At 42.5% G+C, this 53,168-nt stretch carries 44 protein-coding genes and 1 pseudogene; 23 read left to right on the top strand and 22 right to left on the bottom strand.

The annotated features are described in order from the left end of the window. Positions 1–134: 134 nt before the first annotated feature. A complete protein-coding gene (locus ACEYJ7_RS03920; RefSeq protein WP_373777741.1) occupies positions 135–932 on the top strand; it encodes an HTH domain-containing protein in 798 nt (265 codons plus the stop codon). 237 nt (positions 933–1,169) lie between these two features. Here ACEYJ7_RS03920 and ACEYJ7_RS03915 read toward each other — a convergent pair whose 3' ends face one another. The 12 genes from ACEYJ7_RS03915 to ACEYJ7_RS03860 form a co-directional block, all read right to left on the bottom strand. Continuing rightward, positions 1,170–2,645: a VWA domain-containing protein gene (locus ACEYJ7_RS03915; RefSeq protein ID WP_373777739.1), complete on the bottom strand. Its 1,476-nt coding sequence runs from the start codon at positions 2,643–2,645 to the stop codon at positions 1,170–1,172. 57 nt (positions 2,646–2,702) lie between these two features. Beyond that, positions 2,703–3,191 carry a hypothetical protein gene (locus tag ACEYJ7_RS03910; protein WP_373777737.1) on the bottom strand — a complete coding sequence of 163 codons (489 nt, stop codon included), beginning with the start codon at positions 3,189–3,191 and terminating at the stop codon, positions 2,703–2,705. A 5-nt stretch (positions 3,192–3,196) separates the two neighbouring features. Beyond that, the gene (locus ACEYJ7_RS03905) at positions 3,197–3,922 is read right to left on the bottom strand and encodes a hypothetical protein (protein ID WP_373777735.1); all 726 of its coding nucleotides are present in this window, start codon (positions 3,920–3,922) and stop codon (positions 3,197–3,199) included. Positions 3,923–3,956: 34 nt separating this feature from the next. After that, on the bottom strand, positions 3,957–5,474 hold the full coding sequence (locus tag ACEYJ7_RS03900) for a formylglycine-generating enzyme family protein (protein ID WP_373777734.1): 1,518 nt from the start codon (positions 5,472–5,474) through the stop codon (positions 3,957–3,959). Then, on the bottom strand, positions 5,464–6,678 hold the full coding sequence (locus ACEYJ7_RS03895) for an ABC transporter permease (protein ID WP_373777733.1): 1,215 nt from the start codon (positions 6,676–6,678) through the stop codon (positions 5,464–5,466). The genes ACEYJ7_RS03900 and ACEYJ7_RS03895 overlap by 11 nt, the downstream gene beginning before the upstream one ends. Positions 6,679–6,680: 2 nt before the next feature. Then, positions 6,681–7,379: an ABC transporter ATP-binding protein gene (locus ACEYJ7_RS03890; protein WP_373777732.1), complete on the bottom strand. Its 699-nt coding sequence runs from the start codon at positions 7,377–7,379 to the stop codon at positions 6,681–6,683. A 91-nt stretch (positions 7,380–7,470) separates the two neighbouring features. After that, positions 7,471–9,453, bottom strand: coding sequence for a vWA domain-containing protein (locus tag ACEYJ7_RS03885; RefSeq protein WP_373777731.1), 1,983 nt, complete (start codon positions 9,451–9,453; stop codon positions 7,471–7,473). Continuing rightward, positions 9,453–10,442: a hypothetical protein gene (locus tag ACEYJ7_RS03880; protein WP_373777730.1), complete on the bottom strand. Its 990-nt coding sequence runs from the start codon at positions 10,440–10,442 to the stop codon at positions 9,453–9,455. The genes ACEYJ7_RS03885 and ACEYJ7_RS03880 overlap by 1 nt, the downstream gene beginning before the upstream one ends. 13 nt (positions 10,443–10,455) lie before the next feature. After that, the gene (locus ACEYJ7_RS03875; protein ID WP_373777729.1) at positions 10,456–13,146 is read right to left on the bottom strand and encodes a putative virulence factor; all 2,691 of its coding nucleotides are present in this window, start codon (positions 13,144–13,146) and stop codon (positions 10,456–10,458) included. Continuing rightward, complete coding sequence (locus ACEYJ7_RS03870; RefSeq protein WP_373777728.1) at positions 13,143–16,175, bottom strand: virulence factor SrfB; 3,033 nt, start codon at positions 16,173–16,175, stop codon at positions 13,143–13,145. The genes ACEYJ7_RS03875 and ACEYJ7_RS03870 overlap by 4 nt, the downstream gene beginning before the upstream one ends. A gap of 27 nt (positions 16,176–16,202) precedes the next feature. Continuing rightward, a complete protein-coding gene (locus ACEYJ7_RS03865; RefSeq protein WP_373777726.1) occupies positions 16,203–17,759 on the bottom strand; it encodes an SrfA family protein in 1,557 nt (518 codons plus the stop codon). Between the two features lie 241 nt (positions 17,760–18,000). Beyond that, positions 18,001–18,630 (bottom strand): FKBP-type peptidyl-prolyl cis-trans isomerase, encoded by a 630-nt coding sequence (locus ACEYJ7_RS03860; protein WP_111749261.1) that lies wholly within the window; start codon positions 18,628–18,630, stop codon positions 18,001–18,003. Between the two features lie 141 nt (positions 18,631–18,771). On the opposite strand from ACEYJ7_RS03860, the gene menB reads away from it, so the two are divergent. The 3 genes from menB to ACEYJ7_RS03845 all read left to right on the top strand — a co-directional run bounded on the left by menB (position 18,772) and on the right by ACEYJ7_RS03845 (position 21,679). Next, positions 18,772–19,629 carry a 1,4-dihydroxy-2-naphthoyl-CoA synthase gene (menB, locus tag ACEYJ7_RS03855; protein ID WP_162856347.1) on the top strand — a complete coding sequence of 286 codons (858 nt, stop codon included), beginning with the start codon at positions 18,772–18,774 and terminating at the stop codon, positions 19,627–19,629. A 204-nt stretch (positions 19,630–19,833) separates the two neighbouring features. After that, positions 19,834–20,871 carry a FecCD family ABC transporter permease gene (locus ACEYJ7_RS03850; RefSeq protein WP_373777724.1) on the top strand — a complete coding sequence of 346 codons (1,038 nt, stop codon included), beginning with the start codon at positions 19,834–19,836 and terminating at the stop codon, positions 20,869–20,871. 4 nt (positions 20,872–20,875) lie between these two features. After that, on the top strand, positions 20,876–21,679 hold the full coding sequence (locus ACEYJ7_RS03845) for an ABC transporter ATP-binding protein (protein ID WP_373777746.1): 804 nt from the start codon (positions 20,876–20,878) through the stop codon (positions 21,677–21,679). Positions 21,680–21,760: 81 nt separating this feature from the next. Here ACEYJ7_RS03845 and ACEYJ7_RS03840 read toward each other — a convergent pair whose 3' ends face one another. Beyond that, complete coding sequence (locus ACEYJ7_RS03840) at positions 21,761–22,867, bottom strand: ABC transporter substrate-binding protein (protein ID WP_373777723.1); 1,107 nt, start codon at positions 22,865–22,867, stop codon at positions 21,761–21,763. 168 nt (positions 22,868–23,035) lie between these two features. Here ACEYJ7_RS03840 and mrcB point away from each other — a divergent pair, with 168 nt between their 5' ends. Then, on the top strand, positions 23,036–25,486 hold the full coding sequence (gene mrcB, locus ACEYJ7_RS03835; RefSeq protein WP_373777721.1) for a penicillin-binding protein 1B: 2,451 nt from the start codon (positions 23,036–23,038) through the stop codon (positions 25,484–25,486). Positions 25,487–25,663: 177 nt separating this feature from the next. Continuing rightward, positions 25,664–27,439, top strand: coding sequence for a long-chain fatty acid--CoA ligase (locus tag ACEYJ7_RS03830; RefSeq protein ID WP_373777720.1), 1,776 nt, complete (start codon positions 25,664–25,666; stop codon positions 27,437–27,439). Positions 27,440–27,495: 56 nt separating this feature from the next. Here ACEYJ7_RS03830 and nhaA read toward each other — a convergent pair whose 3' ends face one another. After that, positions 27,496–28,677 (bottom strand): Na+/H+ antiporter NhaA, encoded by a 1,182-nt coding sequence (gene nhaA / locus ACEYJ7_RS03825; protein ID WP_373777719.1) that lies wholly within the window; start codon positions 28,675–28,677, stop codon positions 27,496–27,498. A gap of 145 nt (positions 28,678–28,822) precedes the next feature. Between nhaA and ACEYJ7_RS03820 the strand changes: the two genes are divergently transcribed. The 7 genes from ACEYJ7_RS03820 to ACEYJ7_RS03790 all read left to right on the top strand — a co-directional run bounded on the left by ACEYJ7_RS03820 (position 28,823) and on the right by ACEYJ7_RS03790 (position 31,876). Then, entirely contained in the window at positions 28,823–29,251 is a 429-nt protein-coding gene (locus ACEYJ7_RS03820; RefSeq protein ID WP_373777718.1) for an EamA family transporter, read from the top strand. A gap of 104 nt (positions 29,252–29,355) precedes the next feature. Further along, positions 29,356–29,490 (top strand): 50S ribosomal protein L34, encoded by a 135-nt coding sequence (gene rpmH, locus ACEYJ7_RS03815; RefSeq protein WP_373777716.1) that lies wholly within the window; start codon positions 29,356–29,358, stop codon positions 29,488–29,490. 29 nt (positions 29,491–29,519) lie between these two features. Next, entirely contained in the window at positions 29,520–29,900 is a 381-nt protein-coding gene (gene rnpA / locus ACEYJ7_RS03810; RefSeq protein ID WP_373777745.1) for a ribonuclease P protein component, read from the top strand. Continuing rightward, entirely contained in the window at positions 29,843–30,154 is a 312-nt protein-coding gene (gene yidD, locus ACEYJ7_RS03805) for a membrane protein insertion efficiency factor YidD (protein ID WP_373777715.1), read from the top strand. The genes rnpA and yidD overlap by 58 nt, the downstream gene beginning before the upstream one ends. Positions 30,155–30,215: 61 nt before the next feature. Then, a complete protein-coding gene (locus ACEYJ7_RS03800; RefSeq protein ID WP_373777714.1) occupies positions 30,216–30,659 on the top strand; it encodes a tetratricopeptide repeat protein in 444 nt (147 codons plus the stop codon). 11 nt (positions 30,660–30,670) lie between these two features. Further along, positions 30,671–30,952, top strand: coding sequence for a hypothetical protein (locus ACEYJ7_RS03795; RefSeq protein WP_373777713.1), 282 nt, complete (start codon positions 30,671–30,673; stop codon positions 30,950–30,952). A 24-nt stretch (positions 30,953–30,976) separates the two neighbouring features. Next, positions 30,977–31,876, top strand: coding sequence for a prolyl oligopeptidase family serine peptidase (locus ACEYJ7_RS03790; protein ID WP_373777711.1), 900 nt, complete (start codon positions 30,977–30,979; stop codon positions 31,874–31,876). 28 nt (positions 31,877–31,904) lie between these two features. Here ACEYJ7_RS03790 and ACEYJ7_RS03785 read toward each other — a convergent pair whose 3' ends face one another. Further along, a complete protein-coding gene (locus tag ACEYJ7_RS03785) occupies positions 31,905–32,513 on the bottom strand; it encodes a YigZ family protein (protein ID WP_373777710.1) in 609 nt (202 codons plus the stop codon). Positions 32,514–32,727: 214 nt separating this feature from the next. Here ACEYJ7_RS03785 and ACEYJ7_RS03780 point away from each other — a divergent pair, with 214 nt between their 5' ends. The 6 genes from ACEYJ7_RS03780 to trkA all read left to right on the top strand — a co-directional run bounded on the left by ACEYJ7_RS03780 (position 32,728) and on the right by trkA (position 40,597). Further along, on the top strand, positions 32,728–33,690 hold the full coding sequence (locus ACEYJ7_RS03780) for a TAXI family TRAP transporter solute-binding subunit (RefSeq protein WP_373777708.1): 963 nt from the start codon (positions 32,728–32,730) through the stop codon (positions 33,688–33,690). 85 nt (positions 33,691–33,775) lie between these two features. Then, positions 33,776–36,415: a TRAP transporter permease gene (locus tag ACEYJ7_RS03775; RefSeq protein WP_373777706.1), complete on the top strand. Its 2,640-nt coding sequence runs from the start codon at positions 33,776–33,778 to the stop codon at positions 36,413–36,415. A gap of 65 nt (positions 36,416–36,480) precedes the next feature. Beyond that, the gene (locus ACEYJ7_RS03770) at positions 36,481–36,906 is read left to right on the top strand and encodes a universal stress protein (RefSeq protein WP_373777705.1); all 426 of its coding nucleotides are present in this window, start codon (positions 36,481–36,483) and stop codon (positions 36,904–36,906) included. 58 nt (positions 36,907–36,964) lie between these two features. Then, on the top strand, positions 36,965–37,918 hold the full coding sequence (gene fmt / locus ACEYJ7_RS03765) for a methionyl-tRNA formyltransferase (RefSeq protein ID WP_373777704.1): 954 nt from the start codon (positions 36,965–36,967) through the stop codon (positions 37,916–37,918). Continuing rightward, the gene (gene rsmB / locus ACEYJ7_RS03760) at positions 37,915–39,219 is read left to right on the top strand and encodes a 16S rRNA (cytosine(967)-C(5))-methyltransferase RsmB (protein WP_373777703.1); all 1,305 of its coding nucleotides are present in this window, start codon (positions 37,915–37,917) and stop codon (positions 39,217–39,219) included. Before fmt ends, rsmB begins: the two co-directional genes overlap by 4 nt. A gap of 1 nt (position 39,220) precedes the next feature. Then, entirely contained in the window at positions 39,221–40,597 is a 1,377-nt protein-coding gene (trkA, locus tag ACEYJ7_RS03755; RefSeq protein WP_373777702.1) for a Trk system potassium transporter TrkA, read from the top strand. 76 nt (positions 40,598–40,673) lie between these two features. Here the strand turns inward: trkA and rpsT are convergent, their stop codons facing one another. Further along, the gene (gene rpsT, locus ACEYJ7_RS03750) at positions 40,674–40,937 is read right to left on the bottom strand and encodes a 30S ribosomal protein S20 (protein WP_373767122.1); all 264 of its coding nucleotides are present in this window, start codon (positions 40,935–40,937) and stop codon (positions 40,674–40,676) included. A gap of 268 nt (positions 40,938–41,205) precedes the next feature. Between rpsT and murJ the strand changes: the two genes are divergently transcribed. After that, a complete protein-coding gene (murJ, locus tag ACEYJ7_RS03745; RefSeq protein WP_373777744.1) occupies positions 41,206–42,750 on the top strand; it encodes a murein biosynthesis integral membrane protein MurJ in 1,545 nt (514 codons plus the stop codon). A gap of 78 nt (positions 42,751–42,828) precedes the next feature. On the opposite strand, the gene hcr is transcribed toward murJ, so the two are convergent. Continuing rightward, positions 42,829–43,848: an NADH oxidoreductase gene (gene hcr, locus ACEYJ7_RS03740; protein ID WP_373767124.1), complete on the bottom strand. Its 1,020-nt coding sequence runs from the start codon at positions 43,846–43,848 to the stop codon at positions 42,829–42,831. A 67-nt stretch (positions 43,849–43,915) separates the two neighbouring features. Further along, complete coding sequence (hcp, locus tag ACEYJ7_RS03735; RefSeq protein ID WP_373777701.1) at positions 43,916–45,571, bottom strand: hydroxylamine reductase; 1,656 nt, start codon at positions 45,569–45,571, stop codon at positions 43,916–43,918. 269 nt (positions 45,572–45,840) lie between these two features. Between hcp and ACEYJ7_RS03730 the strand changes: the two genes are divergently transcribed. The 3 genes from ACEYJ7_RS03730 to ACEYJ7_RS03720 are packed head-to-tail and all read left to right on the top strand — an operon-like array spanning position 45,841 to position 49,792. Beyond that, positions 45,841–46,905 carry an MFS transporter gene (locus ACEYJ7_RS03730; protein ID WP_373777742.1) on the top strand — a complete coding sequence of 355 codons (1,065 nt, stop codon included), beginning with the start codon at positions 45,841–45,843 and terminating at the stop codon, positions 46,903–46,905. Between the two features lies 1 nt (position 46,906). Then, positions 46,907–47,278, top strand: a complete 372-nt coding sequence (locus tag ACEYJ7_RS03725; RefSeq protein WP_373777700.1) for a CrcB family protein — start codon at positions 46,907–46,909, stop codon at positions 47,276–47,278. Positions 47,279–47,332: 54 nt separating this feature from the next. Then, positions 47,333–49,792, top strand: a complete 2,460-nt coding sequence (locus ACEYJ7_RS03720) for a GDYXXLXY domain-containing protein (RefSeq protein WP_373777699.1) — start codon at positions 47,333–47,335, stop codon at positions 49,790–49,792. Between the two features lie 69 nt (positions 49,793–49,861). Here the strand turns inward: ACEYJ7_RS03720 and ygiD are convergent, their stop codons facing one another. The 4 genes and pseudogenes from ygiD to ACEYJ7_RS03700 all read right to left on the bottom strand — a co-directional run. After that, on the bottom strand, positions 49,862–50,647 hold the full coding sequence (gene ygiD / locus ACEYJ7_RS03715) for a 4,5-DOPA dioxygenase extradiol (RefSeq protein ID WP_373777698.1): 786 nt from the start codon (positions 50,645–50,647) through the stop codon (positions 49,862–49,864). Positions 50,648–50,789: 142 nt separating this feature from the next. After that, positions 50,790–51,965 carry an Obg family GTPase CgtA gene (gene cgtA, locus ACEYJ7_RS03710; protein WP_373777697.1) on the bottom strand — a complete coding sequence of 392 codons (1,176 nt, stop codon included), beginning with the start codon at positions 51,963–51,965 and terminating at the stop codon, positions 50,790–50,792. 38 nt (positions 51,966–52,003) lie between these two features. Further along, positions 52,004–52,924 carry a DMT family transporter gene (locus tag ACEYJ7_RS03705; RefSeq protein WP_373777696.1) on the bottom strand — a complete coding sequence of 307 codons (921 nt, stop codon included), beginning with the start codon at positions 52,922–52,924 and terminating at the stop codon, positions 52,004–52,006. Position 52,925: 1 nt separating this feature from the next. After that, positions 52,926–53,168: pseudogene (locus ACEYJ7_RS03700) on the bottom strand (EamA family transporter); the annotation flags it as partial.

Raw genomic sequence — 53,168 nt, 5'->3', positions numbered from 1 at the left:
CTTTAACCCACTTTTTATAAAAATGACAAAAAAATTGCATTTTCTGCTCATCAAATCATCTCAAGAAGTATGGCAAAATCAATGGTATTCAACGTTATAAATGCCTTGATTGTCAGCGCAATTTTGTTGCATCTATGCGACTTAACTCAGAAGATATTTGGTTTAAATATTCCTCTAAAAAGCAAACCTATCAAGAACTTGCCGAGGAGTTTGGTTGCTCCGTTCGTACTATCCAACGCCATATTCAAAAAGCGCGAAAAGCAGAGCCTAAACCGCTACCTGCCGTGGTTAATATCATTATGGATACGACACATTTTAAACGTCGATTTGCTGTACTTATCCTGATGGATTCCCTCTCTAAACAGCCCATTTATTCTCGTTTTATTCCGGCTGGAAAAAACATTTATTATGTTGAAGCGATTGATGAACTCATTAAAAAAGGCATTAAAATTCAATCTATTACTTGTGATGGTCGTCGAGGTTTATTGAATGCTTATCCTCAAATACCCACACAAATGTGCCATTTTCATCAAATTGGAAGAGCGATTTTCTATTTGACGAAAAAGCCTAAATCAGAAGCGGGTCAAGCCTTATTGAAGCTCAGTTACCACTTAAAATTACATACAAAAGAAACGTTTCGTGAGGCATTAAAGCAGTGGCTGAAGGCTTACAACGAGTTCTTTAACGAACGCTCCGATGTCAATCCCAAACGCTTTAAACATCGCACGTTACGAAGCGCATATTGGAGTTTAAAACGGAATATGGAATATCTCTTTATTTACCAAGAATATGCTACATTAAACATACCAAGGACAACGAATCGTTTAGAGTCATTTTTTAAGGAAATGAAGAGTAAATTATCTGCTCACGCAGGACTTTCAGATAGCAATAAGATGATGTTTTTAAAAGATTTTATCCATCGACATTGTTAATAAAAAAGCCATAGCAGACTCAAAAATGTCTACTATGGCCGGTTGAGTAGGAAAATAGACTCAATTTTGTCTACTATGCCCAAATTTTTCGTGAAATCTCACCGCTTGTCCATCTTTTGTTGTATGTGATTTGCCTAATGGATTTCGGAGAAATCGTTCGACAAGCGGTCAGATTCCGGCTCTAATTTGCAAAAAAATAACCCACAGACGAGAATCTGTGGGTTATTCCGTATAGGATTATTTACATTCCTCTTTTTCAACCATCGGTTGAATCGCTTTATTGATCATATTGGTGACCTGCTGTTTGTTTTGCGCGGTGAATACTTTACCTCCGGTTGCTTTAGCGACGCAGTTGGCGGCTTTCATATTGCCGATATCCACAACATTAATTTTAAGTTTCGGCTTGCTTTTCGCTAATTGATTTGCAAGCGAACAGACGTTGCGTTTACCGTTTTCACAGCTGTCTTCACCATCGCTTATCAACAAAATAAAGGCATCGCGTGATTTACCGTCCACCATCGCCGCTGCTTTTTCCAGTCCGTTATAAAGTGCGGTACCGGCATTTTGGCTTTCGGTGTCCGGATTCATTGAGCGGATTTTTTGTTTTAGCGCGCTACGCTGATTCGGACCGTAGAAACCATGACTTGTACTCGGGCAATACGTTAAGCTCACTAAGCCGATATCGATATTCTTGTCGATTTTATTGATGATTTCCGCGGCGGAGCTTCTGGCTACGGTTAAGCGTCGCGGCTCACGTCTCATATAGTCTAACTCTGCTTGGGTCACGCCAATGGTATCCCATCTTTTATTGAATTCATCAATAGACTGCTTGCTTTCCGATAACGATAACAACATCGATGATGAGTTATCATATACGATCACCATCTGCGGTCTTTTTTCCGGGGTGATGGTTTTTGTACATTGTAAGTTTTTAGGCGGAGGTGGTGGCTCAACCTTTTTCGGTTCTTCCTGTTTTTTCACTACCGGTTCCGGTTCTTTTTCCTCGACCTTCGGCACTTCTACTTTAGGTGGCTCTTCTGCTTTAGGCTGTTCTTCCACTTTCGGTGGTGTTTCTACCTTTGGCGGTTCTTCTACTTTTTTTGGCTCTTCTACTTTTTTCGGTTCTTCTTTTTGAACGATTGGCGGTGGATCGATAGGTTCTGCCGGTTTTGGTTTCAGTAAAAACCACCAAAGCAGAAAACCTAACAATAGCAGTAGTAAAGGTAATAACCAAAGGCACCAAGGGTGTCTTTTCCAAAACGGTAAAGGTGGCGGGATAACCGGTGGTGGCGGTGGCGCGATGGTTTTACCTAGTCCCCAGCCGACAATAACCGGCTCATTGTTGACAAGATAAATCTCTTTAGTTGTTTGTCTTGTCGCGGCAATCAATTCTTCAATGTGCGCCGCTTTTTCCGGAGTAATGTTGTGGCGTGTTTTGAGTTGAGCGACAAGATTTTGAATAGAGATCAATTTGTTTTCGATGTTGTTTAACAAATTTGCATCTTGCTGTTCTGCATTTAAGCGGATCGGTTGCCCTTCAAGGGGAGAGTACCACTCTACAACATCGCCTTTGATCACCGGTTCTGCAAATAGTTTGACCGTACTCGGTGGAAGATGCTGTTCTAAAAAGCGGCGAACATCCGTGAATTGGTTAAATAGCTCAATTGCGGGGGTATGTTCCGATGTTAATTGAATTCTGGCTAGTCGTTGCATAATGTAATTCACACAAAAAATTCACAAGCTGAGCGGTTGCTCAGCTTGGAATAGAAATTAAAGACCCATAACTTTTTGAAGAGCAATTAATTTATCCTGCAATTTTTTCAATTCCGCTTGTTTTGCTGCTTCTGAAGCACTCGAGTTATTCACAGATGCCATCTGTTTTTGCACCTCGTTGATTTGATTGAGTAAATCCTCTTTTCCGGCGGCTTTCTGTTTTAAATTGGCAGTTAAGGTATTCACCGATTTATTTAGTTTGGCAAGCTGCTGCTTTTTCTTCGCGGTAGACGCGTTGACGGAACGTTGTTGCTCCTGAATCAAGCTATAAATGTTATTTAACTCTTTATTGGTTGCTTTTTCTGCCGCGAGTGTTTGTTCTTTCTGTTCAATGCGTTGATCATAATGACCGCCTAAATCGCAAGACATTTTGCCGATTAAGCTGAGTTCTTTGGATGGATCACATTGTTCGGCAGTGGTGCTACAAGCGGTCAGAAATAGCCCGAAAATTGCAAAAAGTGCTGTAAATTTAACTCTGTTTTTCATTGGATTTATCCTAGTCTGATGGCATTACGACGTTCTGAAGCCCGATTCACCAATGTTTCGAGGCTTGAGATTTGTTTGTTTAAGCTGGCAATTTCAGCATCCAATTGCTTGGTATTGTTACCTTCGCGGCGTTCTTGGGTCGAAGCCTGCATAAACATCTCTTTTTTCTCTTTCATATTCGCTAGGCGTTCGTTTAAGGCTTTAATATTCGCATCTGCCTGCGCTAACTGTTTTTTCGCTTGAGCTTGATCTAACGTTTTATTTTTGATCTGTTTGTCTAAATTCGCTAAATTTTTGCTGTCTTGGTCAAGAACGGTTTTGGCATTGCTGATTAAGGTTCTTGCCGCTTTATTACTGGCTTGTACATCTAAAATTTCAGCCTGTAAACGCTGTTCTTTATTGGCATATTGGGTGCGTTTTTGTTCATAGTAATAGTTTGCTCCGGCGGCAAGACCACAGCCTACCGCTGCACCGCCTATGGTTGCGGCTGCCGTTGTACCGCCTTCGGCACCGGATAATGCCGCTGTTCCACCACCGACAACTGCGCCTAACAATCCGCCGACAATACAAGATTGTACACCCGAGGAACTAAAGAAACTGGCTGATTCATCCTGAGTTAAACGCGGATCCGCGCTTGTGCCGCCAAATAAGCTACTACCACCTTGGCATCCGGCGACAACAATGGAGGCTGATAAAGTCAGCGCTAAAGAAAGAGATTTACGAAATGACATACTGTTTTCTCCTATAAAAACGGGTGATGATTAATTATTGAGTACAGGCATTTAACCAATTGTTTCGTTCAACTTTTCCATTATTATAGTAAGTTGAAAGATGATTCCAATATAAATTGATGTATTTATCAACGTTATTTTTTTGCTGATTTTTTAATTTATCAATCGTATGCGCAACCTGCTTTTCAACATGTTCTTTATTATAAGTATTGGCGGTTTCAACTACAGAGTCAGCATAATATTTTAGAACAAAATCCCGTTCGGCTTGGCTGAGCTGAGTTCGCTCGGTCCAACTATCGCAACTTTCTAATTTAGCGGCGCAAGCGTATTCTTGTCTGTCTTTATTATCTAAAAATTGGTTATGGATATTTTGAATATCGGTACACAAAAAAGCGCCTAATTGCAGTGCGGAGCGGATGGCATGATCGCGCTGTTCGTCTTTTTGTTGATTTGACGCCCGCAATGCGTCTTCCAGCTCTTTCAGTTTATTTTTTAGCTCTTGATTTTCAACACTTTCGGCAAGTTTACCCAGATTATTTACTAATTCTTGGTCTTCTTTGCTGTCTTTACCAAGCTGTTGCCATTCTTCCGAAATGGCTTTCATTCGGTTTGAAGAGGTGATTAAGGTTGAAACAAACGCAATGCGGAAGCCGGTATCCTTAGCTTTAAACGGTTGTCCGGATTCGGTGTAATAAGGTTGTTCGGTACGAAATGCGCTCGAGATCTGTTCTTCACTGGTTAAGTAGCTACCGCCACGAACGGTAATGCCGCCGCTTAAACCGTGGTAACGATCCAGCTTGTTCGCTTTGAAGGCATCAAAAGTCATCTCATTTGCGTTGCCTAACATATCAAATAAACCTAACGGGTTGCTGCCATCAAGCTGACCGGTAAGCTGTAATTTACCATTGGCGTTTTTACTCGACCAAACCGCTTTTGTCATATTTCCTTCCGGCATCGGAAAGACTTTTTCACGAAATTCGGATTCAGAGACGGAAGCTCCGCCGCGGGTGGCATATTCCCATTCGGTATTGGTCGGTAAACGGACGAAGCCGGCTTTGTTGTCTTCTTTCGGCAGTACATTCGGGTGATTTTTTAATAACCACTCGCTGTATTTATTTGAAAAGGCAACCGCATCAAACCAGCTGATATCCGTGACAGGAAAGCGGGCTTTCATTTCTGCCTTTGGGCAAGTTTCATTCATTACCGCTTGATATTGAAGCTGGCTCACTTCGTATTTTCCCATTAAGAAATAACGTTCCCCGCCTTGTTCGGTAAAGCTGCCTGCGATGTAATTCGGGGTGGCGTATTCGGCAAATTTTTGTTCACCAGCTTCACTGCCCAGCACAATGGATTTATCTTCCAAGGGTAATCGTGTACCTGTTTTTACCACACGGAAAACCATCGCACCGTCACAAGGCATCGGTAAAATGACATCATTGTCCAATTCTTTCGGGTTGTAGAACCTTTTGTCCCACGTTTCCGCCATGCCGACTTGAGCCGCAGATAGGAATAAGAAAGAAGTCAGAGCCGAATAGTAAAACTTATGCCTCACGCAATACCTCCGCAGGTTGAATTTTTATAATTTGCATACTACCAATGATTGCCACAATACAAGCGGTCAGATTAGTGAAAAAAAATGCAATAATAAAATGTTTTGTCAATAATGTGCTGATGTACTGGTCTGACAAGTTGTGGCTAAATACATTATTTAATATCGCACTACTTATAAAATATAAGCCGAAAGAAGCTAAACAAGCCAGCGACGCTAAGATCAACGATTGAATTATTAAATATAAACGCAGCTCTTGGTGTTGAAAACCGAATAAGTTCATTAATGAAATATCTTTACGTTTTCGGTCAATGTTTGCCAAGAATGAGCCGGATAGCGATAAAATCGCACCGATAATCGAAGTAGCGGAAATCACGTAAAACAGGACGGAAAGGGTGCGGTCGATGGCTTTCACATTTTCAATCGCCTTAACTTGGCTTAACGGCATAATGTTTTGTTTCCGCAATAATTTATCCACGTTTTCCACGCTGTCTAAATCTTTCGCGTAAATACGCGCTTTGGGAAAATTATCGCGTGATCGTACCGCTTGCGGATGACTTTTGGCTTGTTCGATAACGCTATCCGCACCGTCTTTATAATCTTCTATCGCGATTAATAGCGGTAACGAAATAAACGCTTCGGATTTATTGTAATAACGCGCGTCTAAAATTCCTTCAACGGTTAAATCTACTTTAACCTCTTCGGCGACTTGGTTAACTTCACGTTGCACGATTAAGGTGATTTCATCACCGACTTTCGCATTGAGCTGATTCACTGCGGCGGCAGATTCGGACAATATAATACCGTCGGATTTCAGCGGCATCGTTGCCGGAATCAGCGGATCGCCCGTTTTGGTCGGTTTAAGTGTTAGACTGTCTAACCCCTTTCTGCTCATTTTATTTCTGACTTTGATTTCCATGCTGGCGGAGCGGGTAAGCGGAATCACGAAAGCGATATTTGGATCTTTTTCCATGCGTTCAAACCAAGTGTTGTCCAAATCTTGTCCTAAGCCTTGGATGGCAACTTCTAAATTGGTCGGGTCTTTTAAAAGATCTTCTTGTAACTTAGAGATAATCCCGAACTTCAAGCTAAAGAGCAGTAGTAGCGGTGAAATAACGGCAATTAAGGCTGAAACAATAAAAAAAGAGACTTTTTTATCGTTAATCAGATCTTTAATCACTAATTTAGACAATAAGGTGAAACGCATAGTTACTCCTGAAAAACCGCTTGATTATCGGACACTTTTCCGTGAATAAAACGAATGCCTTTTTCAGAAAGGAGATCCCAATCGTGACTGACAATTAACGCTGAAATATTATTTTTCTTGACTAAATCAATAATAATATCGAACAGCTTGTTAGCATTATTGGGATCTAAGGCTGCGGTCGGTTCGTCTGCAAGTAAAATAGACGGGTGGTGTGCTAACGAGCGAATAAAAGAGATGCGTTGGCGCTCTCCGATTGAAAGCTGTTTGGGATAATGATGAAGTAACTGACCGACTTGTAATTGTGAGATTAAATAATCGAGCCACTGCCGGTCTGCTGCTTTGCCTAGCATTTGGCAAGGCAGGGCAATATTTTCTTGCACCGTTAAAAACGGCAATAAGCCGCCGGATTGCAACATAAAGCCAAAATATTCTGCTCTAAGCTTTGCTAATTTGTTTTGCTGTTGGTGATGAATATCTTCGGCAATTTGTTCTGTGTGCTCTGCATTACCGAGTTGGTATGATGACAATCGGTGCGGTTTTAAAATCAGTCCGATCATTTCCAATAGGGTGCTTTTGCCACAACCGCTACTGCCGCATAGCGCAACGACTTCACCGTCGTTGAGAGATAATGAAGGTAATACGATATTAAACGGATTTTCCGCAGATCCTCGTCGAATGGCTAGTTCTTTAATTTCTAACATCGTTTTCCCCTTTTAGATATGAATGTAACAAGCGGTCGGATAATCGAAAAAATTTGCAAAAAAATCTCGGTTTCCGACCGCTTGTAAGCGATTATGGTAATGCTTCTAACGGCACCGGATAAACATAATCTTTCGGATCGCTGCCTTCGGCAAGCGGAATCCAGCGGCTCACATCGCTGTTAAATGCGCGATAATGATTTAACTTACTGCTTAAATCACGCATGAATTTTTCTTGCTGCTGAGCACCCATGCTTTTCCACGTGTCTTCATCAATGCCGGTAACTTGACTGCGGTATGGAATTCCGTCCAAATATTCTCCCAATAATCCTAACTCGGCAATTTTGGTTGAGGTACCTTGCTTGATTTTATTCGGATCTTGCCCCATTGCCGCAGCGACGGAGCGTAGTTGCTTAAACATATCTTCGGATGAAATTAAGCCGCTGGTTGCCGCTTGTAGAATATTTTTAACTACTTCGTGCAACTCATTCAGTTGAGCTTTGGTCATTAAGACTCTGACTTCAGCCGTTGGCGTATCTTGTTTGATGAAGTCTTTGTCGCTGATCCACGCTTTAAATACCGGTGGTGCCGTTTGCCCGCTCGTTCTGCCAAGATAGGCTAAACGCATTGCATTACCGAGTAATTTTGCGTCTTCTTCAATCTGATTGTTCGGTTTCGCTTCTTCTTTTTTCTCTTCTTTGGCTCCTAAGGAGCTTCCCGCGGCCATTTCCCCTTTATAAGCCAGTTTTACTTGGGAAATAAGTGCATCGGCTAGGGTACTTGCTTTATCGCCGAACTCTTTCACATCGCCGGCATTTACAGGGTAATAAAGAGATTTGTTTAAGTAATTATTGAAAGCCAGATCGTTATATTGGGTCGACGCTTGTTCGTGATTATTTTTTCCGGACGGCGTTTTAAGGTGGAGAGTATAAAGGGCAACACCTTTATGCTGTGCTTCTAAACGGATCTGTTTGGCGTCCATTTTAGTCGTTGAAATCGGATTATTTCCGTCAATCGCACCGGCATCTGTCACTAGCACAATATAACGCCCGCCGAAGTTATTCCAATTGATTTCGTTTAATGCCTGTTGTACGCCGGCATAAGCATCTTCGCTAAATTCTTTACTGGAGACACGCGCTTGTTTTAAGGAGGCGACTTTATCCATAAAGTCTTTGCTATCTTTTACTTTGTTCGGATCAACATACATTTTTGACGTATATTCTAAGCCGGGTACTGCTTCCGTGCTGGAGCGGAAAGCGACTAAACCGAATTTCACCTGCTCTTGAAGATTTTCCTTCTCGACTTTTTCGTAGAGTTTTTTGACAACTTCACGGGTTTGATTAATGTAAGGATCCATAGAAATGGTTGAGTCGATCACAAATACAACGGCAGCTTTAAAACCAGTCACTTCACCGGCATTATTGGCAGGGGTATTGTTATTTGTGGTTGTAGTACCGGCGACGGCACTATTTTCTTTTTTAGAGACAGAAGCCACTTCAAGAATACGTTCGTAGAAACCGTCGTTATTCATGATTTCTTCTCCTTGCAAAATCGGTAGCAAGTAGAAGTTTTTCTGGAAATCGACGAATTCTTTCGGCTCTTGTGCCACAATCTCAGGAACATTGTTGTTTTGATCTAAACTGGCTCGGATCGCTTTAATTTCGTCCGCCTTTTTGCTCGAGGAAATCACATTTTCCAATGCTGCTTTATCTTTGAAAAAGAGTAGGCGATCACGATTTGACGGGTTTGTGAAGGTCAGCGTCATCTGAATGTTCCACGCAACGGTACATTCCGCATCAAGCCAGCCGACGGTTTTGCCGAATTCATCGGGTCCAACGTGTAACCATTCTTTGTTATTTACTGTTTGACGGGCATAAATATAGTAACGGGAGAATGCGGGGATCGCTTTCCCTTCTGATTTGCCTGCCGTGTCGGATAAATGGCAAGTTGGCGTACTCAGTACACGTTGGAATAACGTTTGCTTTCCTTCCTGTTTTAGCGGTTGGTTTGCTAACAGCGATGAGCTAAATAGTGAGGTGCAGCATAACAGCGCTAGGGTTGATAATTTTAACTTCATTACTTTTTCAATTCCTCTACACGTTTTTTCGCTTCTTCATTATTCGGATCCGTCGATAGACCTGTTTCGTACCAGTATAATGCCGTTTCTTTATCTAAGTTAAAGCAACCGTCACCTTTTGAGAAGGCGGCATCATACTCTTTGGCATAAGCAAAGGCGATTTCCGCATTACCCGTACCGCCTTTATTAGCATAAAGACGTTGTGCAATACTACAAGCTTTGGTGGTTTTCGCTTTGTTGATAACATCAAGTATCTGTTTTGTATCCGGATTGGTTTTTAAACAAGCCTGAATAAAGGCGAGTTCATCTTCTCCCGCTTTTATTTCGCAGGCGGACACTTGAGGAGGCGGAGTTTCTTCAGTTTTTTTACCTAGAAAAAACCATGCTGCGACAGCACCTGCAATGAGTAGCGCTAATAACAAAATCCATATCAGTGGACTTTTCTTTTTTTCCTGAGGTTCATTTATCGGGCGTTCAACGTCAATGAGCTGTGTTATCGGTTCGGGTTCGGTAATCGGTTCCGGTTCTATTATCGGTTCAGGTACCGGCTCGGAGAGTAGAATCGGATCAGGTTCAACCTCTGGAACGACTTCTGGTGTTGGCTCTTGCTCGACAATATTACGAACGTCTTCTTCGCGAGATGAATCACCGCCTGCCGAAGATGCTAGGATATTCCCGATAAAGCGAATTACACCGCGGTCGGTAACTTCTCCGCTTTTCGCCCAAAGTAAGTATTGGGCATTACCGACTTGTTGTACCAATGGATCGATAAACTGTTTACCGATAACTCCTTGTAATACTTCACCGGTATTCGTTAAAGACAACCTGTGCCATACGGGTTCACTTTGCCATAAGTTGTTTTCAGCGAAATAGTTGCTATCTTGATTACGTTGAATCGCAATTTCGATATTATTGTTGTCGCCTTTCCAGCGTTTGATTTCAACATAGGCATAGCCCGGTTTGTATTCTTTAAATTCAACAATAATCACTATAAACTCCTTATTATTTAATTTTAGCTGTAGTGAATTGGCGAAGAATTTCACCCAGTTTGGCATTTTGTGTTGCATCAATTTCACGCCCTGCACTGTGACCGGCATTTTGTACGCAGGTTTCACCCAGTGCAACAAACCAATCATATATATAGCTGTCAGTAAAGGCATGAGTTTGATTGCTTAATTTTGGCAACCCGTTTAGCTCTTCCACTTTTCTGACTTCAAAAATAGCTAATCCGGCATTTTGTGGATGACGGCTGGCAGGGCGTTGTGTAACCGGCATATTAATAAAGCCTAACCATGCTAGGAAATCTGAGATTTGGGTATGTACGGTAAACACTTGGCTTTCTGCGAGTTGATCACGCTTATAACCTGCACTTTCATTTTTGGTGATCGCATCGCTTAAACGTTGTTGGAGTTTCAAGCGGGTAGCGGCAGTGATAATTTCACTGATTAAGTTATCTAAGCCCTCTCTATTTTCGGCGGAGAACTGGAAGAAACGCATCGTATGCTCATCAGAGGTAAAACCGCGCATATGTTCTACCCAAGCTTTAAAGACCGCTTGAGCAAAGCGGGATTTTGATTCTGTGGTTACGGTTTCTTTTTTCTCTGCAATAACATCAGTAACCGGGGGCTCCCCGAAAAGATCAAAACTGCTGCTATCATCAAAGTTCATACCAAAACCTGTGGAACTGAGATTGTTATCTGGCAGTTTTTCGTTCTCTTCATCCAAATCGGCAGAGTGGTAGAGCGAGAAAATCGTATCTTGCGGAAGTTGTAACAGGCGTAGAATCTCACCAAGTACAATTTTACGCGGACCTAAAATATTATTTACGATAGTTTTTGCCAATGTCTGCTTCTTATTAACTTCTTCTTCACCATCGCTTTGATACCAAGATTCAAAACGTTGCGAAACTGCAGTAATTGCTTGATTGAGTTGCTCAATAATGCGTTTCTGTTTTATTTCCGGTGAAGATATCGTTTCAAGATAGTCACTGATACTTTTCATTCCACCATCATTTAGCTTCAACATAGCGTCCCATTTCATTTCAGGATCAGCAATATGCTTACGAATTTCTGGATCTTCGCTAAAAGTACGTTTCATCAAATCGAGCTGTTGTCGCTCGTTTTCGTTTACGCTGACTTCGTTATTCCCTTCCACATTTAAGAATGGTACTTTAAAGCCCGGTTTGCGGACTAGGAACATATTATTAAACGGTTTATTACCATTCCAGTTTTTAAACCATTCGTAATGTCCGAAACGTTCTAATATAGTCTGTTTTAATAAACCATCACTCCCCCAACTGATTCTTAAATTTTCTTCTGTGGTGGTGAGTTTATCTTGGATTCGAATATCAAATTTGGTTACCGCCCATAATAAGCCTGGTTTTCGTTCGCTTCGGATTTCCGGGGTTTCCCCTTGGCTTTTATCAATCCAACGTTCAAGTACCGGACCTACATCATTTACTTCGATTTGTGAATTGCTCGGTGTACACATAATCAAAATATTCATTTCTTGGCTATCGGTGTAGCGTTCAAAAAGATAGGCGACTTTACCGCGCAGAATTAGCTGAGAAACAGGATTATCCGAGGTAATTTGGGTAATATTCAAACGTCCGCGATAACCCGGAAAATCAAGTAAATCAATATGTTCTACGGCAGGGACGCGGGTTTGGTTCATTAACGGAAAAATCAATTCAGCAGTTAAGATGGTTAATTCCGAGAGTGAAATAATTACCGGCTCACCGATTTCCCCTTCCGATAACTGCGGACGCACTTGAATCTGTTCATCACGGCTTGTGCCTAAGCGCTCAACCATATCCACATTCATAATACTGTCGGCTTTCGAAATACCGCCACCTTCGTTCTTTTTGACAACGGCAGAAAGTGGGGCATAAACGACAGACGGATGTTTTAAGGTCGCAAGAGTTTTCGCGAATTTGATATAAATATCATTAAATTCGTTAAATTCTCCCCATAAGATAGAGAATAAGGTTGCTCGGTCTTCAATCGCCAATTTAGGTGCTAAAACAGTCGCTTTTGCCCAATAATTTGCATTGAGGGTAGAGAGTGATTTACCAAAATTGTCCATCGCATAATCTTGCAAATCGACTACGCTCTCTTCAGTTAAACCGCCTGTGTAGTTTGGGGCAACTTTTCCTGATACCTTTTTTAAAATCTCATTCACTTTTTGTTGATCGCACGCATAATCCAGTTTCTCTTTATCAAAGTCATTGAAAAAAGAATTGATCAGAATTTTTGCGATCTCAATTTCATTAAAAATTTGTAACTTAAGTGGGTAGCCGGGTACATTGCTTGCTGCCGCATTACGGCTGAAACGGGTAACAAGCCCTGTTGCTTCTTTACCGCCACCCTCAGGGTTAATATGTTCGACAAAATCGAGTGTTTTACCGTCAAAAATCGTTTGTAATTTGCCTTGATTATCAGCAGCCAATGCTGAGATTAGATACGATTTTCCCGCTTGTGATAAACCAAAAAAACCGGCAGTAACAGGATGACCGGAAGATGTACCTAAGCGTTTTGCCGTATTGCGTAAACGACGTAATTCTAACGTCAAACGATCTGCCTCATTATCTAAACGCTGACTTTGTGAACGGGTATCTGAAACCCATTTAATTGCATTTTTTGCCCCATCGAAAACCTGATTCCACGAGGTTGTTAATTGCTCTGCATTACTCATCTTTTGACACTTCCACTATCAAGCCAATATTGTGAATCGTTTAAACCAGCATCGAGCATGGTGTTTAATTGAAGTTTCACTTCGTGTTTACGGACATTTTTACCGCCACCGCCCGGGTTTTCCGCGCTGACTCGGTCTATTTCTAATGCTTCGTTATTGTATTTACTCGCTTTTTTCGATGTTTTTAGCGAGATTTTCAATACAGTTCCTTCGCTGGCTAAGCGTTCCCGCAGCTCAGGGCTTTCAATGCTTAACACATAAAGCGGAGATGCCGCCCAGCGCTCGACATTCAATTGTCGGAAGCCCAAACGTGTTTTGCCACGAACTTCAAACTCGTGATCGGGGAATTCGTAATCCTCATCATCCAGGTTTACATCTTTATAATATACGTCGCTGTCTTGAATATTATTGTTATTATTTAATAACCCGATATATTTCACCGTTGAATATGCTTTTAATGCCATTGATCTAAAATAGAAGTTCGGGATTCTTGAATTTTTACTTAAGAAACAGAGCATTGCTCCTACCGCTGCGGTGGTTTTCGGATCGTCAATCCTACCTTGTTTGTGGAATGGATACCAACTTCCCGTTTTATAATGATGTAGCGGTAAAATACGCCCAACCGGTAATGGCAGGCGTGATTTGAAATAACTTTGAACGCCCGGTAAACGTGACGGTCTGCCAGTGAGCAGTAGCACATCGCATTGATAGCTATTGACGATTTCGCACAAGGATTCAAAAATCTTACAAATATCGTAATGACCTCGAATAAAGAGTTGATGAATTTGTGCCAAATTTACTTTTATCGGTAACTCAAGAATATTAAAATCGCACCCTAACTCTTTAGAGATCGGTTGATTAATATAATTTAAAACGCTTTCTGTCGGTGCATCCGCTTCACTTAATAGGCTACTGAAAGTTGCTCCGGCTAAACTATTTTCACCGGAGAATGCATCATATTCTTCGTACGCTTTTAGAATACGCAAGCCGATAGGCGTGAAAATCTGTAAGGTCAACTGTTGGCGTAATAATCTGTCTTGTACTTTCAACACTTGGGTGCCGATTAATTTCGATAAAATCGGCTCCGGATCTTTTAAGCCTGCCGCTTTTATGCCATCGGAAAGCGATGTCAAAACAACATCGCGGATCATATCTAATAAAATATCATCACCTGCGACTTTGAAACCGTCGCGGAAACGTTGGGTCGGAATGATATAAGCGTTGCTGCCTGAATTTCGATGTTCACCGTAGTCGAGATGATAGTCGTTGATCACCAAATCGGTTGTACCACCACCGATATCGATAGTTGCGATCGTAATTTTAGTTTTATCGGTTTTATCCGGACGTGATAAAGCAGAGATAAAGGCTTCGGGGCGCCCCGCATAATTATTTTGCGTTTCGTTAAATAGGTAGACAATCTGACCGCTTGTTGCTTCATCCCACAGAATATTGACTTCAGGCAATACCGGCCAATAGCGTTCACGACCTTCTTGTGTATCGATATCAATATCTTCATCGGTTTTATCCCAGCCTAGTCCTTTCCATACCAAACCAATAGCTTCGTACATATTGCCACGAAAAATTTCACGTTCCGGTTTCGGCATCGCAGGTGGTACGGTAAGGATAATTGAACGTAGGAAACGAGGCGTTCTCGAATGTTCCAATTTGGAGCGTTGTGCCGGACTATTAATCTGCACCAGTGCTTGCAACAACACTTCGGATAACATAAAAGTCATCAGCGAACTACGCGAGTAATGCGGTTGGAATACCGGCATTTTACGTTCAAACTCTTCCTCAATATCATCACTCAAACGATACAGCGCCTCACCGTATTCGTTAATTAAACCGGAAAGTGGTTCAGCCGTTGCATAAGGTTCGGTATCGGTTTTAACGTAAGAAATATTAAAGCGCCACCCCTGTTCGTAGCGTTCGGTATCCCATAAATAACGTTTTGGGCTGGATAAACCTGTGGAACCTTCATTACCGACCCGACGACTTGCCAGGCGTCCCGCTTCTTTACCGACCCGAGTCATTGACGGCCATTGAAAGGCATCGCGGCGACCGCTTAATACCGAGAAATGTTCTTTACCGAAGAAAGCTTGAGCAAACTCCACTCGGCTTTCAAAAGGTTCGGTGTAGCAATGTTCCGGACAGGAAAGATCGCGAATTTCTAATTCATAGCGTTTTTTCATTCCATCCTGTTCTTGAGCGTGATCTTCGATCAAAATACCGCAAGTACGTGAATTGCCTACGTCTAACACTAAATCAACCGGAATTGCCTTTTGAATATCGTCACGTTTATTTGAAGCGATTTTTAAAACCGGTAAATTCAATTCTTCACCGAATAATGCCAATAAATTCAGGTAATGCCCTTGATAAATATAATCCCTAATATCTTGTTCCAAATCATCGGGATGAATTTTTAAGCGAGTCGGCTCCGGGGCTAATTCATTAAATAATTCTAAGAGCCACTCATTTACCCATTTAAAATCGAGGAACCAAGCAATATGGTTGGACTGATGAGCAAAGGCGAATGTTGTTCCTGAACGAACATCTTCATCCGTCGGTGCAAGGTAAGCGGTATTTTGGTTACTGTTGAAAATTTTGGTATCAAAGGCAAATGTCACACGGTGAGTATTACCGTCGCTATCAACTTCATCTAATTTAATAATACGCGCTCTTGCCCAGTTATAAGGACCTTCATCATAGCGACCGGCAATATTGCGGAAAACGGGCATGGGTAACCAAATTCCGTCAAATAATTTTAAAGAATCTTCCACGTTAATTTCGTGGTCAATTTTTAACATCATCTTGTTATCATCGGACGGGTCGTAATAGCCTTCCCCATTTTTGCTTAATAGTAAGCGACGTAACGGCCCTTTATTGGCGGAATGGATAAAATTTCCGACATTCTTTTCACGCCATAGTTTATCTTTCCAATCTATTTTTAATGCGAAATCAATAAATTGAATACCGCTATTCATTACTAAGGAAAGCTCTTTGCCATATTGGTGTAAATCTGGAAGCATCTTTTACCTTCTTAAGCTTACAAAGTTTTAATTCGATTTCATTGACATAGGGAACGCCGAACCGCCGTTATAGCTACCGCTACAATCCGCAATGCCTGAGGTAGTCGGCTTACAAACAACATTTGGGAGTTGGTAGGTAGAACCGTCACTACAGTTAGCGACACCGGTATTATTAATATTTAAGCCGCCGCCGTTTGCTGCTGCGCTAACCGGACCGGAACAACTTACACCGTCACCGCGTTGTAGTGTTGCCTGACCTTGACCGTTATTAAAGTTGTAACTTAATTTTAACGGCTTCCCTGTCGCTTTATCCTGAATCCCCGCGCCGGCATTCCAGTTGCCGTTAAGAAAATCGGTTTTACCGCTGGCTAAGCTTTGCGGATCAAGTGCAAGCTCAGTGCTTTTGCCTTGCGGATTCGCTTGTGAATTCGGATTTGTTTGCGGATCATTGCCCGCACCTTGTTGAGATTGCGTAGCGTTTTGCTGATTAAGTTGCGATAACGCGTCTTGCTGATTTTGGGTATCAGTCTGCATTGATGTAGTGGCATCAGTGGTATGATTTGCCGTAGAGTCGGTTTTTACGGACTCGGTGCTGTTTACAAGCGGTCCGTTTTCAGCAAAATTTTGCAAAATGCTTGAGTCAGTGACGACACTGCCCGTCGAGGAATTTATCCATGTATGACCGTTCCAACGATACGGGATTTTTGTCGCTTCATCGATAATTTCACATTTTTTCGGATTGAGGACGGCTTTGCCGTTTTTATCCACCACTTTACCGTTAATGATAAAGTATGGACAATCGACCTCTTTTTTCGCAGTCGCGGACGGTTCCACTGCTGTTTTCGTCGTATTTTCCGTCGTAGTAGCTGTAGTTGGCGTTGTTGTTTCCGCTTTAGGGAAAAAATACGGATGGAGAAAGAAGTAATACAATAGCCCTAATAATAAGAGCAATGGTAATAATAGCCACCACCAACGGAATTTGCTTTGCGTCTCTTCAACAGGTGTTGCTGGTGGTGCCGAGACGGCTTTTATCGGCTCTGCCGGACGTAAACTGAGGAAGGGGTCGCCATGGAGCGCACTATTTTTTTCCGTAAATCCCCAAAAGGTAATGACCGGTCGATCATCAACCAAATAGATATGCTCTTCGCTCGGGAAACGAATTGCTTTTAATTGGTCGTTTTCATTGCCATCTTGAGTATAAATGAGGCGGGAAAAGAGTAGTTGGTCTCCTTTGAGAGTATTCCCCGATTTTGCCATGCGCTTACCGAGCTCTAAAATATTGGCTTTAAACTGATCTAATTCTGCCAGTGCTTTTTCGCGCTCTTCGGGGGTTGCGGATGTCCAAGGAATAATAAAATAGGAACCGTCGGGTCTGCTTGAAGCAAAAGGGACATACCAATCAATACCACTGCCGGTATCGTTACGTTGAGGAATTGCTAAATATTCGATCGCTTTTTGTCCCAAAGGACCTAATTTAAATTTAATTCCATCGCGTAGTTGTGCGGCAACGCTATAAACAGCTTGACCATCTTGCCCTAACGCCGTGTAATTTTTGATATCACCACTACGCAACAAAGTACTCATATTGCTTCCTTCTCATTAAATAAGTTGATAATTTGTATGCAGTATCCGATTATTTTATAGATTAATCGCCTAAATATACAATAATACCTAATGAATTTCTTTAGGTGAAGGGTAGTTTGTTGATTATATTTAGAAATTTTAGAAAAAGGGATCGCAAAACGTAGCGTAAGCCGGATATAAAAAACAAAAATAGTGGGGCGGAACCACAGATTCTCCCCACTATAATTTTGTCTATTGAAGATTAAACAATATCTAATAATTCCACTTCAAAAATTAACGTGCTAAATGGCGGAATTGACGCACCTGCACCACGCTCACCGTAAGCAAGGTTATGTGGAATAGTTAAACGCCATTTTGAACCCACAGGCATCATCTGTAACGCTTCAACCCAACCTGCAATCACGCCTGTGACCGGGAACTCTGCCGGTGTACCACGTTTCACTGAGCTGTCAAATACCGTACCGTCAATTAATGAACCTGTATAGTGAACACGCACTTTATCTGTTTTCGCAGGTACTTTACCTGTACCTTCCACTAACACTTCATACTGCAAACCGCTTTCTGTTTCTTTCACAGACGGGTGTTTTTTATTCTCTTCTAAGAAGGCTTTACCTTCTGCCGCTAACGCCTCAAAAGCTTTTGCTTGTTCTGCTTCAGCACGTTGAGATAATTCTTGTAACGCTTTTGTCACTTCATTCAAATCTAATGCAGGTGGGTTTTGATTTAATACATCAAAAATCCCTTTTACCACTGCTTCCGGTTCAACGTCTAAACCACTACCTAATAATTGCTGACCGATTTGTAAACCGATACCGTAACCGCCTTTTGCTTCAACGCTTTCTAATTTCACTTGTTCTAAATTTAAAGACATGATGTTTTCCTATTTGTTAAAAAGACTCGCCTTATATGGAGCTAAATTCACAGATTACAAGTACAAGCGGTCTGATTTTGGCAAAAATTTGCAAATTTCGGGTATAATCCGACCGCTTGTTTAAACTAAAAGGAATACAAAATGCAAAACCCAAAAGATGATGTACTTTATGCCCCTGTTGAATGGCACGATTGTAGCGAAGGTTATACCGATATTCTTTATCATAAATCGACTGACGGTATTGCCAAAATCACCATCAACCGCCCTGAAGTGCGTAATGCGTTCCGTCCACAGACAGTGAAAGAGATGATCCAAGCATTTTCTGACGCACGTTTTGATGAAAAGATCGGTGTGATTGTTTTAACGGGTCAAGGCGAAAAAGCGTTCTGTTCCGGTGGCGACCAAAAAGTGCGTGGCGACTACGGCGGTTATAAAGATGAAAGCGGTGTACATCACTTAAACGTATTGGATTTCCAACGTGATATTCGTAGCTGTCCGAAGCCAGTAGTGGCAATGGTGGCTGGTTATGCGATTGGTGGCGGTCACGTTTTACATATGCTTTGTGATTTAACCATTGCGGCAGAAAATGCAATCTTCGGTCAAACAGGTCCGAAAGTGGGTTCATTCGATGGCGGTTGGGGTGCAAGCTATATGGCGCGTATTGTTGGGCAGAAAAAAGCTCGTGAGATTTGGTTCTTATGTCGTCAATATGATGCGAAAGAAGCCTTAGAGATGGGCTTGGTGAATACCGTTGTGCCTTATGCTGATTTGGAAAAAGAAACGGTGCGTTGGTGTCGTGAAATGTTACGCAACAGCCCGATTGCGTTACGTTGCTTAAAAGCGGCATTGAATGCAGATTGTGATGGACAAGCCGGCTTACAAGAATTAGCAGGGAATGCAACGATGTTGTTCTATATGACGGAAGAAGGTCAAGAAGGTCGTAATGCGTTTAATGAAAAACGTGCACCTGATTTTAGTAAGTTTAAACGTAATCCGTAATGCATCGTTAACCGATTGAATAGAAACGCAATCTTGAAGCCAAAGATTGCGTTTTTTGTTTGAGCGTTTGCATAAAAGCAAACTTTTTTGTAACCTGTATGCGATTTATTCTCATTTTGAGCAAAAGGGCTTCTTATGTTAAAAATAGTTAACCCCGTGGTTACCGCTTACCATTCCTCTGCCGAGTTATCCGAAGAGTAAATAATGAATCAAGCAGTTGAACAAATTATTCAAAGCCAGCGTGCTTTAGAACGTAAACGCTGGCTTGTCGTGATCAGCTTTTTAGTGATCAGTATTATAGGTTTGGTATTTGATATTGTCACAGGGCCGTCTATGTTGCCGCTTGGCGATGTGATCAACGCTCTTCTACGTTTGGATAATGTGGAAACGACCACCAGCGTAATTGTATACGAACTACGTTTACCCATGGCATTGATGGCACTAGTTGTCGGGGCAGCGCTCGGTGTCGGCGGAGCCGAAATTCAAACCTTACTGAACAACCCAATGGCAAGCCCTTACACCTTAGGACTTGCTGCCGCAGCAGGCTTTGGGGCTTCTGCTGTCATTGCCTTTGGCGGATTTGGTTTACCTCTAAGTTTTGCCGTACCTATCGGCGCATTTGTCATGACCATGCTCGCTTCAGGTATTCTTTTCATGTTTGCTTCTTTACGACGTTTCAGCTCGGCAATGTTAGTATTAGTCGGGATTGCGTTGTTGTTCTTATTCCAATCCTTATTGTCATTAATCCAGTTTATTTCTGCGCCTGAAGTTTCTCAACAAATTCTGTTTTGGCTTTTCGGCAGCTTAACTAAAGCAACGTGGGAAACCTTAGCTATTGCCGCTGTCGTGACGGCAACGAGCGTCGTACTTTTATCGAAAGATGTGTGGAAACTCACCGCATTACGTCTTGGCGAAGAACGAGCATTGAGTCTTGGCATCAATTTGCAGATACTACGTTTGAAAACCCTAATCATTGTGGCAGTAATGACCGCAACGGCAATCAGTTTCGTCGGTATTATTGGTTTTATCGGTTTAGTGGCTCCTCATATTGCCCGAATGTTATTGGGGGAAGATCAACGCTTTTTCTTACCGGGCGCGATGTTAGTCGGTGCAGCATTTTTGTCGATCGCTTCGGTGCTCTCTAAAGTGATTATCCCCGGCGCATTATTTCCCGTTGGCATTATCACATCATTTGTTGGGGTGCCGTTTTTCTTTTGGATTGTATTAAGTAAGCGTGGATAGCGTGATGTTGCAGTTAGAGAATTTAACCATTCAACGTGGTACGCAGTATGTTGCGGATAATATCAATCTGACCTTTGAAAAGGGTAAAGTCTATACTATTTTAGGGCCGAACGGCGCAGGCAAATCATCAATGATCAAAACCATTTTTGGTGAAATTGCGTTTCAGGGGGCCATTCGTTATGGCGAAGATATGTTAAACAAGCGCCATTTAGTCCGCTGGCGTAAACGAATAGGCTATATGCCGCAAGATACTCAAGTTGATGTGTCATTGACTGCACTTGAAGTGATTTTATTGGGCAGGTTAGATGCTTTGCATATGCACGTCGGAGATGACTTACTCAGAGAAGTGGCACAAATTATGGATAAGCTCGGCATTGCGCATCTTGCTCATCAAGATGTAATGCGATTAAGCGGCGGTCAACGCCAAATGGTCATGTTTGCTCAAACCTTATTACGTAGTCCTGAAATTTTAATGTTGGATGAACCCGTCAGTGCTTTGGATATGCACCACCAAATTAATTTGCTGGAACATGTTTTTGAATACACCCGCCAACACAATCTCATTACGATTATGGTGCTCCATGATTTAAGTCTTGCAGCTCAATTTTCCGATAGTATTATTTTACTCGGCGAAGGAAAAGTTCAAGGGCAAGGTGAAGCACAACAGGTGTTAAAATCGGATGTGATTAGCCGCTTGTATAAAGTACCGATTGAAATTTTATACGACAGCACAGGATCGCCGGTGATTCGCCCGTTACGAAAATGTTTATCCGACAGCTGCTGTTTAGTGTTAGATAAGTCATCATAATCATCAAAAACAAAAGATTACAAGCGGTCGGTTTGCGTGAAAATTTTGCAAAAAATTCGGCAAATCCGACCGCTTGTTGGCTTATTTCATCTGAATAAAAAAAGTACCTTCAGGTCTAATCGGCAGATACTGTTTGTAGAAATTATCGTAGGTTTGTTGTGGATCGATATCAGTAAACAGCGTCGGATAAAGGGCTTTTGCCATAAATTGTGCGCTGGCTAAATCAATAAGTGAACGTGATGCCGTATGATACAGCCCGAACACTCTTCCGTCTTTTACCGCAGGCAAAGTAGACCAACCCGTGCGTTGGGTAAAGCCTTTCAAGCGTTTTTGAGCATCTTCTTCTTGAATATTAATCCCCATCGACATAATTTCCGGATTGGTTGTGTTTTCCATTTCCGTGCCGGAAATCATAATCACATCAGGTTTCGAAGCAAGGACTTGCTCTGGGTTAATCGGGCCCCAATTTTCCACAAAAGGCGCGCTAATGTTATCGCCACCGACGGTTTGGGCAATCGCTCCCCACATATTTTTACCAAAGGTGAAACTGTGCTCTTTCGGACCTTTATTGCCAAATTCGATATAAATTTTCGGTTTAGGAAGATTGGCTTCTTTAACCCGACGCTCAATTTCTGCAATGCCTTTCGCATATTCATCGGCAATCTTTTCAGCTCGCGCTTGTGTACCGGCAAGCTGTCCAAAAATACGGGCGCTTTGGGTATGTTTTTCAACGGTTTGCGCATTAAAATCGACTACAACAATCGGAATACCTGCCTGTTCAAGGCGCGGAATTTCACTGGCAATGGTTTGATATTGCCAATCCGCCAATACAACCACATCGGGTTTAAGGGCAATGGTTTTCTCTGTAGAAAAGGTGCCTGTATTGATGTTGCCGATATCGGCGATCTCTTTTAATGTCGGGATTTTCTCTGCAAATAATGCCCAACTGCCCGGGTTAAATTTTTCCCAAAATTCACGGGAAATACCAACGACCTGTTTAAAGTTTTCAACGCCCGTTACCGCAATATAATCAGGGTAATAGAAAGATAAAATCACCCGTTTAGCCGGCACATCGACTTTCACTTCCCGTCCAAGAACATCTTTAATCGTGGTAATTTCTGCATGAACGAAAGTTGAGAGAGATAATATTGCTGTGGCAAGTAGGCTGCGAAGAAAGGTTTTTTTCATAATTTGCTCCAATAAGGAAAAGAGACGCTCATTTTACTGAGCTTCCGATATTTTACAAATAGAAATTATTATCAAATAACTGTAAGTGAATCCACCAAAATAAACGCCATGCCTTTTTTGCAAAATTCTTGTAGAATCGTACCGCTTGTATAATGTTGTGGTTGTTGAATGATGTTGGGTACGCATAAAACGAAAGAGAAAGAAGAGTTGTCGGAGCAAGAAGAATTTGAGAACGACGAGGCACTTGACGAAGTGTCGCGTAAAACCACTTTTAAATCCTATCTGCTCTGGACAAGTTTGAAACTAATGCTGCTGGCGGCTTGTTGTATCGGTATTTACGGTATTTATCTTGACGGTAAGATCCGTTCCAAAATGGACGGGCAAGTTTGGCAGCTGCCGGCGGAAGTGTATAGCCGTATCGAGAGTATTCGGGTTGATGATAACCTGAATCTCGAACAAGTGAAATTAGCGTTATTGGATAACGGTTATCGACAAGTATCTTTGATTGCCACGCCGGGCGATTTTAAAATCGAAGGGGATAACTTGGTGCTGTTGCGGCGTGCTTTCCAATTCCCTCAAACCCCTGAAGCTCAGCGCGTGTTACGTTTACGTTTTGTGAATGATAAATTGGCGCGCATTGAAGATTTGGTGCAGCTTAAAGAAATCGCCGAATTCCGTCTTGACCCGAAATTAATCGCGATGTTACATTCCGGTAATGACGAAGAGCGCCAGGCGCTGCGTTTACAAGAGTATCCGCGTTTATTGATTGAAGCGTTATTGCTGACTGAAGATAAACGTTTTTATCAACACGACGGGATTAGCCCGCTAGGCATTGTTCGAGCCTTTATTACTAATTATCAGGCGGGAAGAACGGTGCAGGGCGGCAGTACTTTGACTCAGCAATTGGTCAAAAACTTGTTTTTAACCAATGAGAAATCTTTTACTCGTAAGATTAACGAAGCGCTGATGTCGTTGATCTTGGATTTCCGTTACGATAAAAACCGCATTTTAGAAACCTACCTCAATGAGATCTACCTCGGGCAAAACGGCAGTTATCAAATCCACGGTTTTGCCTTGGCAAGCCAATTCTATTTCGGTCGTCCCATCCAAGAAATCAGCTTAAACCAAATCGCTCTGCTGGTCGGAATGGTGAAAGGTCCGTCACTGTATAACCCTTGGAAAAATCCGGAAGGCGCATTAGAACGGCGTAATGTCGTGTTACGTGTTTTACTTGAACATCAAGTCATTAACCAAGAGTTGTATGATCTGTTAAGCAAACAACCGCTTGGTGTCAAAGAACGTGGCGATGTATATCGTCAACAACCTGCGTTTATGCACGCATTAAACCTGGATCTAAAAAATGAGTTGGGCGAAGGGAAAATTGCAACGTTATCCGGCGCAAAAATTTTCACGACTCTCGACCGTAAGCAGCAACGCTCGGCAGAACTTGCGGTGATTAACGGTGTTGCTGAGTTGGAAAACAGCAGTAAACGAATTAAAGATCTGCAATCGGCGATTGTGGTGGCGGAATACCGCACCGGCAAAGTGCGGGCGATTGTCGGCGGTGTGCAAACTCAATTTGCCGGTTTTAACCGTGCGATACAAACCAAACGTCAAATCGGCTCATTAGTTAAACCGTCGATTTATGCGATTGCCCTTGCTGATCCGACATCGTTCCGATTGAATACGCCAATCAACAATCAACCGATTACCATTACAGTGAAAGGCAGTCCGCCGTGGTCGCCGCGTAACTACGATCGTAAATTCAGCGGATCCGTGATGTTGATGGATGCGTTGGTACGTTCGTTGAATGTGCCGACGGTGAATATCGGTATGAAAGTCGGCTTGAAAAATGTAATCGCTAAACAAAAAGAGATGGGGTGGGATAATGTTGAAATTCCGCCTTATCCGGCGACATTGTTGGGCTCTTACTCGATTTCACCTTATGATGTGACCAAATCTTATCAGGTGATCGCCAATGCCGGTTATAAAACGCCGTTAACGACGATTGAAGCGATTGTGGCACAAAATGGTGAAATAATATTTCAATCCGATACACAAAAAAGCACGCAACAAGTATTGCCGATTGAAGCCTCGATTCAAACGCTTTATGCAATGCAGCAGGTGGTTGAACGCGGAACAGGACGCAGCTTACAGCAAGATTTTGCTTCACTGCGTTTAGCGGGTAAAACAGGAACGACCAACAATGCGCGCGATACATGGTTTGTCGGCATTGACGGAGAAAATGTTACTACCGTTTGGCTGGGTAAAGACGACAACAGTGATACCTATTTAACCGGTTCGAGCGGTGCATTACAAGTTTATAAAGAATATCTCAAACGAGCTTTGCCGATGCCCTTTAACTTGCCGAAATCCAATGATATCCAGTGGGTCGGCATCAACAGTTACGGCTCTTGGGATTGTTCCAGTCATCGTCAAATTCCGGTTTGGCGGAATAACGGGCAACGTTATTGCACCGGTGAAGCGACAGTTGTCGACGCCAAACCAAGCGTATGGGATGCGCTTTCATTAGGCAAAGAAAATAACAATACGCAATCAATCAAAGCCGAAGAAGTGGAAGGTCAGGCGCCGATAGAAGAAGTTGCGCCGGCGGAGTAACTGGCTTACAAGCGGTCGGATTTGCCGAGTTTTTTGCAAATTTATTTTTGTAAGAAGTATGTTGCTTTATTCTTTACAAAATACAGCGTACAACTGTTCGTTTTTCTCTAGATTTTTAGTCGCTAAACCTTTATATTTCGCTAAATTATTAGCAACAATAATAAGGTATAACGCTATATGAATTCTTTAGATTTTCACTTCGTCAATCGTATCCGCAACCAGTCACAAACACTTGCCGAACGTACTGTGTTACGGTTTCTTGACAATCATAACTGGACGGACATGAGTTGGACCGAATTCCAACAAAATATCGATAAACTCTCTTATGCTTTACTTGCCAATGGCATTGGCGTACAAGAGAAGGTCGGTATTTTTGCCAATAATATGCCGCGTTGGACAATCAGTGATATCGGTGCCATGCAAATTCGTGCCGTGGCTGTGCCGATTTATGCCACAAATACGGCAAAGCAGGTGGAATACATTGTTAATAATGCCGATATCAAAATTCTGTTCGTCGGTGATCAAGAGCAATATGATCAAATCATAGAAATAGCGTACAACTGTTCTCAATTAGAAAAAATTGTTGCGATGAAACCGAATGTAAATCTTTACAATTATCCGCTTGCTTGTCATTGGGAAAGCTTTGTCGACGTTGAACCGCAAACCGACGAACTTCATCAACGTCTGGCGGATAAACAGCTTTCCGATTTATTTACGCTGATCTACACTTCCGGAACGACCGGTGAGCCGAAAGGGGTCATGTTGGATTATGCAAATCTTGCCCATCAATTACAGGCGCACGATATTGCTTTACCGAAAGTGGATGAAAACGATATTTCCCTTTCTTTCCTACCGTTTTCGCATATTTTTGAGCGGGCATGGGTGGCTTATGTTTTACATCGTGGAGCAAGTAATTGCTATTTGGAAGACACAAACCATGTCCGTGAAGTGCTGGCTCAAGTTAAGCCGACACTGATGTGTGCAGTGCCGCGTCTTTATGAAAAAATGTATACCGCCGTATGGGATAAAGTACAAAAAGCGCCTGTACATCGTAGAGTATTGTTTAACTGGGCGATTCGTATCGGTGAAAAACATTGGCGTAACCGTAATCCCTCCGCGTTATTGCGCTTACAATATGCGATTGCAAATAAATTAGTGTTATCCAAATTACGCGGGCTGCTTGGCGGACGTATTCGTATGATGCCGTGCGGCGGGGCAAAGCTGGAACCGGCAATCGGCGTGTTTTTCCACAGTATCGGCATTAACATTAAACTTGGTTACGGTATGACGGAAACGACGGCAACTGTTTCTTGTTGGGACGAAAAAGGGTTTAATCCGAATTCAATCGGCACGCTCATGCCGAATGCGGAAGTGAAAATCGGTGAAAATAACGAAATTTTAGTTCGTGGCGGCATGGTGATGCGTGGCTACTATAAAAAACCGGAAGAAACGGCGGCATCCTTTACTGACGACGGTTTCTTAAAAACCGGCGATGCAGGTGAAATGGATGCGCAGGGCAATCTTTTTATCACCGACCGTATTAAAGAGCTGATGAAAACCTCCAACGGCAAATACATTGCACCGCAATATATTGAAGGTAAAATCGGTAAGGATAAATTTATCGAGCAAATCGCTGTGATTGCCGATGCCAAGAAATATGTGTCTGCATTAATCGTGCCGTGTTTTGAAAGCTTGGAAGAGTACGCGAAACAGCTCAATATTAAATATCAAGACCGTTTGGAGCTGATTAAACATTCAGACATTATTAAGATGTTTGAACAGCGGATTAATGAGTTACAAAGTGAATTGGCAAGTTTTGAACAAATTAAAAAATTCACCTTGTTGCCGCAGGCGTTCAGCACCAAAATGGAAGAAATTACCCCAACTTTAAAATTACGCAGAAAAGTCATTTTACAGCGCTATCACGAACAGATTGAAGCGATGTATAGCTAGACAATACAAGCGGTCTGAATTTGCAAATTTTTTGCAAAAATCGACCGCTTGTTGTTTTAGTCGTGCGCCGGATTTTCTTTCGTCACGTGTTTTAGTAGGAAATAACCGACAATTGCCGAAACGGAAGAGCCGATTAGAATTCCCAAACGGGCGAGAGAAATAAATCGACCGTCCGCTTCTTCCCCGCCGAAAGCAAGTCCTGCCAAGAACATCGACATGGTAAATCCGATGCCGCATAATACCGAGACCGCAAAAATCTGTTTAAAGTTAACACCTTCGGATAATTTAGCGATACCAAGTTTGACCGCAAGGAAACTAAAGCTAAAAACACCGAGGGTTTTACCGACGATTAGACCTAAGGTGACGCCTAATGTGAGCGGAGATGCCAAAATACTCAAGTTCATTCCGGATAATGATACGCCGGCATTCGAGAATGCGAATAAAGGCAGAATCACGAAGCCGCACCAAGGTGCCAAAATATGCTCAAACTGTGCTAACGGTTCTTCTCCGTTTTTGCCTTTTAACGGAATACAAAAACCGATGATAACTCCGGCAAGTGTGGCATGGACGCCTGATTTTAGTACCGATGCCCATAATATTGCACCGACAACGATATAAGCGCAGAGTGCGGTGACTCTAAGACGATTCATCACGATCAACCCGACAATAGCGATAACTGCGGAAACTAATGCGGTGGTGCTAAGATCGTGAGAGAAGAAGATCGCAATCACGACAATTGCACCTAAGTCATCGATAATGGCTAAGGCAAGTAGAAAAATTTTCAATGCGAAAGGGACGCGCTTTCCTAATAACCCCAATACACCGAGAGCGAAAGCGATATCGGTTGCCATTGGAATTGCCCAGCCGGCTTGGAACTCCGGTGAGTTGATGTTAATCAGCCAATAGACGAATGCCGGTACAACCATGCCTCCTAAGGCGCCGATAGCAGGGAAAATCGCTCGTTGGTAACTGGAAATTGCACCGATTAACATTTCCCGTTTGACTTCTAAACCGACTAACACGAAAAAGACCGCCATAAAACCATCGTTAACCCACATTAATAGCGGTTTATGGATACTAAATAAACCGATTTGAATACTGACGGGCATACCTAAAAAGTCAAAGTAGAGGTCGCTTAGCGGGCTGTTAGCCAGTAAGATTGCAAATGCGGCGAATATTAATAGTAGAATGCCGCTGGCCGATTCAAGTTTTAGAAAGTTTTTTATATGTTGAACCATGATTTTTTTCTCCTGAAAGGTAAATATCCGTAAAGGATTGAAAATACAGATATTCTTTTAACAAAATAATAATATGAGATCAAGAATAACCCCTGATTGTCTATGCTAAAATAGGCAAAACTTTGATCAAGTTCACGGAAATATTATGTCTCAAGAATGGCTTTACTGGGCATTTGCTTCCGCTCTCTTTGCTTCATTAACGGCGATTTTTGCCAAAGTCGGGTTACAGGGAGTGGATTCGGATTTCGCCACTTTTATTCGAACAATCGTGATTATTATCGCACTCTGTGCATTTTTAACTTATGCCGGAAAATGGCAGCCGTTCGGTTCACTTACCGCTAAAAACTGGACGTTTCTGATTTTATCCGGCTTAGCGACAGGTGCTTCTTGGCTTGCTTATTTCAAAGCGTTACAAATGGGACCGGCATCACAGGTTGCGCCGATCGATAAGTTCAGCATCGTACTCGTCACAATTTTTGCGGTGCTGTTCTTGGGCGAAAGACCAAACGGGCAGGATTGGCTTGGGATTGGGCTAATCAGCCTCGGCGTTTTAACGCTTGCGATAAAGAGATAGCAAATTAGCCTTGATCTTTAGTGTGTTTACCGCTAAAATCCGCACTCTTTTTTATGGCTTTCAATGTTGGCTTAGGTCAATTTATATTTTTAGGTAGATAACAAATGAAACGTACATTTCAACCATCAGTATTAAAACGTGCTCGTTCACACGGTTTCCGTGCTCGTATGGCAACTAAAGGCGGTCGTCAAGTATTAGCACGCCGTCGTGCTAAAGGTCGTAAAAGCTTATCTGCATAATGACAGATAAGTCAGCCGAAACACTCAGTGTGAATAAGCTAACTTTTCCTCGGGAGCTACGTTTGTTAGCTCCCGTTCAATTTAAAGCGGTTTTCGAACAGCCTCTCCGTGCCAGCACGCCCCAATTAACTCTTTTATCTCGTCAAAACGATATTGAGCACGCTCGAATTGGTCTCACTGTTGCTAAAAAACATCTAAAAAGAGCCCACGACCGTAATCGTATCAAACGCATTGTGCGAGAAAGTTTCCGCTTGAAGCAACATCAACTTCCTGCTTACGATTTTGTCTTTGTCGCAAAAGGCGGAATTGGTAAACTAAGCAACCAAGAATTATTTGAAACCTTGGATAAACTATGGCAACGCCACATTCGCCTCGCTCAGAAAGCACAGCAGGAACAACATCAAAACTAAGCCCTTTGGCTTATGTAATGCTCGCCCTTGTGCATTTTTACCGTTATGTTATCAGCCCATTAATTGGACCACGCTGTCGTTTTTATCCCACTTGCTCTACCTATGCTTTAGAAGCGATTAAAATTCACGGTGCAGTAAAAGGTGGCTGGCTTGCGCTAAAACGTATTTTACGTTGCAACCCATTGAGCGAAGGGGGAGAAGATCCCGTTCCGCCTAAATCTTGCTCTTGTTGTTCAAATAAAAAACATTCTTAAGGTTTTCTTCAGATTTGTTTTGTATAATTCAATCTATAACGTTGTTATGCAAGGAATATCAATGAAAAAAATCTGGCTCTATTTGGCAAGTGCTACCCTTTTAGCCTGCCAAAGTTCTCCGCAACTCTCTCAAAAAGAACAAGCAAAACAAGCACTTGATCAGGGCATTGCTGCCTATAATCAACAACACTATGTTCAAGCCTTAGACCATTTCCAACAAGCTAATCAACTAGGACATATGAAAGCCGAGCGTTATATCGGTTTGAGTTATCTTAATGGTTATGGTGTAGCAAAAGACCCAAACAAAGCCTTTACTGCATTTCAATCCGCTGCTACAAAAGGGGATATAACCAGCCAATACTGGTTAGGCTATCTCTATGAAAATGGTATTGGTACGACCAAAAATTTAACCCAAGCGGTCAGTTGGTATCAAAAATCTGCAACACGCACCGATCATATCGGTGAACCTGCACGAGAAGCCCTAAAACGTCTTAACATTCAATAGGAAGCAAACTTATGAAAAAATCGCTCCTATCTTTAGCATTATTCGCGACGATTTCAACCGCTTATGCGGATATTCAATCCATTACTGCAATCAGCGAGCCGACGGGCTATGGTCAGAAAGTGACGGCAGTAGAGCTAAAATATGATGTTGCACCAAGCCAAGTTGAAGTATCGCAATTTGCCGTAGAGGGTAGAACCATCACTTCCGCTCAACGAGATAGTAACGGCGTTCGTCTTACTTTATCGGCAGATGATGCAAATGCTGGGGTAACAATGCAACCAGCCGCTCGTTAGCCGTCGGTTGAGCGAGATACGACATTGACTGTCAAACAGCTTGTGCCATTAAAAGATGAACAAAGCAAAACGATCCCGACTTTTGAGAAAAAAAGTGAAAAAACGGTCAATTTAGTGGCTGATGATTTCCGTCAATTAGAGTTTAAAGATACGAATGGCGTTGTCGTAAAATACAATTTATTTGTACCGAAAAATTACGATCCGAAAAAATCGTATCCGTTAGTGATGTTTATTCACGACGCAGGGGCAACCAACGTGAATGTCAAAAACACCTTATGGCAGGGAAACGGGGCGACCGTTTGGGCAAGCCCTGAATGGCAAGAAAAACACCCTGCGTTTGTGCTTGCCCCACAAATTGACCACGTTATTGTGAATGATCAGTCAGACGACCCCGCGGATTTAGACGCAACAATCAATTTGATTAAATCTTTAACTAAAGAATACAACATTGACACTAAACGCCTTTACACCACAGGGCAATCTGGCGGTGGAATGATGTCGATTGCAATGAACATCAAATACCCTGATTTCTTTGCTGCAAGCTATTTAGTGGCGTGCCAGTGGGCGGCAGAAAAAACAGCGCCAATGGCAAAAAATAAATTCTTTATTTTTGTGTCTGAAGATGATCCAAAAGCCTATCCAGGACAAAATGCGATTGTTGATGTGCTTGCAAAAAATGGCGCTGTTGTGCAAAAAGCAGTGTTGAGCAATGGTAATGCAACAGAAGCTGAACATAATGCAGAAGTGAAGGCATTGCTTTCAAAAGAAGGGAACGTTCACTATATGGCGGTACGTTCTAAAACATTGCCTGATCAGGTAAAAGAACCTAATTCAACCAATAAAGGTCAAGCTCACGTTGGTACTTGGAAAATTTCTTATAACATTGAAGCTATTCGTGAGTGGTTATTTGCACAAAGTAAGTAATTGCGTAGGTCGGGCATTGATGCCCGACTTAATCTATCTTATTCAAGTTCAACTTACCTGCAAAACGTTGCGTTAATTCATGTTGAAACAGATCAACTTGTGTGGGGTTAATCGCTAAGATTAATTCCACTTTATCACTAAATTGTTGCTCAACCAGCTCAATATCCCGTTCGGCAATCAAATGTTGAATTGTATTAAATTGTTCATATTCACACTGCAAGCGGTAGTTTTGACGCAAAATTTTGCAAATTTTGTCTACTTGTAATAATGCCTGATGCACTCCGTTCCCGTAAGCTTTGACCAAGCCGCCTGTACCAAGCAAAACTCCACCGTAATAACGTACGACGACAACACTGACTTCACCTAAGCCGCTTCCGAGCAGATAATTTAGCATCGGTTTGCCGGCAGTACCGGAAGGTTCTCCGTCGTCAGAAAACCCATATTGTCGGGAGTCTTTCGGAGAACCGGCAATACAAGCCCAACAATGATGGCTGGCATTGGGGTGGCGCATTTTTATTTCAGTCCAAAACGCTTTTGCCTGCTCAATGCCTGCGGTGTGGCGGAGATAGGTAATGAATCGGCTTTTTTTGATTTCTTCTTCAAAAATAACATTGGATTGTGGGATAAAAAATTCCATAGCACAACAGTTGAGCGGGTTGTCGAAATAAAACCGAGTTTAACATATTAAAATGGATAAAATAGCTTTCGAAATGTTAACAAAATGTGAAATGTAACACATTTCTGAAAGAGAATAATTGCGTAATTGGAAGCGAGGGTATATATTCTTTCCGTTTTCTTATAGAGAATGCCAAAACATCTTTCTACTATTCCTTACTTAAGAGGATCATCGTATGACTAAATTCTTAAAACTATCTTTAATAACAACACTTGCAATGAGCGCATTATCCGTTCAAGCCGAAGAAAAATTCATTACTATCGGTACAGGTGGTCAAACCGGTGTTTATTACGTGGTTGGTCAGTCTATCTGTCAATTAGTGAACCGTGATACGGCAAAAACGCAAGTAAAATGTAATGCTCCATCAACGGGGGCTTCCGTCGCAAACTTAAATGCGATCGCAGACAAACAAATGGATATGGGTATTGCACAGTCAGATTGGCAGTATCATGCTTACAATGGTTCAAGCTCATTTGAGAATAAGAGAAACGAGAAATTACGTGCGGTTTTCTCTATTCATCCGGAACCATTCACATTAATGGCACGTGATGATTCGGGTATTCAGACCTTTGATGATTTAAAAGGTAAACGTGTGAATGTGGGTGATCCGGGTTCAGGCACTCGTGCAACCATGAACGTTATCTTAAATGCAAAAGGTTGGACAGATAAAGAATTCAAAGTTGCGTCTGAATTAAAACCATCAGAAATGGCATCGGTAATGTGTGATAACAACTTAGATGCGATTACTTATAACGTAGGTCATCCGAACGGTGCTTTAAAAGAAGCGGCGGCATCTTGTAATGTTCATTTAGTGCCGGTAACCGGTGAATCGATAGATAAACTTGTCGCAGAGAATCCGTATTACGCAAAAGCAACGATTCCGGGCGGCTTATATAAAGGTTCTGACAATCCGGTTGAGACTTTCGGTGTTTATGCAACGCTAGTGACTTCTGCTGATGTAGAAGACGACAAAGTTTATGCCGTGGTTAAAGCAGTATTTGACAACTTTGATCGTTTCAAACGTTTACACCCAGCATTTGCAAACTTAAAAGAAGAAGAAATGATTAAAAATGCGCTGTCTGCACCTCTTCACAATGGTGCGGTGCGTTACTATAAAGAACGTGGCTGGATTAAATAATCGTTATGTTTGATCAAAAATGGAAAGCTGTTTTCAGCAGCTTTCCATTTTTGCGTTTTTAAAATTTTATTTTCTCGGGGGATTTATGTCCGAAAAAACTAAAAGCGTAGATTACGACGATCTACAAGATATGGTCGCTTCCAGCGATACCGGTGGGCGAAACCCATCGGGTTTTACTAAAAAACTTATTGTGGTAACGGCAATTATGTGGTCGTTATTTCAACTTTATTACACCTCGCCATTTCCGTTTTGGTTACAGGAAACGGTTCGTGGTATGGGTTGGACGTTGAACGTAGTGATTGACGATACTAAGGCTCGTTCTATCCATCTTGCCTTTGCACTTTTCCTTGCTTATTTGGTGTTTCCTGCATTTGCCTCTTCTCCAAAGCATAAAGTACCTTATTTAGATTGGGCTTTGGCGATGTTAGGTGCATTCCTAGGGGCTTACTATATTTTCTTCTATGAAGGTTTAGTAACCCGTTTCGGTGCCCCAAATATGCAAGATATCATTGCAGGCTGTTTAGGGATATTAGTACTGCTTGAAGCTTGTCGTCGTAGCCTTGGCTTACCCTTGGTTATTATTGCAATAGTCTTTTTGTTCTATAATTACTTTGGTCAATTCCTTCCGACCAATTGGATTATTAGTCATCGTTCAGGCTCACTTTCACAAATTATCAATCAACAATGGATCACCACTGAAGGGGTCTTTGGTGTCGCACTGGGCGTTTCGACCAAATATGTGTTCCTATTCGTATTATTCGGTGCATTATTGGATAAAGCGGGTGCCGGTAACTATTTCATTAAAACGGCATTTGCCTATTTAGGTCACTTTAGTGGAGGCCCGGGTAAAGCGGCGGTCGTCTCCTCGGCATTAACCGGTTTAGTTTCCGGTTCATCCATTGCAAATGTAGTAACGACCGGGACATTTACTATCCCAATGATGAAACGTGTCGGATTGAGTCCGGAGAAAGCAGGGGCAATTGAAGTAGCCTCATCGGTGAACGGTCAAATTATGCCGCCTGTAATGGGGGCAGCCGCCTTCTTGATGATTGAATATGTCAATATGCCATATAGTCAATTAATTACCCATGCATTCTTGCCGGCATTGATTTCTTATATTGCATTGGTCTATATCGTTCACCTTGAAGCACAAAAAATGGGGTTAAAAGGTTTGGCGCGAGTGGAAGCTGCAAGCCCTTTACTCATCACGTTACTAAAAATCGTAAGTTATATTTTAGTCACCGTCGGTTTGGCAATGGTCGTTTATTATGGCTTGGGATGGATCAAAAACATTACGCCTGATTTTGCCTTTACAGTAGTCTGCATATTGCTGGCTGTTGTTTATATTCTATTAATTAAACGTGTTGCAAGTTTCCCTGAGTTGGAAATGGATGATCCGAATTCACCGGTTGTGGAGCTCCCGCGCCGTAAACCGACAGTGAATGCCGGCTTACACTTCTTACTGCCGGTTGTGGTATTAATGTGGTGTTTAATGGTTGAACAGCTGTCTCCGGGGTTATCGGCATTCTGGGGAACCATGGCGTTAGCGGTTATCTTAATTACTCAGCGTCCGTTATTGAACTTCTTCCGTAAAGGCCCTGCATCAAACAACATTGCACTTGCAAAACAAGGTGTCAAAGAGTTAATCGACGGCTTGGAATCCGGTGCACGTAATATGATTGGTATCGGGATTGCGACTGCAACGGCGGGGGTTATCGTCGGTGCCGTTTCACTTACCGGCTTTGGGGTTCAACTCTCCGGTATTATTGAAATGCTCTCTATGGGTAACATTTTATTAATGTTGATCCTTGTGGCACTTTTCAGCTTAATTCTTGGTATGGGGCTGCCGACCACGGCTAACTATATCGTTGTTTCATCATTAATGGCGATTGTAATCGTTGAAGTCGGTAAACAGAACGGCTTGATTGTGCCACTGGTTGCCGTACATTTATTTGTCTTCTATTTCGGCATTATGGCGGATGTTACTCCGCCGGTCGGTTTAGCTTCGTTTGCGGCGGCGGCAATTTCAGGCGGTAGTCCGATTAGAACCGGGGTGGAAGCCTTTTATTACAGTTTAAGAACTGCCATTTTACCGTTCTTATTCATTTTCAATACCGATTTATTATTAATTGATGTCGGTTGGGCGAAAGGTACTTTAGTATTTGTTACCGCAACGACAGGGATATTGCTCTTTACCGCAGCAACAATGGGCTACTTCCTCACCAAAAATAAATGGTGGGAAAGTTTAGTGCTGGCTTTAGTTGCATTTATGTTCTTCCGTCCGGGGTTCTTTATGGAAAGAATTTCGCCGACAGAGCGCTATATTGAGCCTGTTCAGCTAATCCAAGAAATTGCTAATGTACCGGTCGGTCAAAATTTGAAGATTAAAGTATCCGGCTTGAATCCTTACGGTAAAGAAGTTGAGTTTTATACACAACTTTCCGTGCCTGAAGGCAAAACCGCCGGTGATCGGCTTCAAGCACTCGGTTTAACGTTATTGGATACCGGTGAGAAAATTGAGATTAATGGTGAACCATCACCAAAAATCTTAATTGATAACGTGGAGATCGATTCGCCGGCGGCAAAAGTAGGCTTAAACTGGGATCAAACCATTCTTGAAGTCTCACTTCCGCAAAATTCGTTGCCGAAAGAAATTATGTTTATTCCGGCATATTTGATTGCCTTTGGTATCATGTGGAATCAACGTCGCCGTATTAAGAAATAGCGAACAAGCGGTTGGTTTTTGCAAATTTTTTGCAAATTCCGACCGCTTGTAATAGGGGAACCGTTATGTATAACAAATTGCTGATCGCCATTGATTTAAGCGATCTTAAAAGTGCCAAATTTGTGGTTGACACCGCATTGCAAATTACCGCTCATAATCCGAACGCGGTTTATCGCGTCGTCACGATTATTGAGCCGATCGATGACAGTTTTATTTCCGCATTTTTACCGAAAAATTTCGATAAATCGGTAGTAGAAGAAGCGAATAAAGCATTGCACGCTTTCACACAGGAGAACTTCCCTGAAGGCGCGAAAGTGCAACATATCGTTGCACACGGTACTATTTACGAAGAGATCAACCGCATTGCCGAAGAAAAATCGGTCGATTTAATCGTGATGCTTGCCAGTAGCAAGCCAAAAGCAAAAGGCTTGAGTTCGAATACGGTAAAAGTTGCCAGAAACAGCGATAAACCGATTTTGATACTCCGTTAACCTTGATTTTACGTTACAATAATGCCATTCAAACGAATGGCATTATTTTTTAGATAAGATGAATAAATTGAACATTATTTTTGCGGGAACCCCGGAATTCGCCGCGACCCATTTACAAGCATTATTGGATTCCGAACACAATGTTATTGCAGTCTATACGCAACCCGATAAACCTGCCGGGCGTGGTAAAAAGCTGCAAGCGAGTCCGGTAAAACAGCTTGCCGAAGCCCACCATATCCCGGTTTATCAACCTAAATCGCTACGAAAAGAAGAAGCGCAAGCCGAACTACGGGCACTAAATGCAGATGTGATGGTGGTGGTAGCTTATGGTTTGATTTTGCCGAAAACCGTGTTGGAAGCTCCGCGTTTAGGTTGTTTGAATGTGCATGGCTCACTGCTACCGCGTTGGCGCGGTGCGGCGCCGATTCAACGTGCTATTTGGGCGGGAGATCGAGAGACGGGAGTGACTATCATGCAAATGGATATTGGTTTGGACACCGGCGATATGTTACATAAAGTCACCACACCGATTGATCCGACGGAGACATCAGCCTCTCTTTATCAAAAATTGGCCGAGCTTGCACCGCCGGCATTAATGGATGTATTAAACGGCTTGGAAAGCGGTCAGTATAAGCCGGAACCGCAGCAAGACGGGCAAGCCGATTATGCTGAAAAACTCAGTAAAGAAGAAGCAAAATTAGACTGGAATCTCACCGCTTGTCAGCTTGAGCGCAATATTCGAGCCTTTAATCCATGGCCGATTAGCTACCTCACTGTAGATGTTGACGGCAGCGAGCAGAGTATTAAAGTCTACCAAGCGAATGTATTGCCTCATCAAGCTAAACCGGCAGGCACAGTACTGGCAGTGAATAAACAAGGTATTCAAATTGCGACCGCCGACGGTGTATTAAATATCACCCAACTTCAACCTGCCGGCAAGAAACCTATGAACGTGCAGGATTTCTTAAACGGGCGGGCAGACTGGTTTAAGGCGGGAACGATAATATCATGAAAAGACTTTCTCCCCGTGCGTTGTCGGCACAAATTATTTTACAGGTACTTGATCAAGGGAAATCCCTTTCAAGCTTGATTCCCGAATCGACAAATCGGGTTGAGCTGAAAGATTTGCCGTTGGTGCAGGAAATGACTTTTGGTGTTTGCCGAGTGTTACCGCGTTTGGAAGCGATAATTAAACAGTTGGTGGAAAAACCGCTGAAAGGTAAAACACGTATTGTACATTGCTTATTATTGGTCGGTTTATACCAATTACTTTATATGCGAGTACCTGCCCATGCTGCTGTGGATGAAGTAGTGAATGCGACCAAAACGTTAAAGGCGGAGAGTTTTCGTGCTTTAGTTAATGGGGTATTACGCCGTTTTTTACGCGAGCAGGATGCAATTTTAACTAAGGTCGATAAACATTGGCAAACGTTGCACCCTGAATGGTTGGTGAATAAGCTGAAAAAAGTCTATCCTCACTGGCGAGAAATTGTGGAAGCGAATAATCAGCGTCCACCGATGTGGATTCGGGTTAATCCGCAATATTCGAGCGTAGCAAACTACAAAACCTTACTTGGCGATTTGGTAAATTATACGCAAAATCCGACCGCTTGTAGCGTACCTGATAGTGCGATTCTGTTGGATAGAGCCGTTTCCGTCAGCCAATTGCCGTATTTTGAACAAGGTTGGGCAACGGTTCAAGATGCTCATGCACAGTGGTCGGCGAAACTATTGGACGCCCAAAACGGGGAACTGATTTTAGATGCTTGTGCCGCACCGGGCGGAAAAACCACTCATATTTTGGAATTGGCTCCGCAAGTAAACGTGGTTGCATTAGATATTGAGCAAGGGCGTTTGAAACGAGTGAGCGAGAATTTACAACGTTTAGGGCAAACAGCCAAAATCATCTGTGGTGATGCCGCCCAACCTGAACAATGGTTGAAAAAAGGCGTTATGTTTGATCGTATTTTATTAGACGCGCCTTGCTCAGCTACGGGAGTAATTCGCCGTCATCCGGATATAAAATGGTTGCGTCAAGAGCGTGATATTGCCGAACTTGCCGAGTTACAAGAAAAAATTTTGACGGCACTTTGGGCGACGCTTAAACCGAACGGCGTGTTGCTTTATGCAACCTGTTCGATTTTGCCTGAGGAAAACAGCGAACAGATTCAACGATTTGTCGCAAACACCCAAGACGCAATATTAGTCGGCATGGATTTTTACGGCGAAAAAACAGACATGAAACAGTTTTTCCCGCAGCCAAACGGCGGTGATGGCTTTTTTTATGCCAAATTAATCAAACAAGCGAGTTAATATGAAAATCATCATTCTCGGTGCCGGGCAAGTCGGCTCAACCTTGGCGGAAAATTTAGCAAGCGATCATAACGATATCACGATTATTGATAGCGATCAGGCTCGCTTAGCCCAATTACAAGACAAACATGATTTGCGTGTCATTAAAGGGAATGGTGCTTCGCCGAGAGTTTTGAGGGAAGCGGGAGCCAGTGATGCGGATTTATTGATTGCGGTAACGGATAATGATGAAAGTAATATGATTGCCTGCCAAGTGGCTTATACTTTATTTAATGTACCGACGAAAATCGCTCGAATCCGTAATTCCGATTATGTAAGAGAAAGAGACACGTTGTTTACCGATGATGTTCTACCGATTGATCATATTATCGCTCCGGAATTATTGGTTACACAGGATATTCTGCGTTTAGTCGACTATCCCGGTGCATTACAGGTCGCCTACTTTGCCGATAATTTAGTCAGCTTGGTGAGTGTAAAAGCCTATTATGGCGGTCCTTTAGTCGGTTATCCTATTTCGGCGTTAACCGACCATCTTCCGCATATTGATGCACGTATTCTCTCTATTTATCGTCAGGATAAAGCCTTTATTCCGCAAGGATCGACGATTATCGAAGCGGGCGACGAAGTCTTTTTTATCTGTGAAACGCCGCATATCAAAGCGATTATGGCGGAATTACAGCGACTGGACAAACCGCATCGGCGGGTAATGATTGTCGGAGGTGGTAATGTCGGCACCGGTTTGGCTCAAATTTTAGAGAACAAATGCAGTGTCAAACTTATCGAACGCAATCAAGAGCGGGCGGCAAAGTTAGCGGAAAAACTGTCCAAAACCCTCGTACTGTGCGGCGATGCTTCTGATCAGGAATTATTGTTTGAAGAGCATATCGAGAATATCGATCTTTTCCTTGCCTTAACTAGTGATGACGAAGCGAATATTATGTCTTCGTTGCTGGCCAAACGCTTGGGGGCTAAAAAGGCGATAGTGTTGGTACAAAAGATGGCATATTTGCATTTAATTCAAGGCGGAACGATTGATATTGCACTTTCTCCCCAACAGGCGACGATTTCTGCGCTATCCAACCACGTTCGTAAAGGCGATATTGTGCGGGTTGCCTCGTTCAAACAAGGTTTGATGGAAGGTATAGAGGTAATTGCTCACGGTGATTATGAATCGTCCAAAGTTGTCGGGCGCAAAGTCAGTGAATTAAAATTACCGCAAGGAGCGATAGTCGGGGCCATTATTCGTGGTATTCAGGTGATGATTGCGCATAAGTCTACTTTAATTGAAGCCGGCGATCACGTCATTATATTTGTGAATGATAAAAGGCAGTCGGCAGAGATTGAAAAACTATTCCAAATCGGCACCTTCTTCTTATAAGGTTTAAGCCCATAAAAAAACCGACCTACAAGCGGTCGGTTTTTAACAGAAATTTGCAAATTTCTAAACAAAGGCATTACGCTAATTTTTTGATTTGCGCGCTTAATTTAGATTTGTGGTTAGCTGCTTTATTCGCATGGATAAGGCCTTTAGATGCCATACGATCTACAACTTTTTGCATTTCAACGAAAGCGGCTTCCGAAGCGGCTTTATCGCCGGTTGCTACGGCTGCGTATACTTTTTTGATGAAGGTACGCATCATTGAGCGTTGGCTTGCGTTGTGTTGGCGACGTTTTTCAGATTGAATCGCGCGTTTTTGTGCTGACTTGATATTAGCCAAGGTCAAACTCCTAAAGAAATCTGTGTAAAAATAAAAAAAACATAAAACAACGTTTTATGTGCTATCGATAGTTTAAAAGATTCATTTTCAACGAGACACGGGCTTGAAAATAACATCGTTTCACACAAGAAGTGTTCTTGAGTAAAAGATAGGGGCGGATTTTAACAGTTTTTTTCTGATTTTCCTATAACAAACTGCTAAAATCCCGATCAATTTTTTAAGAAGACAAAGAGAGCAGATTGTGAGCAAGAAATTATTAAAATCCGGCATGATTGTCAGTGGTATGACATTGATTTCTCGCATACTCGGTTTAATTCGAGATGTCGTTGTCGCGAACTTACTCGGTGCGGGCGTTGCTGCCGATGTATTTTTATTCGCCAACCGTATTCCTAATTTTCTTCGCCGTTTATTTGCCGAAGGCGCATTCTCTAAAGCCTTTGTTCCGGTGTTAGCGGAATATAACGCCGATAACGACCCTGACAAAACCCGCGAATTTATCGCCAAAGTTTCCGGAACGCTCGGTGGCTTAGTGACGATCGTAACGCTAGTGGCAATGTTAGCGTCACCGGTGATTGCCGCATTATTCGGGACGGGCTGGTTTTTAGATTGGCTGAATGACGGTCCGAATGCGGAAAAATTCACACAAGCCTCGTTGTTGCTCAGAATTACCTTTCCTTATTTATGGTTTATCACGTTTGTTGCGTTATCCGGGGCAATTTTAAATTCCATCGGCAAATTCGGCGTGATGGCGTTTTCTCCTGTGTTGCTGAATGTGGCGATTATTGCGGTGGCGATTTTCGCATCGCCGTATTTTGATTCGCCCGATACGGCGCTTGCGTGGGGCGTTTTTTTAGGCGGATTGTTGCAGTTCTTATTTCAAATTCCGTTTATGAAAAAAGAAGGTATGTTGGTGAAACCCAAATGGGCGTGGCACGATGAAGGCGTGAAAAAAGTGCGTAACCTGATGATCCCCGCCTTGTTCGGGGTGTCGGTCACCCAACTGAACTTGTTGCTAAACCAAGTGATTGCCAGCTTTCTGATTACCGGGTCGATCAGCTGGCTCTATTATGCCGACCGTTTAATTGAGTTTCCGTTAGGACTGTTCGGTATTGCGATTTCGACGGTGATTTTGCCGAGCCTGTCCCGTATTGCGAAACAAAAAGATCTTGAACACGATCAGCGTAAAGTCCGTTTTGAGCAGACAATGGATTGGGGCGTGAGAATGGTGTTGTTGCTTGGTGTACCTGCTATGATTGGCATGATGGTGTTGGCTCAGCCGATGATGATAACCATGTTTATGCACGGCAAATTCCAACTGACGGATGTGATCGCCTCTTCTCAAGCGTTGTTTATCATGTGCTTCGGCTTGATTAGCTATATGTTGATCAACATTCTCGCCAATGGTTTTTACGCTCACCAAAATACCAAAACGCCGGTCAAGATTGGGATGATTGCGGCAGTCAGTAATATCTGTTTCGGCGTGTTGGCGATTCCGTTCGGCTTTTTAGGTTTGGCGATGGCTTCGGCGCTATCCGCCGCCGTCAATGCCGGTTTGCTTTATCGCGGTTTGGCGCAAAAAGGGATTTATCATGTGACGCTGAAAACGGCGATATTTACCCTGAAACTGCTGATTTCCGCTTGTATTATGGGAGCGCTAGTCTCTTATTTTTCGCCGGATTTGAACGGTTGGGCAAGCTTGCACTTTTGGGTGAAAGTGCATTGGTTGGCATGGTTGATTATATTGGCGGCGATCAGTTATTTTGCCTCATTGATTGCCCTCGGCATCCGCCCGAAAGATTTGCGCTCGGCGTAAAACGATAAAATACAAGCGGTGACTTTTTCACGGAATTTTGCAAAATTCGGCGGAAAAGTCACCGCTTGTTTATTGGGGTTAGAGGGTAACAGAGACGTTTTCTTTCACACGGCAACTACACGCCAGCACGTAACCTTGTGCGATCTCGTCTTCGGTTAAATCGCCGGTATTCACCACGTCATATTTCCCGCCCGTCACTTTGGTTTTGCATAAACCGCATAAACCGGTGCGACAGCCTGAAACCACAGGTTGCTCTTGCGCTTCTAGCGCAGCTAATAATGTCATGCCGACCGGCACTTCTGCTTTGATTTGTGACACGCCGTTGATCGTGAGCGTGGTTTTCTTATCGCTACTGATTTCGCCGGCTAATGCCGTGTTGAAGAAAGCTTCAGTAAAGAAACGCTCTTCCAAGCCGCCGAGTGACAGAACGATCTCTTTCAGCGCATTCATATAGGCTTCAGGGCCGCAAGTCATTACGGTGTAATCGGCGATATTCGGTACGGCATTTTTGACAATTTCTGTGGAAATTCGACCGCTTGCAAAGCCTTCGGTGGCATCAACGGATGCGTTGATCACGAGATTCAGTTTCGGGTATTTCGCTTTTAATGCTGCCCACTCTTGTTTGAAAATGACGTCTTCAGGCGAGTGTACCGAGTGAATGACCGTTACATTGACTTCAGGACGGTTGGCGAGCAACCAACGTGCCATTGACATAATTGGAGTTACGCCGCTACCTGCGCCGACCAATAAGTAGTTATCAGCCCAAATTTGTTGGCATGAAAACTCGCCCATTGGGTTAGAAAACCAGACTTGATCACCAACTTTAACGTTGTGGTTTAACCAGGTTGAACCGACACCCCCCTCAATTTCACGCACGGTAATGGATACGAAGCGGCTTTCGCCCGGGGTGGATGACAGCGAATAGGCACGGGTAATGTGCGGGGTGTTTTTAATGCTGACTAACGCATATTGCCCTGCTTCGTATGGATAGAAGTCCTGTGCGATAAAGTTCAATGTGGTGACGTGAGGCGCTTCTTTAACGATAGAATGAACTTGTAGTTCATTGATACATAACGGATTTTTATTGGTATTTGCCATTTTTTATTCCTCTTACAAGCGGTCGGATTCGGTAAATTTTTTGCAAAATCCAACCGCTTACTTGCGACTATTTGTTGATAATGTGTCCGAAATCTTGTTCCGGTGTGGTTAAACCGCTTAAGCCGAATTTCTCATGTAATAACGCCATCACGTTATCGTTTAAGAAAGCCGGTTTGCTCGGACCGGAGTAGACATTTTTTACGCCTAAGGCTAACAGGGTTAATAACACGATAATGGCTTTTTGTTCGAACCAAGAAAGCACGATAGAAAGTGGCAATTCATTTAAACCGATACCGAGTTTTTGTGAGAGCGTAACGGCTAACATAATTGCAGAGTAGGTGTCGTTACATTGCCCTGCATCTAACAGGCGAGGTAATCCGCCGTCAATGGTGCCGAAATCCAATTTATTGAAACGGTATTTGCCACAGCCGAGGGTGAGAACTGCGGTATCTTTTGGCAAAGCGTAAGCCAATTCAGTGTAGTAGTGGCGCTCTTCCTTATCACCGTCACAGCCGCCGATCACAAAAACGTGGTTGAGTTTACCGGCTTTGACTAAATCAATGACCGCATCAGAAGCATCGACTAAGGTTTTGCGACCGAAACCAACGGTGATGTAGTGTTCTAACTCGCTATATGGGAAGCCTTCGCATGCCAATGCTTTTTCAATAACCGGTGCAAAGTTGTGTTTTTCTAAATGCACCACACCCGGCCAACCAACAATGTTACAAGTGAAGATACGATCGGCGTAATCGCCCACATTCGGGTCGATTAAACAGTTTGAGGTCATCACAATTGCCCCCGGGAAGCGTGCGAACTCTTTTTGCTGATTTTGCCAGCCTGAACCGTAATTGCCGACAAGATGTTTGTATTTTTTAAGTTCCGGGTAGCCGTGCGCCGGCAACATTTCACCGTGGGTATAAACATTAATGCCTTTACCTTCGGTTTGTTCGAGTAGTTCTTTTAAGTCTTTTAGATCGTGACCGGAAATGAGGATACATTTCCCTTTCACGGGGCGAATATTGACGTTGGCTGGTACAGGGTTGCCAAACGTTTCCGTTTCGCCTGCGTCTAACATTGCCATCACTTTGAAGTTCATCGCACCAATCGCAAGGGATTTTTCGAGCAATTCGTTTAAATCGCTTGGTTTTGTACCTAACCATGACATAAAGCCGTGATATTCCACATATAAATCATTGTCGAATTTGCCTAATACATAAGCGTGTTCAAGGTAAGCTGCCGCGCCTTTTAAACCATATAAAGCTAATAAACGCACGCCGTGCACCTCTTCACCGATTTCTTTACGGTCGGTATCGAGTGCAAATGCTTTGGCTTGTTCGGCTAATTGGTCGATAGAAATGCCTTTCAACTCAATATAAGCTAGCGGATGGTTAAGAGTTGGATTCGGCTCGACTTCGCTGATCGCTTTGATCAATTCGTTACGATAGCTAATCGCTTGTTGGGCATAGCCGACAATACGGTTTGAATCGAAGTTGACATTGGTTAATGTCGCAAAAAAGGCGCGTGGTGCAAAGTTATCGGCATCGTGGTTGATGATACCGTGCTCACGTGCTTTTAACGCCCAAGCGGATAAGCTGTGCAAAGTGGCAATTAATAAGTCTTGCAGGTCTGAGGTTTCGGCTGTTTTCCCACACATCCCTTGACCAAAACTACAACCGTTACCCACAGGGGTTACCATGGTTTGTTCGCATTGAACGCAGTACATAAAATCACTCCAAAAAAATAAATAAGAAAAAGAATACCCCACTAAAACAGTAGGTTTTAAAGCGTTCAAATAGTAGAGTGATTTAGTAGGAATTAAAAGTGTTCGTCGACTAAACTTCCACTTCTTTTGATCTAGGCTAAATTAATGCGATAAATCGGATATATGTTGTGAAATCATCGGCATCGTAATTCATGCTGCGAATTTTGCTGTAAATGCAGTATGATGTTGTCATTATTACCGAGACTAAAAAACAGCTTCTTATCTATCTTATGTCTTTAGAAAAACTATTACTTACTCGTCGTTTTATTTCGACCCTTGCTTATTTTTCCATGCAAACGGTCTTCTTTATCTACCTGCAACAAAAAGGCTTATCTAACGCTCAGATCGCATTTTCGTTGTCGGTACTGTTTTTTTGTAGCCAAGCCCTTGCAATTTTTGCAGGGGTATTAGGCGACCGCTATGGTTTAGCGAAAATGATGTTAGTCGGCTGTATGCTCGATGTGATCGCCTATGTTTTCTTCTTGTCTGCGGAAAGCTACACGGTGCTATTAATGGCGACAATGTGCTTTGGTATGGGAAGTTGTCTGTTTGCAACTAATGCAAGGGCATGCTTACTTGCATTGGCAGGCGATGAATATGCGGCGAAAACCCGTTTACAAGGCAAATTCTTACGGGTCACCAGTATGTCGTCGATGGCAGCTCCGTTGCTCGCGATACCCTTTATCAAATATGAACAGATCAATGCGTTAATTTGGTGCTGTTTTCTCTTGGAAGCGGTGTTATTTGTGTTTATGGCAAAGCCGTTCTACCAAATGGAAAATGTGAACAATTTAGTGAAATTCCGTTGGGGGCAAATTCGTGAAATCATCACGAAAGAGTTTATTTTTGTTCACTTAATGCTGTTTGTGCCGTTAAGTGTCGCAATGTCGTTTTTTGTGATTTTTCCTTATCTGTTTGACAATAAACTCAATGCCCCGGAGCAGATCCCGATTGCATTATTTATCAATGGGTTAATGACCGTTGCCCTACAATCGTATTTCTCCAAACATATCAATTTAACCCGTAAGCAACTGATTTTCGTCAGCCCGATTTTATCCGTCGGTATGGTTGTGCCTTGGTTTATCACCTTGCATGATGCTTCGTTGGTTTCTGCTTATCTCTATCTGGTGATTTTTACCTTGCTTGAAGTGTATGCATTAACCGCAATGGCAAATTTACTGGTGAAATTTGATAACGGTAAAAATCGTGGATTTATCTTCGGATCGTCCCGCTTGATCCAGTCGATTTTGACGATGATGGTGATGAATTTAATTCCTTATTTCTTCTTGGTTTAATATGAGTCAAATTATTTTTATTTCGCTTGGTGCGATTCTCGGGGCAATTGCCCGTTGGCAGTTGGGCTTGTGGTTAAATCCACTGCTTCATTCGGTTGCGTTAGGTACACTAATCGCAAATGTCACAGGCTGTTTTTTAATTGGTTTGACTTTCGGATTAAATTTACACGAAAGCCATAAATTACTGATTATTACCGGTTTTCTCGGTAGTTTTACCACTTTTTCCGCATTTTCGGCGGAAATTAGTGAAAAACTGTTACAAGAAAAATGGTTGAATGCATTGGCGGTATTCGGTTTGCATACTGTGAGCGGTTTGGTCGCAACAGTATTGGGGATCGGGTTGATTAAAATAATAACAAGCGGTAGGATTTGACCGATATTTTTACAAATATAAGCAATATTCGTTTTTTTAAAAGGATAACACGATATGTCGGCGAACTTTTTTATTTCATCTTGGCAAAAATATTTGATGTTCCTGTTTTCTTTATTGGGAGCAGGATTATTTTCGAGTGGAGTAATCACGTGGATTGCAGCTAACTGGGATAAAACGACAAAATTCCAAAAGCTAACAGGCTCGCAGATTTTACTGACTTTACTGGTAATTATCGGTATTTGGTTATATCGGCGTGAGGCAAAAAATCAACCAGCGGAAAAATTTAAATATAAAGCGGCATTACTATGGTTTTGTGCGGCGGTGATAACAGGAGGATTATTTGCTTTGATCGGGCAAATTTATCAAACCGGTGCTGATCCGTGGCAATTATTCGCACTTTGGTCGTTATTACAGATCCCATTATTGCTTGCGTTGCCAAATATTGCAGGCGGTTTATTGTTGATTGTCACCTTAAATCTGAGCGTATCGTTGAACGAGTGGCTTTTAGACACTTACTCTTATTATCCAATTGTTGGCTTAAATCTTATTTTATTGGGATTAAGTGAATATTTTGTCGGTTGTTTCAAAGATCATTGGCGCGTGATGCCGAAGGTGCTAAGTTTATTTCTTACCACATTTTTGATTGTCAATGCGTTTTTGTACAATGGCATTCCTCTCCTATTGCTGTTCTGTATTTTTGGCGGTCTACTTTTTGTCTATCTGCAATATCGTCGTGACTTAGTGAATTTTGTCGTCTATTACATTGGGCTGATTACGGTTATCAATACCAGTATTTTGATGAATGAACATTATTTAGGAGGATTAGTAGAACTAGCAATAGGAGTTGGTATCATCCTTACTGTTATCGCAACGATTATCTTGGGAATACTGGTGAAGCGGCTGTTTCAGGGCGCGTATCCTAAATTAGAATCTCACGTTGTTATGCAGCTGTTTTATCTGTTCGCTGCACTATTAATTGCGTTGCTGTTAACCGGATTTTTGATCCTCACCACCCAAAGTGAAAGTGCCGTATTAGTTGTTGCAATTATGATGGGATTTGCCGGATTCGCGAGTTATCATACAGCAAAATACTTTTCACCCATTATGCTGGCAATTTCGATGGTATTACTTTCAATTTATTTGGTGTATTGGTCGGAAAGTTATAACCATTCGATGATTTTAATCGGCATTCCGTTTTATTTGGCGGTTTATTATTTTATTGACAGAAAATGGGTTCGAATCGTTGCTGTCGGGTTAATTCTGTTTAGCTTGTTTCATTTATTTAATGAATACTATACTTTCTCTTATGAAGGGGAATCCTCCGTTTTATCTAAAGATTTCAATACGTTTCTCTATTTGTTTTTCAATGATTATTCTTTTTATTGGTTAGCATTAGGTATGTTGGGAGGATTCTATTTTGCGGGTAAATTAAAACACGATACCTCAGCGATTGGTTGGGCATTTTTAGTTTTTCATTTGATAAACTATTATAGTTTGCGTATCGATGTTATTACTCAGCAAGAAGCAGAGGCTCTGCCTGAGATTCATTCATTCGCCGATTTTGTTAATGCCATTAGTCATAATTTCTTGGAAGGTTTATATCCTTTTGATTTCTCATCCGTTTTAGTCGTATTGTTAACATTTTCCGTCTGTTTTGCACCATTAATTATCTTTGTACTTGCGAATAAACAGCAACAAACGAAAAATAGTGTAGTGCTGATCGCAGGCTTTGTCTTATTCGGTTTGGCGTTTATCGGCTCATTGAATTTATCGCTGTTTTTGGCATTACTGCTAGTGGCGTACCTCAATAATATGCGTACTCTGTTTGTATTCAGTATGCTATTAGTGATCGGGTTTTTAGGCACTTACTATTACTCTTTAGCGATTCCTCTGCTGTATAAATCCTTCCTATTATTGAGCTGCGGATTATTATTCGGCATGTTGGCGATTTATCTCTATCGTCAACACCGAGATTCGCAATCGAATGTGAATATTGCGCCAAAAGGCGACTATCGCAAGCGTGCGCCGCTTTTTGTGTTAAGTAGCTTAGTTTGTAGTTTGGGTTTAGCAAATTATTCTATTGTGGAAAATGAACAAATATTAACGAAGGGTGAACCGATTATTTTAGAATTGGCGCCGTTTGATCCCCGTTCTATTATGCAAGGGGATTATATGTGGTTAAATTATCAACTATTGTCACAAGTATCGGAGTCGCTTTTAACCAGGGACGATCTCCCGAATCAAATCTACGCCTTGCTGAAAGTGGATGCATCGGGCGTTGCTACTTTATGTCGTATAGCATCGGATAGACCTCAGCAATTTGAGGGGTGTGCAATGAATTTGTATGTGCCAATAAAGCATAGCAAATGGGGGTTTTCTATGGCAGGACAGGAGTATTTCTTCGCCGAAGGTAAGGCTGCCCATTACAATCAGGCAAAATACGGCGAGTTCCGCTTTAAAGACGGCAGAGTGTTATTACTGAGATTGTTAGACGAACAGTTAAAACCGCTCTAAATAAAAATACAAGCGGTCCGTTTCAGCCAAAAATTTGCAAATTTTTAGTGAAAACGGACCGCTTGTTTATTAACCGACCAGCACCGATGTCATGCTGATTGAACCGGCGACCAATTTATCGTTGAATAAGGTGATTTTATCTTCGTCCTCGCGCTGTGCCATGACATAAAGCAGCGGTAAATAGTGATCCGGCGTCGGGACCGAAAGATGGGCGCTTTCGCCGAACTTCTCAAAATTCACCAACGCATCGCTGTCGTTTACGGCAATCGCATGGTTGATCGCATCACGGAATTCATAAGCCCAATCGTAGCCCGCACCAATCTCATCGATATGCTGCCAGCTGATCGCACGCAGGTTATGTACAATATCGCCGCTGCCTAAAATCAATACACCTTGTTCACGAAGCGGACGTAACTTTTTCGCCAAATCATAATGCCATTGAGCGGGTTTGGTACGGTCTAAACTCAACTGCACCACCGGGATATCGGCATTCGGATAGAGATATTTCAACACCGCCCAAGCACCGTGATCAAAACCGCGAGTCGGGTTAAGCACTGCATTTTCAGGTGTTAACAGTGCTTTTAACTGCTGAGCAAATTCCGGATCGCCTTTTGCGGGATAAACTATCTCGCTCAGTTCATCCGGGAAACCGTGAAAATCGTAAATCATTGGCGGATTCTCACCGCTTGCAATCTGTAGCTGCGAACTATACCAGTGAGCCGAAATACAGAGAATCAGCTTGGGTTTTTCAAAAGTTGCTGTGATTTGTTCGAAACCTTGGTTGAAAACATTGTCAGGATCGATAGCATTCATCGGGCTACCATGCCCGACGAATAAAGCCGGTAATTTTTTCATTTAATATCCTTTGTTGGAAAATTTAACGTAAGAACATTGTAGGCTTTTTAGGCAGAGAAAGGTATTTAGTGGATTTAAAAATATTCTTAAGGGAAAATAAAGAAAAAGGCACGAGCAATATGCCCGTGCCGATTATTTGGCACTATTTTTGATAGATGATCTCGATTCCTTCATCATCTTCTTCCGTCCAACCGTCATCATCTAAGTCGTCCCAATCGTCTTCGGTAATCGGGTTTAACATCGCTTGTTGATGATAGTCGTCCCATTTGAATGCGACTTCTTCTTTCGCTTTTTCCTCTTCTTCAACACGCGGATTTGCTTCGATAAAGTCCATAATATCACGGGTTAAAGCGGATACATTTTGCCCTGTGGCGGCAGAAATCAAGTAGTAATCACCTTCCCAACCGATCTCTTCTACAATCGCTTCGGCTCTTTCTCTCGCTTCTTCTTCGCCAATGGTGTCAATTTTGTTAAACACCAGCCATTGCGGTTTATCCGCCAATTTTTCGCTGTATTGATAAAGTTCCGACTCAATAATCGAGATATTTTGTGCAGGATCACTTTCGTCAATCGGCATAATATCGACAAGGTGAATGAGTACTCGGCAACGCTCTAGGTGTTTTAGGAAGCGGATCCCCAAGCCTGCACCTTCAGCCGCACCTTCAATCAACCCTGGAATATCTGCCACCACAAAGCTACGATCCGCCCCAACTCGTGCTACACCTAAACTTGGCACAAGGGTTGTGAACGGGTAGTCTGCGACTTTCGGTTTTGCAGCGGATACCGCTCGGATAAAGGTGGATTTCCCTGCGTTCGGCAAACCTAGCATTCCCACATCGGCAAGTAACATCAGTTCTAACTGTAAATCTCGTTTTTCCCCCGGTGTGCCGTTGGTTTTTTGACGTGGTGCACGATTGACTGATGATTTAAAGCGAGTATTCCCCAAACCGTGATAGCCACCTTTCGCCACCAGCATTTTCATGCCGTGTTTGGTTAAATCGCCAATCACTTCTTGGGTATCGTTGTCAATCGCACGAGTACCAACGGGTACACGCAAGGTAATGTCGCTACCACGATGCCCTGTACAACCAGCGCTACGACCATTTTCACCACGACCTGCAGCAAAACGTTTTTCAAAACGGTAGTCAATGAGCGTATTTAGGTTCTCGTCAGCGATTAAATAGACATCGCCACCATCGCCACCATCGCCACCATCAGGGCCGCCTTTTGGAATAAATTTCTCACGGCGGAAACTGACACAACCGTTACCACCATCGCCTGCTTCAACTCGGATCAGGGCTTCGTCAATAAATTTCATATCTTCTCCTATTTCCCTATACAGCCTAAGGGAAATGTTTATTTTCTTTTAACTAATTTATGCCCGACCGCCGATAAAATCGTGCCGGACACCACAATAAATGCACCGATATAACTCAATAAATTCATATCAGGGCTGGCAAAGGTATCGGGAAATGCCCAATGTCCAATGCTTGAAAAAACCATCGTAAAAATCGGGACTAAAATCGTAACTACGCTCACTTTTGATGCGTCCCAGTGATTTAATGCTTCGGCATACGCACCATAACCAATCAAGGTATTTAAACAACAGAAAATGAAACAACCCAATAAAAACGGATCAAATCCATCTATGTTTATCCGGCTGGTAAATGGGGTAAGCAGCAATGCACAACCCGTATAAATAATCAGCAAAATCTGCTGTGAACTAAATTTTGCTAACATCATCTTTTGGGCGATCGCATAAACCACCCAAACAACTGCAGCACCTGCTCCGACAAGAAGCCCAAAAGCATAAGTTCCAAACTGAAAAATTTCCCCGAAACGCTCATTAAAAAAGGCAATTAAACCAATAATGAGCAACAGCAAGCCGATTTGCTGATGTCGCCCAAACTGTTCTTTAAAAATCACCACGCCACATAAGATCATCGTGAACGGGGCTAGCTGCCACAATACTTGACTGGTTGTTGGTGAAATAAAGTTTAAACCATAGCTAAATAAGAAAAAATTCAGCGACAAACCTACCACGCCTAATCCGATTAACCAAAGAAAACGTGGAGTGAAAGCGGTCGGTTTCGGCAATTTTTTTGTAAAACCTAAAATCAAGAACAAACCGATTGCCGCTACCACAAAGCGAATCCATACAAGTGTTTGAGCATTCATCATGCTTAAGACTTTTTGTGCCGCAATCGGTAAAGCTCCCCACGTCATTGCCGTAAGTAAAGCTAACGAAAATCCGAGTAATGGACGCTGTGGTTTCATATTAAATCCGTTTATGTCGATAAAAAAGTTTATGCCCGGCGGCGGAAAGCATCGCACCGAATACAACAACGATAGCGCCGAAATATGTCAGGTGATTAAAATCCGGCTCAGTAAAATGTTCCGGATGCAAATAAAATGCCAGGTGCGAAAACAAAATGGTGCAGATTGGAATCAGTGGCATCATAACACTCACTTTCGTCACTTCCCAACGATTTAGCGCTTCGGCATAACTGCCATAAGCAAT

Origin of the sequence: Glaesserella sp. (assembly GCF_041814905.1) — a bacterium.
Classification (GTDB): Bacteria; Pseudomonadota; Gammaproteobacteria; order Enterobacterales; family Pasteurellaceae; genus Glaesserella.
The sequence above is the reverse complement of the archived record's forward strand: the minus strand, read 5'-3'. Positions and strand labels throughout refer to the sequence as shown.

Bases quoted from the DNA above. Each gene is read 5' to 3' on its own strand.
- ACEYJ7_RS03845 (WP_373777746.1), top strand. From the start codon at position 20,876: ATGTTGCAGTTAGAGAATTTAACCATTCAACGTGGTACGCAGTATGTT.
- ACEYJ7_RS03725 (WP_373777700.1), top strand. From the start codon at position 46,907: ATGAGTCAAATTATTTTTATTTCGCTTGGTGCGATTCTCGGGGCAATT.
- ACEYJ7_RS03800 (WP_373777714.1), top strand. From the start codon at position 30,216: ATGAAAAAAATCTGGCTCTATTTGGCAAGTGCTACCCTTTTAGCCTGC.
- ACEYJ7_RS03795 (WP_373777713.1), top strand. From the start codon at position 30,671: ATGAAAAAATCGCTCCTATCTTTAGCATTATTCGCGACGATTTCAACC.
- ACEYJ7_RS03775 (WP_373777706.1), top strand. From the start codon at position 33,776: ATGTCCGAAAAAACTAAAAGCGTAGATTACGACGATCTACAAGATATG.
- ACEYJ7_RS03820 (WP_373777718.1), top strand. From the start codon at position 28,823: ATGTCTCAAGAATGGCTTTACTGGGCATTTGCTTCCGCTCTCTTTGCT.
- fmt (WP_373777704.1), top strand. From the start codon at position 36,965: ATGAATAAATTGAACATTATTTTTGCGGGAACCCCGGAATTCGCCGCG.
- ygiD (WP_373777698.1), bottom strand. From the start codon at position 50,647: ATGAAAAAATTACCGGCTTTATTCGTCGGGCATGGTAGCCCGATGAAT.
- yidD (WP_373777715.1), top strand. From the start codon at position 29,843: ATGGCAACGCCACATTCGCCTCGCTCAGAAAGCACAGCAGGAACAACA.
- cgtA (WP_373777697.1), bottom strand. From the start codon at position 51,965: ATGAAATTTATTGACGAAGCCCTGATCCGAGTTGAAGCAGGCGATGGT.
- ACEYJ7_RS03785 (WP_373777710.1), bottom strand. From the start codon at position 32,513: ATGGAATTTTTTATCCCACAATCCAATGTTATTTTTGAAGAAGAAATC.
- murJ (WP_373777744.1), top strand. From the start codon at position 41,206: ATGATTGTCAGTGGTATGACATTGATTTCTCGCATACTCGGTTTAATT.
- ACEYJ7_RS03870 (WP_373777728.1), bottom strand. From the start codon at position 16,175: ATGCTTCCAGATTTACACCAATATGGCAAAGAGCTTTCCTTAGTAATG.
- ACEYJ7_RS03865 (WP_373777726.1), bottom strand. From the start codon at position 17,759: ATGAGTACTTTGTTGCGTAGTGGTGATATCAAAAATTACACGGCGTTA.
- ACEYJ7_RS03830 (WP_373777720.1), top strand. From the start codon at position 25,664: ATGAATTCTTTAGATTTTCACTTCGTCAATCGTATCCGCAACCAGTCA.
- ACEYJ7_RS03895 (WP_373777733.1), bottom strand. From the start codon at position 6,678: ATGCGTTTCACCTTATTGTCTAAATTAGTGATTAAAGATCTGATTAAC.
- ACEYJ7_RS03840 (WP_373777723.1), bottom strand. From the start codon at position 22,867: ATGAAAAAAACCTTTCTTCGCAGCCTACTTGCCACAGCAATATTATCT.
- ACEYJ7_RS03890 (WP_373777732.1), bottom strand. From the start codon at position 7,379: ATGTTAGAAATTAAAGAACTAGCCATTCGACGAGGATCTGCGGAAAAT.
- nhaA (WP_373777719.1), bottom strand. From the start codon at position 28,677: ATGGTTCAACATATAAAAAACTTTCTAAAACTTGAATCGGCCAGCGGC.
- trkA (WP_373777702.1), top strand. From the start codon at position 39,221: ATGAAAATCATCATTCTCGGTGCCGGGCAAGTCGGCTCAACCTTGGCG.
- rpmH (WP_373777716.1), top strand. From the start codon at position 29,356: ATGAAACGTACATTTCAACCATCAGTATTAAAACGTGCTCGTTCACAC.
- rsmB (WP_373777703.1), top strand. From the start codon at position 37,915: ATGAAAAGACTTTCTCCCCGTGCGTTGTCGGCACAAATTATTTTACAG.
- ACEYJ7_RS03770 (WP_373777705.1), top strand. From the start codon at position 36,481: ATGTATAACAAATTGCTGATCGCCATTGATTTAAGCGATCTTAAAAGT.
- ACEYJ7_RS03885 (WP_373777731.1), bottom strand. From the start codon at position 9,453: ATGAAGTTAAAATTATCAACCCTAGCGCTGTTATGCTGCACCTCACTA.
- ACEYJ7_RS03720 (WP_373777699.1), top strand. From the start codon at position 47,333: ATGTCGGCGAACTTTTTTATTTCATCTTGGCAAAAATATTTGATGTTC.
- ACEYJ7_RS03860 (WP_111749261.1), bottom strand. From the start codon at position 18,630: ATGTCTTTAAATTTAGAACAAGTGAAATTAGAAAGCGTTGAAGCAAAA.
- ACEYJ7_RS03780 (WP_373777708.1), top strand. From the start codon at position 32,728: ATGACTAAATTCTTAAAACTATCTTTAATAACAACACTTGCAATGAGC.
- hcr (WP_373767124.1), bottom strand. From the start codon at position 43,848: ATGGCAAATACCAATAAAAATCCGTTATGTATCAATGAACTACAAGTT.
- ACEYJ7_RS03910 (WP_373777737.1), bottom strand. From the start codon at position 3,191: ATGAAAAACAGAGTTAAATTTACAGCACTTTTTGCAATTTTCGGGCTA.
- ACEYJ7_RS03730 (WP_373777742.1), top strand. From the start codon at position 45,841: ATGTCTTTAGAAAAACTATTACTTACTCGTCGTTTTATTTCGACCCTT.
- ACEYJ7_RS03875 (WP_373777729.1), bottom strand. From the start codon at position 13,146: ATGAGTAATGCAGAGCAATTAACAACCTCGTGGAATCAGGTTTTCGAT.
- ACEYJ7_RS03905 (WP_373777735.1), bottom strand. From the start codon at position 3,922: ATGTCATTTCGTAAATCTCTTTCTTTAGCGCTGACTTTATCAGCCTCC.
- menB (WP_162856347.1), top strand. From the start codon at position 18,772: ATGCAAAACCCAAAAGATGATGTACTTTATGCCCCTGTTGAATGGCAC.
- ACEYJ7_RS03915 (WP_373777739.1), bottom strand. From the start codon at position 2,645: ATGCAACGACTAGCCAGAATTCAATTAACATCGGAACATACCCCCGCA.
- ACEYJ7_RS03850 (WP_373777724.1), top strand. From the start codon at position 19,834: ATGAATCAAGCAGTTGAACAAATTATTCAAAGCCAGCGTGCTTTAGAA.
- ACEYJ7_RS03920 (WP_373777741.1), top strand. From the start codon at position 135: ATGCGACTTAACTCAGAAGATATTTGGTTTAAATATTCCTCTAAAAAG.
- mrcB (WP_373777721.1), top strand. From the start codon at position 23,036: ATGATGTTGGGTACGCATAAAACGAAAGAGAAAGAAGAGTTGTCGGAG.
- hcp (WP_373777701.1), bottom strand. From the start codon at position 45,571: ATGTACTGCGTTCAATGCGAACAAACCATGGTAACCCCTGTGGGTAAC.
- ACEYJ7_RS03705 (WP_373777696.1), bottom strand. From the start codon at position 52,924: ATGAAACCACAGCGTCCATTACTCGGATTTTCGTTAGCTTTACTTACG.